Source organism: Bordetella genomosp. 2 (assembly GCF_002261345.1).
GTDB lineage: Bacteria > Pseudomonadota > Gammaproteobacteria > Burkholderiales > Burkholderiaceae_B > Bordetella_A.
Genome location: NZ_NEVT01000003.1, coordinates 952,115 through 1,008,132 on the forward strand (window position 1 = coordinate 952,115; position 56,018 = coordinate 1,008,132).

Genomic DNA, 56,018 nt, shown 5'->3' on the forward strand with positions numbered 1-56,018 from the left:
GCGTGTTCAACCTGCTGGCCAAGCTGGCGCCCTGGCATTTCAAGGTCGACGAAGAAGCCTGGCGGCATCCGGTGATCCGCATCGAGCCGGTCAACTGCGCGCCGCTGGTGCCGTTGCGCCACATGAAGGGCGCGGGCGATTGCCATGTCTGCGGCCGCTGCAGCGGCTACCGCGGCGCCATTGCGCTGACGCCGCGCTCGCCCGAACAGGAAATCGTCAAGATCGCCACCGGCGACGCCTGGCAGACCGCGCTGATCTGCTTCGGCCTGATGGGCATCGCCATCGGCGCGTTCCTCTGGAGCGCCAGCCCCTGGTTCGTGACCGTCAAGCAATGGGCCGCCACCTGGCTGGTCGAGCACGACATCCTGTGGCCGCTGCTCGACAACGCGCCCTGGTTCATCCTCACGCACTATCCCGAGATGAACGACAGCTTCTCGTGGCTGGACGGCGCCGGCATCCTGCTGTTCGTCGTGGGCTGCACGGTGTGCGTGGGCGGCGTGGCGTTCGCCGCGCTGTGGCTGGCCGACCGCGTCGCGCCCGCCGGCCCGGGCGGCGGCCCGCTGGCCGGCGTGCACCGGCTGGCGCAGGCGCTCATTCCCGCCGCCGGCATCGGCGTGTTCCTGGGCTTGTCGGCCACCACCGTCACGCTGCTGGGCCACGAAGGCGTGTCGACCGGCTGGGCCGACCCGGTGCGCTTCACGCTGCTGACGCTGGCGGTGGGCTGGTCGCTGCGTCTGCTGTGGCGCCTGCTGGCGCAGCGGGCCGTCGCCTGGCCGCGCAGGCTGGGCGCCTGGCTGCTGGCCGCGGCCGGCCTGGCACCGTTCTGCGCGGCCTGGGTGCTGTTCTTCGCGGTCTGGTAGGGGCGCCGCGGCGGCGTTATCATCGGCCGTCTTTCCTAGCCGCGCCGCCCTCGCCATGCCCTCCTACGCCTTCCGCCTGCTGAATGTCTTCGCCGACACCACGTTCGGCGGCAACCCCTTGTGCGTGTTCGAGGACGCGCGCGGCCTGTCCGAACAGACCATGCTGGACCTGGCGCGGCAGTTCAATCTTTCCGAGACCACGTTCGTCCTGCCCAGCGATCGCGCGAACGCGCGCGTGCGCATCTACACGCCCGGCTATGAAATGCGCTTCGCCGGCCATCCCACCCTGGGCACCGCGCACGTGGTGCGCCAGCTGGCCGGCGCGGGCGACCGCCTGGCCCTCGAATTCGCCGCCGGCGTGGTGCCGGTGAACGCGCAGGGCGATACCTGGACTTTCACCGCGCCGGCCACCGGCGCGCCCCGCACCGCGCCGGCCGCGTTGCCGGACGCCGAGATCGCCGCGCAACTGGGGCTGGACGTGGACGACCTGGCGGACGCGCCGCTGTGGGTCGATACCGGCGCCGACCAACTGTTGGTGCCCCTCAAGACGCCGGCCGCGGTGGCGCGCGCACGGCCCGACAGCAGCCGCCTGGAACAGTGGCAGCCCAGCAGCCTGGGCCGCAAGACGGCCTATGTGTTCGCCTTCGATCCCGAGCCGGGGCCCGAAGGCCGCCGCAAGGTGCGGGCGCGCTATTTCTTCACGAAAGAGGGTGGGGGCGTGGCCGAGGATCCGGGCACCGGTTCGGCCTGCGCCAACCTGGGCGGCTGGCTGGTCGCGCAGGGCGGGCCTCTGCCTGCGCGCATCCTGGTGGAACAGGGCGACCTGGTCGGCCGCCCCTGCCGCCTCTACCTGGATGTCGCGCCGGACGGCGCCATCCAGGTAGGGGGGCGGGTGATCGAGCTGGGAAGCGGCACGGTGCGCCTCCCGTAGCCCGGCCGCCGGGCTTACTTGGCCTGGGCCTTGGCGGGGTCGACCTTGATGTCGTTCTGCACTTGCTTGACGCCTTCCACGTCGCGGGCCACGCGGGCGGCCTGCTCGGTTTCGGCTTCGGTGCCCACCGTGCCCGTGAGCGTCACCGTGCCATTGTTGGTTTCGACCGCGATATCGAGCGCGCTGAGCGTCTTGTCCGCGACGAAGGCGGCCTTGACCTTGGTGGTGATGACGGCGTCCGAGGCGTACTCGCCCACCGATTGCTTGGGCGCGTCGCTCTGAGCCTGAACCGCCGTGCCGAACACGGCGCCGGCGCCCATGGCGGTGGCGACGATCAGTTTGCGCAGTTGCATAGTCGTTCTCCTTGTTGCGTTGCGGGTCGATAGGGCGGCAGCCGCTGCGAGCTGCCCCATGCGGCCTATTTTTTCCTGAAGGCGCCGCTCAGGATGGACAGCAGCGCCAGGATCAGGAACACGAAGAACAGGATCTTCGCGATCCCCGCGGCGCCGGCGGCGATGCCGCCGAAGCCCAATACCGCGGCGATGATGGCGATGATGAAGAAAACAACGGCGTAGTACAGCATGTCGTTTCTCCTCGAATGAAAGGGGGATCAGCGATTGGCGTCGAAGAAGGCCCGCACTTCTTTTTCGGCTTCTTCCTTGGTCTTGCCGTAGCGTTCCTGGATCAGGCCGGCCAGCCGTTCCGCGTTGCCCTCGGTGCGGGTCAGTTCGTCGTCGGTCAACTCGCCCCACGCGGCTTTCGCTTTACCAGTCAGCTGCTTCCACTTGCCTGCAACAATGTCGTTGTTCATGGTGGTTCTCCTGGTTGATGAGCGTGTTACCACCGTACGTGGGCCTGTGGCGCAGTGTCAAACGCCGCTGTACGGAAATGTAAACGCGCGGCCGCCGCCGCCCCAGACGGTGGCGGTGGCGCTATCGGCGGCAAGCGGAGTTACAGTTCCGTAAAGTTTTGAGCCGCTTTGATGGGGCGGCGTAACAGGGACTCAGGCGGTGGCGATGCGGCTCGCCAGGTGCTGCAGCGCCGCCTCGACCTGGTCGACCAGGATCAGGCACAAATCGCCCGCCGCCAGCCGCGCCAGCGCGCTGTCGATGGCGTGGAACTCGCCATGGATTTCCTCGATGTGGCGGGTCCGCCGCGCTTGCGCCAGGCCTTCGCGCAGCAAGGCCACGACCTCGCCGTCGGCGCGGCCGCGCTGGCATTGATCCTGGTACAGCAACACGTCGTCGAACGCGTCGCCCAGGATCTCGGTCTGGCGCCGCAGGTCTTCGTCGCGCCGGTCGCCGGCGCCGCTGATCACCACGCTGCGGCGCGCCGCGGGCAGGGCGTCGACGGCTTGCACCAGCGCCGCGATGGCGTCCGGGTTGTGGCCATAATCGGCGATGACCGTCGCGCCGCGATACTCGAACACGTTGAAGCGGCCCGGCGCGGTGCGGGCATCGCTGACGAATCCCGCCAGGCCGCGGCGGATGGTGTCCCAATCCAGTTCCAGCGACCAGGCGGCCGCGATGGCGGCCATGGCGTTGTCCACCTGGAACGCGATCGTGCCGCCGCGGGTCAGCGGGATATCGGCCAGCGCGATGGCCACTTCGGCCGCGCCCTGCGCGGCGACGATGGCCGGGCCGTCGCGATAGACCACGCGATGGCCTTGCGCGCGGTGCGTGGCGATCAACGGATGCGCGGGGTCGTTCGAGAAGTACGCCACCTTGCCGGGGCAGGCCGCCGCCATGGCGGCCACCATCGGGTCGGCGGCGTTGAGCACCGCGGTGCCGCCCGCGTGCACGTACTGCACGATCACCCGTTTGACCACCGCCAGGTCTTCGACGGTGCTGATGTAGCCCAGCCCCAGGTGGTCGCCCATGCCGAGATTGGTCACGATGGCCACGTCGCAGCGGTCGAACGCCAGGCCTTCGCGCAGGATGCCGCCGCGCGCGGTTTCGAACACCGCCGCGTCCACGCCGGGATGCGCGAGGATGCGGCGCGCGCTGCGCGGCCCGCTGCAATCGCCGCTGTCGATGCGCCGCGCGCCGACGTACACGCCGTCGGAGTTGGTCATGCCGACCCGCCGGCCGGCGCATGCCAGCAGATGGGCCGTCAGGCGCACCGTGGTGGTCTTGCCGTTGGTGTCCGCCACCGCCACCACCGGGATGCGGCCATCGTCGCCATCGGCGAACATGCTGGCGATGATCGCCTCGCCCACCGGGCGGCCCTTGCCGAACGACGGGGCCAGGTGCATGCGCAGGCCGGGGGCGGCGTTGACTTCGACCACGCCGCCGTGTTGTTCCTCCAGTGGCAGGTGCACGGTCTCGGCCACCACGTCGACCCCGCAGATGTCCAGGCCCACCATGCGCGCGGCCGTCACCGCCCGCGCGGCCAGGTCGGGGTGGACTTCGTCGGTCACGTCGGTGGCCGAGCCGCCGGTGCTCAGGTTGGCATTGTGGCGCAGCGCCACCAGCGCGCCGGCGGGCGGCACCGAGTCGGCGTGATAGCCCTGCGTGGCCAGGGTGGCCAGCGCAATGTCGTCGAAGCGGATTTTGGTCAGCGAGGTGGCATGCCCGTCGCCGCGCAGCGGATCGGCGTTGACCTGCTCGACCAGTTGCCGGATCGAGTGACGGCCGTCTCCGGTCACCTGCGGCGGATCGCGGCGGGCGGCGGCGACCAGCTGGTCGCCAACCACCAGCAGGCGGAAGTCATGGCCGGGGATGTAGCGCTCGACAATCACTTCGGCGCTGATCTGGGCGGCCGCCTCGTAGGCCGCCAGCACCTGCTCGCGCGTGCGGATATTGACCGCCACGCCGCGTCCCTGGCTGCCGTCGCGCGGCTTGACCACCACCGGCCCGCCCAGCTCGCGCGCGGCCTCCCAGGCCGCGTCCGGGTCGCGCACCGAGCGGCCCAGCGGCACCGGCACGCCGGCGGCCTCCAGCAGCATCTTGGTCAGGTCCTTGTCCTGGGCGATGGATTCGCCGATGGCGCTGGTGGCGTCCGTCTCGGCCGCCTGGATGCGGCGCTGCCGGCTGCCCCAACCGAACTGCACCATGCTGCCCTGGGTCAGGCGACGATAGGGGATGTTGCGCGCCAGCGCCGCGTTGACGATAGAGGCCGTGCTGGGCCCCAGGCGCAGATCCTCGTCGAGTTCGCGCAGGTTCGCCAACGCGGCCGCGACGTCGAACGGCGCGTCGGCCAGCGCCGCCTCGAGCAGTTGCGTGGCCAGCTCGACCGCGCGGCGGCCCACTTCTTCTTCGCTGTATTCGACCACGACCTGGAACACGCCGGGCTCGACGGTGGCGGCCGTGCGGCCGAACGCGACCGGGCAGCCCGCGTGGGCCTGCAAGCCCAGCGCCACCGCCTGCAGCACGTGGGCGATCGACAGCGCGCCGTGATGGCCCTCCGGGCGCAGGCGGCCGATTTGCGGGAAGCGCGCGCGCAGGCGGGCCTCGAACTCGGGCAGGTGTTCGTCGACAGCGCATTCGGCATCGCTGCACGTGACAATCGATTCGATGGCGGTGTTGCGGCTCCACAGGTTGGGGCCGCGCAGGGCTCGGATACGGGAGACGTCCATGGGGCGGATTCCTTTCTGCGCCGCGCCGGCGGCGGCGCGGCATGACGCTTGGTTATTGTTGGATCCAGCGGCGCACGCGGTCGATGGTCGGGCCGGAATAGGCTTCGTCGGATTGCAGCAGCAGGAAATCGCCGGGCCGCAGGCGCTCGAACATGATGTCGATGGCGCGGCCATGGTCGGGCTCCTCGTGCACTTCGGCCACGCGCGCGCCTTGCGCCAGGCCCTGGCGCAGCAGCGCGCGGGCCTGGCCGGGCGGGCGGCGGCTGGGCACCGTGGCGTCGTCATACAGCACCACCTGGTCGAACGCGGCGCCCAGCAGCCGGCCCTGCTCGACCAGGTCGGCATCGCGGCGGTCCGCGCCGGCGGCATAGACGGCGCACCGCCGGCCCGCCTGGAACTGTCCGGCCGCCGCCAGCAGGGCGCGCAGCGCGGGCGCGTTGTGCGCGTCGTCCACCACCACGGTGGCGCCGCCGCGCTCGAACACAGTGAACTGCCAGGGGGCGTCGGCCTGGTCGACATCGAAGGCCTCGATGCCGGCGCGTATCAAGGGTTCCGGCAAGTCCAGCGCCCAGGCCGCGGCGACCGCGGCCAGCACGTTCTCGACCTGGAAGCCGACCCGTCCGCCGTGCGTGAGCGGCACCGCGGCGACATCGGCCAGCGCCGTCTCGCGGCCGCCGTCGGCCAGCACGATGCGGCCGTCGCGCACGAACACGGCGCGCTTGCCCGCGGCAAGCTGGGCGGCGATGGCGGGCAGGGCGGGGTCGGCGCCGAACAACAGCACCTCGCCGTCGCACAGCGGGGCCATGTCCGCGACGCGCGCATCGCGCGCGTTGAGCACTGCCGCGCCGCCGGGTAGCACCACGTCCACCTGGGTGCGCAGCACATTGGCCAGGCGGTCGGCATCGTCGATGTCGAAGTCGCCCAGGTGATCGCCTTCATCGAGGTTGGTGACCACGCCGACCTGGCAGCGGTCGTAGGCCAGGCCCTGGCCCAGGATGACGCCGCTGTCGTTCTCGATGACGGCCGCCTCGACCGTGCGGTTCATCAGCAGCCGCCGGCCGCCGGTCCAATCGGCGCGGTCGCCGCCCTGTACCAGGCGGTTGCCCACGTACAGCCCTTCGCTGCAGGCCAGGCCCGTGCAGCGGCCGGACAGGCCGAGCAGGTGCGCCACCAGGCGCGCCACCACGGTCTTGCCGTTGGTGCCGGCGACGCCCACGATGGGGATGCGGCCGTCTTCGCCGGCGGGGAACAAGTGGTCGACGATGGCGCGGCCCACCGGGCGCGGCGTGCCGTCGGCGGGTTTGAGATGCATGAGCAGGCCGGGACCGGCATTGACCTCGACAATGGCGCCGCGCTGCGCTTCCAGGGGCTGCGCGATGTCTTCGGCCACCAGGTCCACGCCGGCCACGTCCAGCCCCACGACCTGCGCGGCCAGCACCACGGCGGCGGCGGTGTCCGGATGCACGCGGTCGGTGACATCGAAGGCGACATTGCCGCTGCGCTGGATCAGCACGCGGCGGCCGGCCGCCGGCACGCTGTCGGGCGCCAGCGACTGGCGCGCCAGCTCGAGCCGGGCGGCCGAATCCAGCCGCACGATGTTCAGGGGATGATTCTCGGTGCGGCCGCGGCGCGGGTCGGAGTTGATCTGCAGTTCGATCAGCTCGGCCACGCTGGCGCGGCCGTCGCCCACGATCCAGGCCGGCTCGCCGGCGGCGGCGGCGACCAGGCGGTCGCCCACCACCAGCAGCCGGTGCTCATTGCCGGGAACGAAGCGCTCGACCAGCACGCCGCTGCCTTCATCGACGGCGATCGCGTAGGCCGACTGCACGTCGGCCTGGCTGGCCAGATTGATGAACACGCCGCGCCCATGGTTGCCGTCGCAAGGCTTGACCACCACCGGCAGGCCGATGTCCAGCGCCGCTTCCCAGGCGGCCTCGGCGCTGTCGACGCGGCGCCCTTCGGGCACCGGTATGCCGCAATCGGCCAGCAGCGCCTTGGTCAGGTCCTTGTCGCGCGAGATGCCTTCGGCGATGGCGCTGGTGCGATCGGTCTCGGCCGTCCAGATACGCCGCTGGCGCGCGCCGTAGCCGAACTGCACCAGGTTGCCCTCGAACAGCCGGATGCAGGGGATGTCCCGGTCGTCGGCGGCATCCACGATGCAGGCGGTACTGGGGCCCAGGCAATGCCTGTCGGCCAGCTCGCGCAGCCGCGCGACGGTGCGCGCCACATCGTAGGGGCGGTCGTCCATGGCGGCCAGCACCAGTTCGCGCGCCGCGTCCAGCGCCGCGCGCGTAACCTGTTCCTGCCAGGCGCGCACCACCACCTTGTACACGCCGCGCCGCGACGTCTCGCGCGCCTTGCCGAAGCCGCCCGGCAAGCCGGCCAGCGTCTGCAGTTCCAGGGTCACGTGCTCCAGGATGTGGCCGGGCCAGGTGCCTTCGCGCAGGCGCTGCAGGAAGCCGCCGCGCACGCCGGGGCTGCAGCGGTGCTCGATCAGGCCGGGCAGCCAGGACGACAGCCGCTCGTAGAAGCCCGCGATGGTGTTCGACGGACTGTCTTCGAGCTCGCCGATGTCGATCCAGGCTTCCAGCACCGGCCGGTAAGTCCAAATGTTCGGGCCGCGCAAAGCCACGACATCGAGAAATTCAATGTCTTTGTTTTTCATGGAGTGGGGAGTGTGGGCGCGTCGGCGGACAGGAAGCCCCGCGAGGTGCGGCGGGGGTGTCGGTGCGGGATATGGGCCGATGCGAAGGGGCGGTCGATTCCTAGGTGGAAATTGGCAAAACCGGTGCTACTATACGCCGCCTTTTTGCGCCGATAAACTCGCGCTGTTGTAAGGAAGGGACACGATCGGCCAGGCCGGTCCCCGGCCCGGCCGGACAGCCATCCATGAACAGAAAACAGCTTCTGCCCGGCTTGCCCGGGCAAGCCGGCGCCGCCGGATACGACGCGATGCAGTCCCGCCTCGCGCCCGGCGAAGCCATGCTGGCATGGATCGAGACCGACCTGGACGCGCGCCTGGCGTTCCGGCCCGGCCTGGTGGTGCTGACCGACCGGCGCCTGCTGGCCCGCGATCCGGCCGACGGGCAGTGGCACACCTGGCAACGTACCCCGGCGCTGCGCCTGGCGCTGTACGACCACTCCGGCGCCGCCGCGCTGGAACTGCACGATGGCGAGACGCGCCTGGCGGCCTGGCGCTTCACGCTGGCCCATCATGCAGCCGCGCTGCGCCTGCAGGCGCGTTTCGAGGAAACCCGGGGCGGCCCGTCCGGGGCGCCCGCGGCGGCCGGGCAGTCCGAGTGCGCGGCCTGCGCGCCCGCTCCGGCTGCGCCGCCTTCGACCTGGGCATTGCTGCGCCTGTGGCGTTTCGCGCGCCCCTATCGCGGGCCATTGCTGGCCGGGTTCGTGCTGACCCTGCTGACGACGGCGGCCACGCTGGTGCCGCCGTACCTGACCATGCCGTTGATGGACGATGTGCTGATCCCGTTCCAGAACGGCGCGCCCATCGATTACGGGCTGGTGCGCCTGTACCTGGGCGGGCTGCTGGCCGCCGCGGCGCTGGCCTGGGGGCTGGGCTGGGCCCGCACCTATATCCTGGCATGGGTCAGCGAGCGCATCGGCGCCGACCTGCGCACCACCACCTACGAGCACCTGCAGCAGTTGTCGCTGCAGTATTTCGGCGGCAAGCGCACCGGCGACCTGATGTCGCGCATCGGCAGCGAGACCGACCGCATCTGCATATTCCTGTCGCTGCACCTGCTCGATTTCGCCAACGACGTGCTGATGATCGCCATGACCGCGGCGATCCTGGTGTCCATCAACCCCTGGCTGGCCCTGGTGACGCTCGCGCCGCTGCCCTTCATCGTGTGGATGATCCATGCGGTGCGCGACCGGCTGCGCCACGGCTTCGAAAAGGTCGACCGCATCTGGGCCGAGCTCACCAACGTGCTGGCCGACACCATTCCGGGCATCCGCGTGGTCAAGGCCTTCGCGCAGGAAAAGCGCGAAGTGCAGCGCTTCCGCGCCGCCAACAACCGCAATCTGGAGATCAACGACCGCGTCAACAGCCTGTGGTCGCTGTTTTCGCCCACCGTGACGCTGCTGACCGAGATCGGGCTGCTGGTGGTGTGGGTGTTCGGCATCTGGCAGGTCGCCAACAAGCAGATCACGGTGGGCGTGCTGGCGGCGTTCCTGGCCTACATCGGCCGCTTCTACACCCGGCTGGACTCGATGAGCCGCATCGTATCCGTGACGCAGAAGGCGGCCGCCGGCGCCAAGCGCATCTTCGATATCCTCGATCACGTCTCCAGCGTGCCGGAAGCCGCCCGGCCGATGTCGCTGGGCCGCGTGTCCGGCCGCATCGAGCTGCGCGACGTGGCGTTCCGCTATGGCAACCGTTCGGTGATCCACGGGCTGGACCTGTCCATCGCCCCGGGCGAGATGATCGGCCTGGTCGGCCACAGCGGATCCGGCAAGAGCACCCTGATCAACCTGATCTGCCGCTTCTACGATGTCTCCGAAGGCGCCATCCTGGTCGATGGCGTGGACATCCGTGCGCTGCGTATCGCCGACTACCGCCGCAACATCGGCCTGGTGCTGCAGGAACCATTCCTGTTCTTCGGCACCATCGCCGACAACATCGCCTATGGCCGTCCGCAGGCCACGCGCGCCGAGATCGTCGCCGCGGCCAGGGCCGCGCATGCCCACGAGTTCATCCTGCGCCTGCCGCACGGCTACGACTCGCTGGTGGGCGAGCGGGGCCAGGCGCTGTCCGGCGGCGAGCGGCAGCGCATCTCGATCGCCCGCGCCCTGCTGATCGACCCGCGCATCCTGATCCTGGACGAGGCCACCTCGTCGGTCGATACCGCCACCGAGAAGGAAATCCAGAAGGCCCTCGACAACCTGGTGCTCGGCCGCACCACGATCGCCATCGCGCACCGCCTGAGCACGCTGCGTCGCGCCGACCGGCTGGTCGTGCTCGACCACGGCCGCGTCGTGGAGCAGGGCGGGCACGAGGCGCTGATGGCGCGCCAGGGCGCCTATTACCGCCTTTACCAGGCGCAAGCGCGTCCCGACGCCGAGCTGCGCGACGACGGCGACGACGATATCGCGGACGCGGACTGGCCCGCGGGAACGCCATGACCCCGCCTGCCTACGACCTGCGCCGCAATGCCGAGGGCCGGCTGGTCTTCGTGGCGGCCGACGGCCAGGCGCACGCAGGCGTGCTGGCCGTGCGCGCCTTCCCGGTCAGCGACCCCGAGCGCGGCATTTCGATCGTCGGCGCGGACGGCCACGAACTGGCCTGGGTCGAAGACCTGGCCATGCTGCCGACGCCGTTGCGCCAGGCGCTCGACGACGCGCTGGCCGAACGCGAATTCATGCCCGAGATCATCCGCATCGAAGCGGTATCCGGCTACGCCACGCCCTGCGAATGGCAAGTCGCCACCGACCGCGGCCCCACTGCCTTCACGCTCAAGGGCGAAGAGGACATCCGCCGGCTGGCGGCGCAGACGCTGCTGATCGTTGACAGCCATGGCATCCATTACCTGGTGCGCGACGCGGCCGCGCTCGACCGGCACAGCCGGCGGCTGCTCGACCGTTTCCTGTAGCGCCTGCTACGCGCGCCGGAACGGCGTGTGCGCTTCCAGCTCGTCCAGGTAGCCGTCCATCATCCGGGTCTCGCGGCCGAGGAAATCCTCGATCGCGGCGGCGAAGCGCGCGTCGGCGATCCAGTGCGCCGACCAGGTCGGCGCCGGCAGCAGGCCGCGCGCCATCTTGTGTTCGCCCTGCGCGCCGCCTTCGAAGCGCGCCAGCCCATGGCGGATGCAATAGTCGATGGACTGCAGGTAGCAGGTCTCGAAATGCAGGCCGGCCACGAACTCCAGCGCGCCCCAGTAGCGGCCATACAGCGTGTCGCCGCCCTGCATGTTCAGCGCGGCCGCGACGGGTTCGCCATCGCGCTCGGCCAGGATCAACACCAGGGCGTCCGGCTGTGCCGCATGGACGCGGCGGAAGAATTCGGCGCTCAGGTACGGTGGATTGCCGTGCGCGAAGTAGGTGTGGCGGTAGCAGCGATAGAAGAAGGCCAGCGCCTCCGCGTCGACCTGGGCGCCGCGCAGCCAGCGGTAGCGGATGCCGGCCGCCTGTACTTTCTTGCGGTCCTGGCGGATCTTCTTGCGCTTGTCGTGGTTCAGCGCCGCCAGGAAGGCGTCCAGGTCGGCGTATCCGGCATTGTTCCAGTGGAACTGCACGCCCTCGCGCACCAGGTAGCCGGCCTCGCGCAGGGCGGCCAGGTCGCGCGCGTCGGGAAACAGGACATGCAGCGACGATACTTCCAGGCCGCGCGCCAGTTCGATCAGCCCGCGCGCCAGCGCCAGGCGTTCGGCCGGGCCGGCCGCCAGCAGGCGCGGGCCGCCCACCGGGGTGAACGGCACCGCCGCCAGCAGTTTGGGGTAATAGCGCAGCCCGTGCCGTTCGAAGGCGTCGGCCCAGGCGTAGTCAAAGACATACTCGCCGCGCGAATGCGATTTCAGGTACAGCGGCACGGCGCCGGCCAGCTGTTCGCCGTGCTGCAACAGCAGGTAGTGCGGCGCCCAGCCGGTATCGGGCGCGGCGCAGCCCGTGTCGTGCAGGGCCGACAGGAATTCGTGGCGCACGAACGGCTGCGCGCCCGCCAGGGCGTTCCATTGCCGCGCGTCCACCTGGGATAGTGAAGTCGTGATTGCCAGCCGGGTAGGAGAGTCCATGGCGCAATGATAAAGTCCAGGGCCGGACGCGCTGAAAGCAACCGCGTCCTGAATGATCCCCGCTGTTTGATTGCATGAACATTTCCGTATCCGCCGCCGTCCCCTCCGGAGTGCGCCGCCAGGCGCTGGCCGCGCTGGCCGCCTGCGCCTGGCCCGACAAGCTGGCCGCGGTGCGGGCCATCGACGACGCGGCGCCGCTGGAGGCGCACGCCACGCTGGCCGAGCCGGCGGGGCTGCCCGGCCGGCCCGCGGCCCCGGCGCTGGTGCCGCCCTCGCAGGTCAAGCAGCGCTCCGTGCAGTCCGCCGAAGGGCGCGCGGCCTTGCTGCACGCGCTGGCGCACATCGAATTCAACGCCGTGAACCTGGCCCTGGACGCGGTCTGGCGCTATGCCGGCATGCCCGACGCGTTCTACCGCGACTGGCTGCGGGTGGCCCGCGAAGAGGCCTATCACTTCGAACTGCTGAATACCCACCTGGGCGGGCTGGGCCACGCCTATGGCGATTTCCCGGCGCACAACGGCTTGTGGGAAATGGCCGAGAAGACCCGCGGCGATCTGTTGGCCCGCCTGGCGCTGGTGCCGCGCACGCTGGAGGCGCGCGGCCTGGACGCCTCGCCGCTGATCCGCGACAAGCTGGCGGGGGCGGGGGATACCCGGGGCGCGGCCATCCTCGACATCATCTTGCGCGACGAAATCGGCCATGTGGCGATCGGCAACCGCTGGTATCGCCACTTGTGCGCCGAGCGCGGGCTCGACCCGCTGGCCTGCTATGCCGAACTGGCCGAACGCTATGGCGCGCCGCGCCTGCGCGGCCCGTTCAACCTGGCGGCGCGCCGCCAGGCCGGATTCGACCAGGCGGAGCTGGACGCACTCCAGCGGCCGTAGCCGCATTGCCCGGCGCAGTTACAGCGCGATACCAGGGCAAGGCCGGCCCGCGGCCGCCGGGCCGCGCCTGACGATAGAATCGACGCCATGATGACTCCACGCCTCTTGCCCCTGCTGGGCCTGGCCGTATTGGCCGGCGCCGCCCATGCCGCGCCGGCCAATACGGCCAGCCCCGCCGATGCCGCCGCCTTCGCCAACTGCCTCGCCCAATTGCGCGGCGCCGCCGCCCAGCAGGGCGTGTCGGCCGCCACTTACGACGCCCATACCCGGGGGCTGGCGCCCGACATGAGCGTCATCGCCTCGCTGGATGCCCAGCCGGAATTCAAGACGCCCATCTGGGACTACATGGCCGGCCTGGTCGACGAAGAACGCATCGCCGATGGCCGGCAGGCGCTGGCGCAGTGGCAGCCGCAGTTGCAGCGGGCCCAGTCGCAGTTCGGCGTCGATCCGGCCACGGTGGTGGCGGTCTGGGGCGTGGAAAGCAATTTCGGCAAGCGCCTGGGCGGCCGCCCGCTGCTGACCTCGCTGTCGACCCTGTCGTGCTTCGGACGCCGGCAGGCGTATTTCCGCGGCGAGTTCTTCGCCACCCTGAAGATCATCCAGCAAGAGCATGTGCGGCCCGAGCGCCTGAACGGTTCATGGGCGGGCGCCTTCGGCCAGACCCAGTTCATGCCCTCTACCTACCTGCGCCTGGCGGTCGACTTCGACGGCGATGGCCGCCGCGACCTGGTCGACAGCGTGCCGGACGCGCTGGGCTCGACGGCCAATTTCCTGCAGCGCGCCGGCTGGAAGCCGGGGCTGCCATGGGGGTTCGAGGTGGTGCTGCCGGCCGGGCTGGACACCTCCTCGGCGGGCCGCCGCAACAAGCGCGCCATGTCGGCGTGGGCGGCGCAGGGCGTCAAGCGCGTCGACGGCCAGCCCCTGCCGGCGGGCGACACGCCGGCCGGGCTGCTGCTGCCGGCCGGACCCGGTGGCCCGGCCTTCCTGGTCACGCGCAATTTCGACGCGCTGTACTCATACAACGCGGCTGAAAGTTATGCGCTGGCCATTGCCCACCTGTCCGACCGGCTGCGCGGCGCCGGCCCGTTCGTGCGCGCCTGGCCCACCGATGATCCGGGCCTGTCGCGGGCCGAGCGGCGCGAACTGCAGTCGCTGCTGATCGCGCGCGGCTTCGACATCGGCGAGCCGGACGGCTTGATCGGCGCGCGCACCCGCCAGGCGTTGCAGACCGTCCAGCGCCAGGCCGGGCTGCCGGCCGACGGCCGCGCCGGACAGAAAGCCTTGCAATGGCTGCGGCAGAACCCCGCCGACCGGCCTGCCGCCGGGGTCAGTGCGCCGCCGGCGGATTGAACACGTAAGCGTCCATCGACAGCACGCCATGGCTGATGCCGCCGTCCATCACTTCCACGTCGGCATCGGGCGCCGCCGCGCCGGCGGCGATCAGCAGCGGCAGGTAGTGTTCCGCCGTGGGATGGGCGCGCCGCGCCTGCGGGGCGGCTTCCAGGTAGCCGACCAGGGCGGCGCGGTCGTGGCGGCGCACCGCCCGTCGCGCCCAGTCCGTGAACGCCTGCACATACGGTTCGTCCGCGCCGTCGCGCTGGCGGAATTCATACAGGTTGTGCGTGAGACTGCCCGAGCCGACGATCAACACGCCTTCGCGCGACAGTGGCGCCAGGGCCTGTCCCAAGGCCCACGCAGCCTCCGGCTGCAGCGCGGCCGGCAGCGAGAGCTGGATCACCGGCACGTCGTGTTGCGGATACATATGCAAGAGCGGCACCCAGGCGCCATGATCCAGGCCGCGCTGCGCATCCAGCTCGACCCGCAGGCCGGACTCGCCCAGCAGGGCGGCCACGCGCGCCGCCAGGGCCGGGTCGCCGGCGGCGGGATACTGCAGGGCATAGAGTTCGGCGGGAAAGCCGCCAAAATCGTGGATGGTCGTCGGGCGCGGGCTGGCGGTGACCGCCAGCCCGCGCGTCATCCAGTGCGGGGAGACGATCAGCACGGCCCGGGGTCCGGGCAGGCGCCGGCCTAGCGCGGCCAGCAGGGGGCCCGCCCGTCCGGGCTGCAGCGCGAACGTCGGGGCGCCGTGGGAAACGAAAAGCGTCGGTTGGGCGTGCATGGCGGGAAATCTCCGATAAGCTAGGCAGTTAGTCCAGCAAACTGTAATTGCATCCCACGGCGGGATAAACAACCCATTTGTGGATATATTGTTCCAGGATGGTGGTTAGTATGGACCGATTCGAAGAGATGCGCGTATTCACCGCCGTGGTCGAAGCGGGCAGCTTCGTCAAGGCCGCCGAGACGCTGCGCATGTCCAAGGCCGGCGTATCGCGCCACCTGACCGAACTGGAAACGCGTCTTGGCGCGCGCCTCATCCAGCGCACCACCCGGCGCCAGTCGCTGACCGAAGAGGGCCAGCTGTTCTACGAACGCTGCAAAGTCCTGCTGGCGGAGGTCGAAGATGCCGAAACCGAAGTCAACAGCCGCAGCGGCGAAGTCGGCGGCCTGTTGCGCGTGAATGCGCCGCTGACCTTCGGCGTGCGGCACCTGGCGCCGCTATGGGGCGTGTTCAAGGCGCAGCACCCCAAGCTGATGCTGGACATCACCCTGGCCGACCGGGTGGTCGACCTGGTCGACGAAGGCTACGACATGGCGGTGCGCATTTCGCAACTGGCCGATTCCACGCTGGTCAGCCGGCGCCTGGCCGCCACCCGCATGGTGCTGTGCGCCAGCCCCGATTATCTGCGCCGCCACGGCACGCCGGCCCATCCGCGCGAGCTCGCCGCGCATGGCACCATCGCCTACAGCTACTGGGCCGGCCGCGACGAATGGCGTTTCCTGGGGCCGGAGGGCGAGGTCAATGTGCGCATCCAGCCGCTGATGCGCGCCAACAATGGCGATACGTGCCTGGCCGCCGCGCTGGCGCACCTGGGCATTGTGCTGCAGCCCACTTTCCTGGTCGGCGAAGCATTGCAGGCCGGCGAGCTGGTCGAGCTGATGCCGCAATACCGCTGCGGCGAACTGGGCATCTACGGCGTCTATCCTACCCGGCGGCACGTGCCGCCCCGCGTGCGCGCGCTGCTTGAGTTCCTGGCGGCGCATTTCGCTCAGCCGCCCTGGCCGGAATGATCCGGCCGGCGCGCCGGCCGCAGGGCGATGAACGGCAGGTCCTGCATCACTTGCCGCGCCATGCGCACGACCGCATGCAGGCCGGCCGCCTCGGGGGCGCGGGCATAGGCCGCGCAGATCTCCAGCGGACGGAACGGCACGCGCTGGCCATAGCGGATGACCGAGCCGCGCGCCAGCTCGTCGGCCAGCACGCAGGCGGGCAGGGCGCTTATCCCCACGCCGGCGCAGACCAGTTTGGCGATGATCGCCACGCTGTTGCAAGTATTGAAGGCCGGCGCCGGCGTCTGGCCGGTGTTGCACCATTCGGCCACCAGTTCGTACAACGGCGAGGGCGGCGGCACGCTCAGCAGATTCAGGCCCTGCAAGTCGGCGGGCTTGAGCGTGGATGACGCCAGCGGCCGCGCGGCGCTACCCAGCCAGGCGACTTCGGCCGACGCCAGCGGTTCGAGCCGCATATGACGGCTCACGCCCGGATCGGCCAGGAAGGCGATGTCCAGCTGATTGGCATTGAGCTTGTCGCACAGCACGAAGCTGTTGGCGACCGTGATCTCCACTTGCACGCGCGGATAACGGGCCTCGAGCCGGCGCACGATCTCGGGCAGGCAGATCATGGCGACCATCTCGGACGAGCCCATGCGCAGCGAGCCCTGCAGCGGGTCGCCGGTGCGCAGGCGCGCCTCCAGCTCGTCGAACAGCCCCAGCGCCTGCCCCGCGTACCGCACCGCCACTTCGCCCTCGGCGGTCAGCACCGCGCGTCGGCCGGCGCGCTGGAACAGGCGCGCGCCGACCGCTTCTTCCAGTTCGCGCACCCGCAGCGAGACGGTCGGCTGGGTCACGTGCAACTGCGCGGCGGCGGCATGGAACGAACCGTGCCGGGCGATGGCCAACAAGGCCTCGATCTGCGCCAGGGAAAACCGTTTCATCAGGAAATCCTATCGAAATAGCGGCCAAATCCTAATTAGATATTGCTTTTTCTTATTGATAGCATGAAACGCCTGTCGACTCCTTCCTCGTTTCCACGCCCGCCATGACCAAAGCCCGCCTGTTGCGCCAATTGATTGAAGCGCCCGAGATCCTGTCCCTGCCCGCCGTGTTCGACGGCTTCAGCACCCGCGTGGTCGAGTACAGCGGCTTCGGCGCCGCCTTCATCACCGGCAGCGGCGTCAGCGAGTCGCGCCTGGGCCAGCCCGACGTCGGCCTGATGGGCCTCGAAGAAAACGTGGCCGCCGCCCGCGCGATCGCCGCCTGCTCGGACCTGGTGCTGCTGGCCGATGGCGACACCGGGTATGGCAACGCGGTCAATGTCCACCACACGGTGCGCGCCTTCGAGCAGGCCGGCGTGGCCGGACTGATGCTGGAAGACCAGGTATGGCCGAAACGTTGCGGCCACATGCGCGGCAAGGAAGTGATTCCCATGGAGGAGATGGTCGAGAAGATCCATGCCGCCTGCGAGGCTCGGCGCGACCCGGATTTCGTCATCAAATCACGCACCGATACCCTGGCCACCGACGGCGTGGGCGCCGTCATCGAGCGCCTGAACGCCTACGCCGAGGCCGGCGCCGACCTGCTGTTCGCCGATGCGCTGATGACCCGCGAGCAGATCGACACCGTGGTGCGCAATGTGTCCAAGCCGCTGTGCGTGAACATGGGCTTCGGCATACGCCAGCGTTCGACCACGCCGCTGTTGTCCGCCGCGCAGCTGCAGGCGCTTGGCGTGGCGGTGGTGATCTTTCCCCGCATGCTCAGCGCCTGCGCCCTGATGGGCATGCAACAGGGGCTGGCCCTGTTGCGCGAGTCGCTGGATACCGGCGCGGTGATCGACCGTCCGGATCTGCTGGTTTCGTTCGAGACCCTGAACAGCATCATGGGCATGGCGCAGGTCCAGCAACTGGAAGAACGCTTCCTGACGCCCGCGCAGAAATTCGCCAAGTATCGCGGCGGCGCGGCTGCGCCCGTGGCCGAGGCGGACCATGGCTGAGCGCCGCGCCGTGCCGGCTCCTGCCGGCTTGCCGGCCGGCGCGGTCGATTGCCACGCCCACGTCATGCGCGTCGACGCGCCGCTGGTGCGCCAGCGCCATTCCGCCCCGGCGCGCGACGTGACAGCCGAAGAATACCTGGCGCTGCTGGACGCCCACGGCGTGCGGTGCGGCGTGCTGACCGCGCCGAGCTTCTACGGCACGGACAACGGGCTGCTGCTGCAGGCGCTCGGCCATGCGCCGGACCGGCTGCGCGGCACCGCCATCGTCGATCCCGGCATTGGCGACGCCGAACTGGACGCCTTGCGCGCGCAGGGAGTGGTGGGCGTGCGCCTGAACTGGATCCGCCGCGCGGCCCTGCCCGACCCGGCCGGCGCGGACTATCGCGCGCTGTACGCGCGGCTGCGCGAGCGCGACATGCACATCGAGCTCTATCTGGAAAGCGCGCACCAGGCACAGGTCCTGCCACCCATCCTGGACAGCGGCGTGCGCCTGGTGCTGGATCACCTGGGCAGCCCCGACCCGGCGCAAGGGCCGCACGGCGCGGCATTCGGACGGGTGCTCGCCGCGCTGCAGAGCGGGCGCGTGTGGGTCAAGCTGTCGGCGCCGTACCGCTTGGCCGGGGCCGACGCAGCGCCGTATGCCCGGGCGCTGCTGCGCGCCGGCGGCCCGCAGCGGCTGGTGTGGGCCACGGACTGGCCGTGGGTCGGTTACGAAAATGCCGTGACCTACCGGCAATGTATCGACTGGCTGTTCCAGTGGGTGCCGGACGACGCGCAGCGCCAGGCCATCCTGGTCGACACGCCGCGCGAACTATTTCACTTCCCAGGGGCATAGATCCCGCAAGAGCAGGGCACAAGGAGACAGACTGATGAAGACCATGACAAGCATCGCGCTGGCCGCCATGTCGTGCGCGCTGGCCGTGTCGGCCTGGGCAGCCGAGCCCATCCGGCTGATCGTCCCTACCGCGCCGGGCGGCGGCACGGACGGCTTTTTCCGTGTATTGGCCAAGGATGGCGAACCCCATCTGAAGACCTCGGTCGTCGTGGTCAATGTGGGCGGCGCCGGCGGCAGCATCGGCGTATCGCAGATGGTGCGCGCCGAACCGGACGGCAACACCCTGGCGGGCGTGTGGATGGGCCCGGTGACGGTCGCTCCCCACACCATGCCGGTCAATTACGGCCCGCACGATTACATTCCTGTGCTGCAACTGACCAGCGCGCCATACGTGCTGTGCACCCGCGCCGAGTTTCCGGCCGACGACGGCGCCGCTTTCGTCGACACGCTGCGCCAGCATCCCGATCAATACACTTTCGGCACTGACGGCGCCGGCGGGCCGGCGCAGCTGGCCACCGCGCGCGTGTTCCGGCCGCTCGGCATCCGCCAGCGCGACATCCCGTACAAGGGCGCCGGCGAGACGCTGCTGGCGCTGCTGGGCAAGCAGATCGACATCTACGTGGGCTCGATCCCGCCCATCATGCCCTACGTGAAGAACGGCCAGGCCAAATGCCTGATGGTGACCTCCGCCGCCAAAGTGCCGGACCTGCCGCGCGCCATCAGCCTGGATGAACTGCAACTGGGGCAGGAAGAAACCCTGTTGTGGCGCGGCCTGCTGGCGCCCAAGGGCACGCCGCCGGAGCGCATTGCATATCTGGAAAAGGCTTTCGAGGCGGCTGCCCAGGCGCCCGGGACGCGGCAGTTCGTGGCCAGCGCGGGCGAACAGATCGTCATCCTCAAGGGCGACGCGCTGCGCCAGCGCATCGACCGCGAATACCGGGCCCTGGGAGAACTGGCGCGCAGCCTGCGCCTGGGGCGTCCGGGCTCATAGTCCCGGGGCGTCAGCGGTGGAAACCGTAGGCGCGCATGATCTGGCTGACTTTCGGCCCCTTCAGGTAGAACAGGAACGAACGCGCCGCGAGGTTTTCCCGGCCGTTCTCGAGCAGGACCGCATCCTGCCGGATGGGGTCGTACAGGGTCGTCGGGACGATCCAGGCCGAACCGCCCACGAAGCGGCTGTTCTGGTAAATGTTCGACAGCGTCACGAAACCCAGGTCGCTGTGGCTGCCCGACACGAAGCGCTGCGTGTCGGACAACGTCCGGCGTTCGACCAGCTTGCCCTCGACCGCGCCGCGCAGGCCGAGGCGATCCAGCACCTGCATGGCGGGACGGCCATAGGGCACCAGGCTCGGGCTGGCGATGGACAGGCTCTGGAAACGGTTGTGCTTGAGTACGTCGCCCTGCGGGTCGACATAGCCTTCCTGGGGCGACCACAGCACCAGCACGCGCGTGGCATAGGTGTAGCGCGTGCCCGGCACGGCCTGGCGCTCGGCCTCCAGGCGCGCCGGCAGCACTTCATTGCCCGCCACGAAGACGTCGTATTCGGCGCCCTGCCTGATCTGCGCATAGAGCTGGCTGGTGGGCGCCGAGGACAGCACCACCGTGTTGCCGGTCTTCTGCTGGAAGTCCTCGGCAATGGCGCGTATCGGAGCGGCAACGTTCGACGCCACCGCGACCTGCACTTGCCCGGCCCGGACGGGCAGGCTCGCCGTACAGGCGAGCAGGGCCAGGGCTAGCAAGCGGATACGCGCAGTCATTGGGTTCGAAGCTGCCGGGCAGCTTGTTTTCCTGTCCATATCAGGCGTGTGATTTGATCACATTCGACGCGCCGCGCCCACCCTCGGCCAGAACGTCCCGCCGGGAATCCGCAGGAATAGGGGCAATCAAGCCCCGAGATACACCAAATAAGAAGTAGCAATATGAGGTTACATACTGGGGTGGCCTTGCCGGCCTTTCCAGGAGAATGCAATGAACGAGCTGCACAACGAACAGCCCTTGAAGTGGCCCAGCGACTTCCCTGCCAAGCATTGAAGTCGCGCGGCCGGCCCGCGGGCCGGCCGTCTTATGCGCAACCGGCGGCCGCCGCGGCGGCGGCGCAGCCGATCTGCCGGTCGCGCCCGGCCAGCAGCCCGCACACCGCCAGCAGGCCGCACAGGGCGGCGCACAGCACCAGCGGAGCCGTCCAGGCGCCGCTGGCATCATGCAGCGCGCCCAGCAGGGCGGGGCCCGCCGCCGCCAGCAAATAACCGATGCACTGTGCCATGCCGGACAAGGCCGCGGCCTGTCGCGCATGATGGACCCGCAGGCTGACGAACGACAAGCCCAGAATGATGGCCGCGCCGGTGCCGACGCCGAACAGCGCGCTCCAGGCGCTCGCCCAGGCGGGGGCCAGCAGCAGGCCGGCGGCCGCGGCCAGCGAGGCGAGCGCGGCCATGGCGGCCGCCAACGATTGGTCGCGCAGGCGCCGCAGCAAGGGCACCAGCACAATCCCGGGCACGGCCGTGGCCAACTGCATCAGGCCGTGCAGCGAACCTGCCTGGCGCGCCGAGTAGCCGGCATCTTGCAGCAGGGCCGGCAGCCACGCCACCACGCCGTAATAGACGAACGAATTCAGCCCCAGGTATAGCGTCACTTGCCACGCCAGGGGCGAGCGCCACAACCGTTCGCCTGCGTCTGCGCCACGCCCCGCCGCGGGCGCCTGCGGCGCGGCGGCCGGCCGCCGCGCCAACTGCGGCAGCCAGGCAAGCATGGCCAGCAGGGGCAGGAGCCCGAACGCGGCCGTCGCATGGCGCCAGCCCCATCCGGGCAACTGCGCCAGCGGGACCGCCAGCGCCGATCCCAGCGCCGCCGCCAGCCCCATCGTCAAGACGTAGGCCGCCGTCACGCCGGCAATCCGGCGCGGAAAATCGCGCTTGAGCAGGCTGGGCAGCAGCACATTGCCGACCGCGATACCGCTGCCCAGCATGGCCGTGCCCAGGTACAAGGACCATGCGGGCCCGGCCATGCGCACGGCGATGCCCAGCAGCATGGCGAGCAGGGCGCCGAACAGCGCCCGCTCCAGGCTCCAGGCCTGGCCGAGCCGGGCGGCGAACGGCGATACGACAGCGAAGGCCAGCAGCGGCAGGGTGGTCAGCATGCCCGCGGCAGCGGTGCCCAGACGCAGGTCGGCGGCGATCAGGTCCAGCGCCGGCGCCACGGCGGTGATCGGCGCGCGCAGGCAGGCGGCAACGGCCAGGATCCCCAGGATAGATACCACCGAAGCGGTGTACGCATTCGAAAAACGAGACATCGGGCAATGAATCCAGACAGTACAGGGCCTTCATCTTAAAAATGGCGCCGCTTTGTTGAATCTGGATAGAATGCCAAGAAGTTTCTAAAAACAGCCAAACCATGGCACACGTCGCCGTACCGGTCTGTTTCGACCCGGACCGCCTGTCCCAGCCGGCCATTGCCCTGCAGCTCGACGTGCGGGCCCACGATGAAGAGGCCCCGATCCATACTCATCGCAAAGGCCAGCTGGTGATCGCCCTGCGCGGCGGGGTTACCAGCGAAGTGCCGGGCGGCCTGTGGATGGTGCCGCCGCATTGCGGTGTCTGGATACCCGGCGGCGTGCCGCACAGCAACCGCATCACGCCCAACGGCCGGGTCTGCTTCCTGCTCGTCGAGCCCAGCGCCGCCGCGCTGCCGCAGACGTGCTGCACGCTGTCGCTTACGCCGCTGGTGCGCGAACTCATCCTGTACCTGGCGGGACAGCCGCATGACTATGCCGCCGGCAGCGCGACCGACCGGCTGGTCGCGGTGCTGCTGGAGCAATTGGCGCAGATGCCCACGGAACGGCTGTACCTGCCCATTTCGGCCGACCCCCGGCTGCGCCGGATCGCCGACGCCTTGACGCGGGACCCGGGCGACCGGCGCACGCTGGCCGACTGGGGCGCGCGGGTGGCGATGAGCGAACGCTCGCTGGCCCGCATGGTGCTGCGCGAGACCGGCATGACCTTCGGCCGCTGGCGCCAGCAACTGCAGTTGATCGCCGCCTTGCAGCGCCTGTCGTCCGGCGTTTCGGTGCAGCGCACCGCCGACGACCTGGGCTACGAATCAGTCAGCGCCTTCATCACCATGTTCAAGAAAGCGCTGGGCAAATCGCCGGCGCGGTATTTTGCCGACCGGCGCGCCGGGTCATGACGGTGTTCTAATGCCCGGCGGACCGGCCGGCCCGGACGCGTTGGGTGCTCAATGCTACCGACACCGTGGCGCGCTGGCCCGGCGCGAGGGTCAGCGCGTCATCCAGCGCCCGCGCGGTTTCGACGCACAGCATGCGCGGCCACGCATCGTCCGCCAGGTCGTCCAGGCGGCCGGCCTTGGCGGGGCCGGGGTTCCACACCACGGTGGAGCGCGACGCGCCGGACGCGACGCGGATATTGCGCCCCCAGCCGTGGTCCCGCACCAGCACAGGCGCGCCCGTTGCCAGATACAAGCGGTCCGTTTCGCCGTCGAGCCGCACCGGTCCGTGCTGGCGGCGGCGCGTCCAGCCCTGCGCCATATCCAGGTAGTCGTGGCCCTGCAGGCCATCGATGGCGACCTGCCGGCTGTCCGATACCGCCAGGTAGGTATGCAGCGCCAAGGCGGTGGTGCATGCCTGCGCGCCCCGGTTGTGCACCGACAGCGCCAGACTCAGTTCCCGGCCGCAGCGGATGCGCAGTACCAGCCGCGCATCATGCCGCCACCCGGGCGCGCAGCCGGGCGGGGCGTCGAAGCCGAGTTCAAGTTCCGCCGCATCGGCTTCGACGCGTTGGGCGACCAGGTGCCAGTCGGCCTGGCGCACCCAGCCATGCGAGGGCGCGTCGGCCGGCGCGCCGACGCTGTCGCGCACCGCCGGCGGGTTGCGGGCGTAGGCGGCGAACCAGGGCCAGCAGACCGGCACGCCGCCGCGCACCGGCCGTCCGGGCGTAAAGTGCGCGCGTTCCGAGAGCCAGACCAGCGGCGGTTCTCCGGCCGGCGTATAGCTGAGCAACTGCGCTCCCTGGCGGGCAACCAGCGCCGTGCCATGCGGCGTGCGTATCCGCCAGCCGTCCAGGTGGCGGATGGCCAGGGGCATGATGCTGGCGGAGTGCATGGCGGGCGTCGCGGTGCGCTACAGGATGTACTTGAGGTACTGCTTCAGGCAGGCCTTGGCGTCCCTGATGTTGTGCCGACGCATTGCCTCCGCGCGATCGGCATCCCCCTCGCACATTGCCTTCAGGATCTCGCACTGCTGGCGCACGCCGGCTTCCGCGCGGCCCGGCAGGATGACAATGCGCCGGATGATCACCTGGGTTTTCTCGTTGATGCTGTCGAGCGCCCGCGTGAGCTCCGGATTGTCGGCGGCCTGGATGCACTTGGCGCGGAACGCGCTGACCTCATCCATGTAGAGTTCGAAATCGCCCTGCTTGACCGCTTCCGATACCGGCCCGGAGAAATATTCGTACAGTTCGCGCCATTCGGTGGGGGCGGTATTCTGCGTCGCCAGCCGCACGCACAGGCCTTCGAGCACTTCGCGAATATCGTAGATGCGGAACACCTGTTCCGGTCCCAGCCGGGCCACCATTGCGCCGCGATTGGGAGTGCGTTCGATCAGCCCGCGCTGCTCGAGCTCGACAAATGCATCGCGCACCCGCGTGCGAGGGATGCCGAACTCAGCCGAGAGATCATATTCATTCAGCTTCGAACCGGGCGGGAGATCGCCCTTGGCTATGCGCTCGCGCAGGATCAGCGACAAGTCCTGGGCGGCCGAACGACTCCCTTTTCGTGCGGCAGCCGCGCCGCTGCCGGCGGGAGCCCGCTTGCGGGGGGAAGTTGAGGTGGCCATGGCAGGTGGGACCGCGAAATGAAGACAGGGGAGTGTATTAATCGGCACCCGCGGGCGTCAAACTGCGGTATTGCGCAGGCAATCGCCGCGCGCCTGAGGCGCGCGGCGATGCGGGCCGGGGTCAGGGGCGCACGCCCGGCTTGTGCTTGGGACCCAGGCTGATCCTCATCGCTCCCTGGGCGGCGCCGATGAAGCGCGCCAGGTAGCGGCGCGTTTCGCGCGGGTCGATGACGTCCTCCACGCCGAAGGCTTCGGCGGTCCGGAACGGCGAACCGAACCGGCGCAGCTTTTCCTCGATCTCGGCCTCTTTCTGCCTGGGGTCGTCGGCCGCCTCGATCTCGCGTCGGAATGCCGCCGCGACGCCGCCTTCCACGGGTAGCGAACCCCATTCCGCGGTCGGCCAGGCAAGCTTCAGGCCGATGCCCACCTTGTCGGTGGCCGCCATGCCCGCCATGCCATAGCACTTGCGCACGACCACTGTCGCCATCGGCACCGTCGCCTGCAGGCTGACGAAGACGCTGCGCATGCCATCGCGCAGGGTGCCCTGCGCCTCGGCGTCGCGGCCCACCATGAAGCCCGGGACGTCGACCAGGAAGACCAGCGGGATGTGGAAGGTGTCGCACATTTCGATGAAATGCGTCTGCTTGCGCGCGCCCGCCGCGTCGATCGCGCCGCCGTAGAACATGGGATTGTTGGCAATCACGCCAACCACGTAGCCGTCCAGCCGGGCGAGCGCGGTGATGACGGCCTTGCCATAGCTCGGCTGCATCTCGAACACCGACTCGGCGTCGAAGATCATATTCATGACGCGGCGCATGTTGTACGCCTTGCGCCGGTCTTGCGGCACGATCGTGGCCAGCCCTTCGTCGCGCCGGTCGGCCGGGTCGCCGGTGGTCTTGCGGGGCGGCAATTCCCACACGTTCTGCGGCATGTACGACAGAAAGCGCCGGATCTGCGCGAAACACTCCGCTTCGCTGGCGTAGGCGTCGTGAATAGTGCCCGCCACGTCGACGGCGATCTTGCTGCCGCCCAGGTCTTCCTTGTGGATATGCTGGCCCAGCGAGCGTTTCACGACCGGGGGGCCGGCGGCGAAAACCTGGCTGTTGCCCTTGACCATCAGCGACCAGTGCGCCAGGATGGCGCGGCCGGCCGGCCCGCCGGCCGCCGTGCCCATCACGGCGCACACCACCGGCACCTGGCCGAGCAGGGCGGTGGCGGTTTCAAAGCCGTGCACGCCCGGGAAGACGGTATGGCCGCGCCTCTCGGCCGATGTCACGCTGCCGCCCACGCCGTCGCACAGGTTGATGAGCGGGATCTTGTAATGCAGCGCCAGGTCTTCGACAAACCCGCCCTGTCCGCCTTTCTTGCGGTCGCCGCTCCAGCTGGCGCCGCCGCGCACGGTGTAGTCCTCGCCGCCCACCGCGACCGGCCGGCCGTCGATTTCGGCCAGGCCCATGACATAGGGCGCCGGGGTCAGGCCCTGCAGGCGGCCCTGCTCGTCATAATGGCCGGTGCCCGCCAGGCCTCCCACTTCCTGAAAGCTGGCCTGGTCGCACAGGGCGCCGATCCGTTCGCGCACCGTGAGCTTGCCGGCATTGTGGTGGCGCTCCACCGACGCTGCGCCGCCCATGCGCTGGGCCAGCTCGCGCCGTAGCTCGAGCTCCTCGATGCCCGGGGTCATGTGCTCCGATGGGGCGTTCATGCCTGGTCCTCCTCGATGGTCGCCACGACCTGGCCTTCCTCGACCGGCTGGCCTTCCTCGACCAGGATGGCGCCGATCACGCCGGAAGCCGCGGCCTCGACGGGGATCTCCATTTTCATGGACTCGAGGGTGATGAGTTCATCGCCCTGGTTGATCCGCTGCCCGACCTGGCACTGGATTTTCCATACGGATCCGACAACCTCTGACTTGACTTCTACACTCATGAGTTTTTCCTTGGGGCAAATGAATGACGGGACGGGCGGCCCGTTCTATTGCGGCTGGATGTGCGCTGTCGCGCCCACCTTCTTCCATGTCGCCAGCTCGTCCTGAAAGATCTTCCCGAAATCGGCGGCGCTCAGGCTGGCCAGGGTGAGGCCGCCGCCGGCGATCAGCTTTTCCCGGACCGCCGGCTCCTTGAGCACGGCGTTGATTTCGCGGTTGAGCCGGTCGGTGATGTCCGGCGGCAGGTTCTTCGGCGCCATGACGCCGAAGAACAGGCTGCGGTCGTACTCGGGCACGCCGGCCTGCGCGAACGTGGGCACATCGGGGATCAGGGCGGAGCGCTGCTCGCCCGTCACGGCCAGGCCGACGGCGCGGCCGCTCGATATCACCGGGGCGGCCAGCAGCAGCGTATCCATCAGCGCGTCGATTTCGCCCGCCATGAGCGCCGTGCTGGCCTGTCCGTTGCCCTTGTAGGGCACGTGCGTCATCTTGATGCCGGTATAGGAGCCGAAGGCCTCCATCGACATATGGGTGGATCCGCCCACCCCCGAGCTGCCGAAGTTGACTTCGCCCGGCTTGGCCTTGGCGTGCTCGATGAAGTCGCGCAGCGTCTTGATGCCGGATTTGCCCGACACCATCAGCACCGTCGGCAAGTAGCCGATCAGCGCCACGGGCTGCAACTGGCCGGCCACTTCCGAGGCGTTCTTGTACACCGCGGGGTTGACCGCAATGGCGCTGGAGACGGTCAGCAGGGTATAGCCGTCCGGGGCGGCCCGCACCGTGTCCTGCGCCGCCAGCGAGCCGCCCGCGCCGACTTTGTTCTCGACCACGATGGGTTGTCCCAGGCGCCGGGCCAGGGCTTCCGACACCACGCGCGCCACGATGTCCGTTGCGCTGCCGGGCGAGAAACCGACGTACATCTTTACGGGTTTGTCGGGATAGGCCTGGGCCAGCGCCGGGGCGGCCGGATAGCAGGCAACCGCGAGGGCGGTCGTCAGGATGCGCACGCTGTCGAGCATGGTTTGTCTCCTGTAGTGTCGTTTGTCCGGCCATAGTAGCCAGCGCAGATAAATTAGACAACTATTTAGTAGACTAAATGAAAATAAATTTTGGATATATGCTTTATTTTTTAGTCGTCTAAATAGTAGACTAATTGTCATGAAGGCTGGCCAGGCCTGTTGGCACGGTCAGCCGCCCCGTCGCAGCCCAGGAAACATCCATGTCCGACAGCCTCCCGCCGGCCCCTCGCCGGAACGGTCCCTTGAGCGGTTATCGCGTCCTCGAACTCGGCTCCACCGTGGCCGGCCCCTTCTGTGGCCGGCTGCTGGCCGATTTCGGCGCCGAGGTCATCAAAGTCGAGCCGCTCGCCGGCGATCCCGTCCGCACCATGGGCAAGCAGTACAAGAACCAGTCGCTGTACGCCGCCAGCATCCTGCGCAATAAATCGCTGGTCGCCATCGACCTGCGCTCGCCAGCCGGCCAGGACCTGGTGCGGCGCATGGCGACCCGCTGCGATGTCGTCATCGAGAATTTCCGGCCAGGCGGGCTCGAAAAATGGAACCTGGGATACGAGGCGCTGTCGGCCCTCAACCCGCGCCTCATCATGGCCCGCATCAGCGGCTTCGGGCAGAGCGGCCCGTACCGCCAGCGGCCGGGCTATGGCGTGATCGGCGAAGCGGTCAGCGGGCTACGCCACGTAACCGGCGACCCGGACCGGCCTCCCACCCGCGCGGCCGTATCGCTGACCGACTGCCTCACCGGGCTCTATGCCGCTTTCGGCATCGTGATGGCCGCGCTGGCGCGGCAGACCACCGGCAGGGGCCAGTACATCGACGCCGCACTGTACGAATGCGCTTTCAGCATCATGGAGCCGCATGTGCCGGCATTCGACAAGCTCGGCGTGGTCGCGCAGCGCGCCGGTTCCAAGCTGCCGGACAGCACGCCCAACAACCTGTACCCCACGCGGGACGGCGGCTATATCCACATCACCGCCATGGCGGACGCGGTCTTTCGCCGCCTGCTGGGCGCCATGGACAGGCCGGCCCTGGCGGACGACCCCCGCTTCGCCGATGCGCGGCTGCGCGCCGCGAATGCCGACGCGCTGGACGGCCTGGTTGCCGACTGGACCGGTTCGCTCACGCTGGAGCAAGTGGAAGCCGCGCTGGCCGCGGCGGAGGTGCCGGCGACGCGCATCTTCACGATGCAGGACATTTTCAACGACGCCCATTTCAAGGCGCGCGACATGCTTGTCGACCTGCCGCATGACGAATTGGGATCGGTCCGGGTGGCGGGCGTCGTGCCCAAGCTGTCCGACACGCCCGGGACGCTGCGCCGCGCGGGCGGCGCGGTAGGGCGCGACACGCGCCAGGTCCTGGCCGCATTGGCGGACTGTCCGGCGGACGAAATCGAGGCGCTGCTGCAAGCGGGCGTCGTCGGCGCCGCGCCGGCCGCCGCGAATTGAACCGCGCGCGGCCCACAACCAAGGACGAGCCATGTTCCATAAAGTCATCGTCGCCAACCGCGGCGCCATTGCCAGCCGGCTGATTCGCGCATTGCGCGAAATGAAGATCCGTTCCGTCGCCGTGTATTCGGAGGCGGACGCCGGCGCGCCGTATCTGGAACAGGCTGACGAAGCGCACCCGATCGGCCCCGCCATGGCGCGCGACAGCTACCTGAATCAGCAAGCCTTCGTCGAGCTGATCAAGCGCACCGGCGCCGACGCCTTGCATCCCGGCTACGGGTTCCTGGCCGAAAACGCGGAATTCGCCCGCCGCGTCCAGGCCGCCGGCGCGACCTTCATCGGCCCCGCGCCGGACTGGATCGACCGGATGGGCCACAAGACCCGCGCGCGCGAACTGGCCGAAAAACATGGCTTGCCGGTGGGCAAGGGGTCGCCCATCCTGTCGGCAGACCCTGTCCTGATGCGTCAATATGCCGAGGAAATCGGCTACCCGGTGCTGATCAAGCCGGCCGCGGGCGGCGGCGGCATCGGCATGTTGGTCGCCCATGACGCCGCCGAACTGGCCGCCACGGTTGAAAAGGCCAGCGCCCTGGCGATGCGCGGATTCGCGAATGCCGAGGTGTATCTCGAGCATTACCTGCAGCGTCCCCGCCATATCGAGTTCCAGTTGCTGGGCGACAAGAACGGCCGCGTGCGGCATTTGTTCGATCGCGACTGCTCGCTGCAACGGCGTCACCAGAAGATCATCGAAGAAGCCCGCGCGCCGGCGGTCGACCGCGGCGGCATCGATGCGCTGGCCCAGCGCCTGGCCGACACCTTCTCGCGCCTCGGCTACGACAACATTGGCACGGTCGAAACGCTGATGAGCCAGACCGGGCAATTCCATTTCCTGGAAATGAATACCCGCCTGCAGGTCGAGCATGGCGTGACGGAAGCGATCTGCGGCGTCGACCTGGTGCGCGCGCAGATCGAGAGCGCCGCCGGCCTGCCGCTGGAGCGCATCCTGCCCGCCGATCTCCACGCTCGCGGCCACGCGATCGAAGCGCGCGTCTATGCCGAAGATTCGCGACGCTTCCTGCCGTCGCCTGGCGTGCTCAAGGTCTACCGTCCGCCGCGCGGCATCCGCGTCGAAACGGGATATGCCGAGGGACAGAAAGTCACCGCCTTCTACGATCCCATGCTGGCCAAGCTGATCGCCCACGGCGCGGACCGCGCCGACGCCATCGGCAAGCTGCTCGCCGCGCTGGATGCATTCGAGGTCGATGGCGTGAAGACCAACATCGATGCCTTGCGGGTGCTGCTGACGAACGAGGCGTTCCAGCAGGGCGACGTGCACACCGGCCTGGTGCCGGAGGCCATGGCGGGGCACGCCGCCCAGGCCGCTCCCGCCTGAGTGCGCCGGCAGCCCGGGGCCTCGCCGGCATCGATATTCGGCCCCAGGCGGAGACCGCGCCGGGTGCGCCGACGGCGGACGCCGGCGCAGTGCAGGCCCGGCGCCGGCCGCGCGCCGTGCGACAATCGCGTCGCGTGCCATCCTTTCCCGCCCATGCCAGACTCCACCCCCACCGCGTCCTCCGCTACCGTCCGAGTTGCCATCGTCGGCGGCGGGCCCGCCGGCCTGATGGCGGCCGAAACCCTGGCCCGCCAGGGCATCCAGGCCGATGTCTACGACGCCATGCCGTCGGTGGGCCGCAAGTTCCTGCTGGCCGGACGCGGCGGATTGAACCTGACCCACGGCGAGCCGGCCGAGCGCTTCAGGCAACGCTATGGCGGGCGCAGCACGGCCGTGGCCGCATGGCTCGGCCGCCTCGACGCGCAGGGCGTGCGCGACTGGGCGCATGGGCTGGGCATCGACACGTTCGTCGGCTCGTCGGGCCGGGTGTTCCCCCGCGAAATGAAGGCCGCGCCGCTGCTGCGCGCCTGGCTGTCGCGGCTGCGTGCCGCGGGCGTGCGTTTTCACATGCGGCACCGCTGGCACGGCTGGGCCGCCGGCTCGGTGGCCGACCCGCAGGCGCTGCATTTCGATACGCCGCGCGGCCCGCTGGTTGTGCGCGCCAACGCCGTCATCCTGGCGCTGGGCGGCGCCAGCTGGGCCCGCCTGGGCTCGGACGGCGCATGGATAGCGGCCTTGGAGGCCCACGGCGTGGAGGTGGCGCCGCTGCGTCCGGCCAATTGCGGTTTCGAGGCGAACTGGAGCGCGCACTTGCGCGAACGCTGCGCCGGCATGCCGGTCAAGTCGGTCGCCATGGCGCTGGACAATGCCGGTGCGCCCGGCGCGTGGCGGCGCGGCGAATTCGTGCTCACCGGGGCGGGCATCGAAGGCAGCCTGGTCTACGCCCTGTCGGCCGGCCTGCGCGACGCCATCGACGCGCATGGCGCCACATGCGCCTGGGTCGACCTGCTGCCCGACCTGCCGGCGCAGCGAGTCCTGGCGCAAGTCGCCCATCCGCGCGGCGCGCGTTCCATGTCCAGCCATCTGCAGAGCCGGCTCGGGCTCAAGGGCGTCAAGGCCGCGCTGCTGCGCGAATGCGCCGACGCGCAAGCGTGGCACGACACGGCGCTGCTGGCCCGCCGCATCAAGGCGTTGCCGCTGCGGTTGCTGCGCGCCCGCCCGATAGACGAGGCGATCAGCAGCGCCGGCGGCGTGCGCCTGGAAGCCCTCGACCAGGCGCTGATGCTGAAAGCCGCGCCGGGCATTTTCTGTGCCGGCGAAATGCTGGACTGGGAAGCCCCCACCGGGGGCTATCTACTGACCGCATGCATGGCCAGCGGCGTGGTGGCGGCCGAAGGCGCGCGTGCATTTCTGGCAGGTTCCGGCGACGGCGCGCCCTGATTGCCCGGGCGCCGGTATGCGGAATGGCCTGGCAGATGCGAACAGTGCCGTTTGAGGCCCGCGAGACGGCTCGGCTCGAGCGACGCCTGTCTACATCAGCCCGAAATGCGACCGGATCTCCGTGCCGCAACATCCCTCGTCGTCGGTGTAAGCATCGCCGATTTCCGCGCAGTACTCGACCACGGCCAGGACCAGCGCCTGCACTTCAGGCCGGCTCAGCGCCGCCTCCAGCGCCACGTCGTCGGCGAAGTGCTTGAGCGCGTCGGGCTCGATACTGAACGGCTCAAACTCCGGATTCTTTCGGTTCTGGTTCATGTCCGTATCCCGGGGATTGCGGCGCGGCCTCCTCGCAAGGGGCGTGCCGACACGGGCGAACGGCCAAAAAAAATAGCCAACTTGCAGTTGGCTATTTTTGTAAATCACGGAAATTTGGTGGAGCCGGGGGGAATTGAACCCCCGTCCGCAAGCCCTCCGCAACCAGTTCTACATGCGTAGTCGGCCTATTTGGATTTAACCCTGGACTTAGCCAGCCGACAGGCCGGACCAGGGCGATTCACGTAGTTTAAGCCTGAACCGTGTGACCCCAGCGCAGACCGATTCCTTGTAAATGTCGCTGCTGCGGTTCGGGGTTGCCCCCTGGGAAGTTGCCTTCCCCCGCCTGACCCAAGGACAGATCAGTGCAGCGGCTCACCGATTAAGCGGCGAGAGCGAAACGCTCGTCGTTGGCGTTTGTAGTGTTCCAGTGGATTAACGAGCGAACTGGTGCTCGGCATGCCCTGAGTTGTTTCGCGACCCACGTCGAATCCGGATCGGCCCCAAGTTGTTTTAATTGTACCCGAAATGCCCCTGAAACGACAGCATCACGCCGCGTTCAGGGCCGGTTGCCGGGCGCGCGCCGCATGGCGCGCAAGGGCGGCCGCGCGGTGGCCATCAGCAGCAGGGCCAGGCCCATCGCTGCCGCCATGATGCCGGCGGCAGCGCCACCCAGCGCCGCCAGGCCATGGCGGTCGATGACCAGCCCGCCGACCAGGGCGCCGATGCCGATGCCGATGTTGGCGCCGGAGATGTTCAGCGACGCGGCGAAGGCGGGCGCGTCGGGCGCGGCCTTCATCAGGCGCACGTGGTTCACGATGAACATCGCCGCCTGCGCGATGCCCCACACGCCCAGCGTGGTCGCCAGCAGGGCCGGCGTGCGCATGGCGGGCGCGGCCAGCGCCTGGCCGATCGCCAGCAGGGCCGCGAACAGCAGGGTGGCGCCCAGCGGGCTGCGGTCGACCAGCCGGCCGCCGGCCCAGTTGCCCACCAGCCCGATGGCGCCGAACGCCATCATCGACCAGCCGACCAGTTGGCCGTCGAATCCGGCGAGCCGTTCCAGCATGTCGGCCAGGTAGGTATAGGCGGTGAACATGCCGGTGAAAGCCAGTACCGACAGCAGCACCTGCCCGAGCATCCGCGCGTCGCGCAGAATGCGCAGCTGGGTCCGCAGGGCGACGGCATGGGACTGGAGCCGCTGCCGCGGGAAGCAGGCCCACAGCAGCAGCGCCTTGGCGAAGGCCAGGGTGGCCAGTACGCCGAACGCGGCGCGCCAGCCGAAGCCGTCGGAGATCAGCACCCCGATGGGGATGCCGAACACCGTGGCGGCCACGGTGCCGAAAGCGACCAGCGAGACTGCCCGGCCGGCGCGCGCCGGCCCCGCCAGCTCGACCGCGGTGGCGCTGGCCAGCGACCAGAACACCGGCAGGGCCAGGGCCGGCACGAAGCGGGCCAGCGCCATGACCCAGATATTGGGCGCCAGCGCGGCCAGCAGGTTGGAGGCGCCGAACAGCGCCAGCACGGCGACGAACAGCCGCTTGCGGTCCATATTGGCCATCAACGCCGTCAGCAGCGGTCCGACGGCCGCCACCGTAAAGGCGAACAGCGTGACCAGCAAGCCAGCCTGGGACACGGTCACCTGCAGGTCGCGCGCCAGCGGCGGCAACAGGCCGACGATCAGGAATTCCGTCGTCAGGATGGTGAATCCGGCGACGGAGAGCAACAGAATAGGTAATAGCATGGCTGGACGCCGCAACGCAGCGGTGCCGTTCTATGGGTTGAAGCGGGAATGCCTGGCCGTGGTCGCGCGCGATGGGCTAAGGGGGCGGCCGGCACGGGGAAAAGGGCGCGGCATGGTGAGCCGCGCGCCTCAGAGGAGGTAATCCTTGTAGCGCTGGATGTATTCGCGCGCGCTGCTGTTCAATTCTCGCACGCAACGGTCGGCGGCGTCCACGTCATTGCGCATCATTGCCGCCAGCAGGTCCCGGTATTGCTTGATTCCCATGTCGGCCCGGCCCGGCAGCAGTGCCACCCGCCGCATCGTCACGCGAGTGCGGTCGTAGATGCGCTCGAACAGGTCGCTGAGAATGGGGTTGGCGGCCAGCTGGGTGAGCCGGTCGCGAAACCGCATGATGGTGTCGACGTGGGCCTCGATGTCGCCGTCGCGCAGGCTCTGTTCGAATGGCGGCCCCAGCCATTGCTCCAGTTCGCGCCAGTCGTCGGGCGTGGCGTTCTGCATGGCCAGGCGCACCGACAGGCTGTCGAGCGCCTCGCGCACTTCATAAAGCTGGTATGTGGTGCTCATGTCGACGGGTATCACTACCGCGCCCTTGTTGGGCACCCGTTCCACCAGGCCGCGGTCCTCGAGCGTGGCCAGGACTTCGCGCGCTTTGGCGCGCGTGATGCCGTAGTGCTGGGCCAGGTCCTCTTCGGGGATGCGCGACCCGGGCAGCAGGGCTTGCGAGGCGATGCGGTCGCGTACGTCCCGTACGACCGCCGCGGTCGAAATCATGGGCCGCTTTCCCGCCATGTCGGTGTGGCGCGCGTTGTTGTCGTGGGGAGTCATCAAGCCTCTTCCATTGAAAGGAGCCATGCGGCATGTCCCGAATGATAGCATTCGTTGGTGCTCAAAATTGTACACAATATAAGAACCAGAATTGTAATTTTTAATTGACACAATAAAAGATGCGGCGCAAACTGCCCCTGCCCTTAGTCATGGGCGATCGACTTCAGGAGAATGGCTTTGCATACTGATCATCCGGCGGCAGGCCCAGGGCCTAGTTGTCAGAGCTATCTGGACCGGCGCCAGGCGCTGGTCGCGCGCGGCGTGGTCAACGGCCCGCCCATCTTCGCCCGCCATGCGGCCGGCGCCCTGGTGACCGACCTGGACGGCCGGCAGTACCTGGATTTCGCAGGCGGCATCGGCACGCTCAACATCGGGCATGCCCATCCCGAGGTCGTCGCCGCGGTCAAGGCGCAGGCGGATGCATTCCTGCATACCTGCTTCAACATCGTGATGTACCCCGGCTACATCGACCTGGCCGAAGCCCTGGTGGACGTGGTGCCGGGCGACTGGCCCAAGAAGGTGATGCTGCAAAGCACGGGCGCCGAAGCCATCGAGAACGCCATCAAGATCGCGCGCCGCGCGACCGGCCGCCAGGCCGTAGTGGCTTTCGAGAATGCGTTCCACGGGCGCACCTACATGGCCTTGTCGCTGACCGCCAAGGCGCCGGCCTACAAGACGGGGTTCGGCCCGCTGGCGTCGGAGGTCTACCGTGCGCCATTTCCCGTGGCCTATCGGGCCGGCGGCGATGCGCGCGCTTGCGCCCGCGATGCCTTCGCGCGCCTGCAACGCATGGTGGAAAGCGAAATCGGCGCCGACCAAGTCGCGGCCGTGGTGATCGAGCCGGTACAGGGGGAGGGCGGCTTCCATGTGGCGCCTGCCGAATTCCTGGTGCGCCTGCGGGAATACTGCACTCGCCATGGCATCGTACTGATCGCCGATGAAATCCAGTCGGGCTTCTGCCGCACCGGCCGTTGGTTCGCGACCGAGCACGCCGGCGTGCAGGCCGACCTCTATACCCTCGCCAAGTCGCTGGGAGGCGGGATGCCCATCGCCGCGGTGGTGGGGCGGGCCGACCTGATGGACGCGCCGGCAGTCGGCGGCCTGGGCGGCACTTATGCCGGCAATCCGCTGGCATGCGCGGCGGCGCTGGCCACTCTCCGCGTGATGGCGCGCGACGACTACGCCGGCCAGGCCCGGCGCCTGGGCGAGCAGTTGAGCGAACGCTTCGCCCGCTGGACGCGCGACATCGAGATCGTGGGCGATGCACGCGGCGTGGGCGCCATGCAGGCCGTCGAAATCGTGCAGGACAAGCTGGGCGCCGAACCAGCCCCTGCATTGGCGGCGAGTATCGTGCAGCGTGCCTATGAGGCGGGCCTGATCCTCGTGAAAGCCGGTTTCCATGGCAATGTGCTGCGTTTTCTCGGTCCATTGAACATGTCCGACGCCGATTTGCAGCGGGGTCTCGATATCCTGGAAAGCGCCATCACGCGCGTCGCGGCGGAGGCCCGGGCATGAACACATTGCTTAAACTCGGCAATGCCCGCAAGGTCGTGCGCCAGCTGGGCGCGGCCGGCCCCGGCATGAACGTACTGGTGCTCTACGATTTCTACACCGAGCACAATGTCGAGCCGCTGGCCATTGCCGTGCAGGAGTGCGGCGCCCAGTTGCACCTGCTGCAGATCGCCGGCAGCCGCCAGCACGGGCGGCCTTTCTCGGAAGTCGTCGCCCAGGCCATGTGCGCGGCGGACCTGGTCATCGCGCTGACCCGCGCCAACGCCGCGCATACCGAGGCGCGCCAGCAGGCCACGCGCGCCGGCGTGGGCGTCATCGTGCTGCCGGAATCCGACGCTCCGGATTTCTTCCTGGCCGACGGCTGGAATGCCGATTTCGATGCGCTGCGCCCACAGATCCAGGGGTTGGCCGACGCGCTGACGCGGGCCGACACCGCGCGCGTCACCAGCCAGGCGGGCACCGACATCCGCATGAGCATCGCCGGGCGGCGCGGCCGCGCGTTGCATGGCTTCGCCAATACCGTCGACATTTCGGCCGGCTATTGTCTGGAGTCGAGCCTGGCGCCCGTGGAGGGCACCGCGCAAGGGGTGATCGTGGTCAATGCCAGCATCCCGGGCGTCGGACTGGTACGCGATGAGCCGGTGCGCATCGTCTATGAGCGCGGCATGGCCGTCTCGATCGAGGGCGGCGAACTGGCCCGGCGCTTCCGCGAACTGTTGGCCGGTTTCGACGATCCCGGCGTCTACAACCTGGGCGAACTGGGCGTCGGCATGAACCCCTGCTGCACGCTGGACGGCACTATGTTGTCCGACGAAAGCGTCTACGGATCGATCCAGCTGGCATTGGGTACCAGCGCCTATATCGGCGGCACCGTCAAGGCGGCGGCCCACTACGACACCATCCTCACCGACGCGCAGCTGTGGCTGGACGACCGGCTGGTGCTGGATGGCACCCGCCTCGACCTGGGAGAGCCAGCATGACCATACGGACAGAGCGCGGCGAACACGGCATTGCCACCGTGCTGTTCGACCGGCCCGCCAAGCGCAATGCGTTCACCCTGGACATGTACCGGCAGTTCGGCGCAGCCATCGATGCGCTGGACGCGGACGACGCGGTGCGCTGCATTGTGTTGCGCGGGGCGGGCGGCGCATTCTGCGCCGGCAGCGATATCGGCGGGTTCGGCGAGGATCGCAGCGGCGCCGCCCAGGCGCGCGAGTACGCCGACCTGACGCTGGATATGACCGATCGCCTCAAGCTGACCCGGCATCCCACCGTCGCATGCATCGAAGGGCCCTGCGTGGGCGGCGGACTGGAGATCGCCGCGCTATGCGACGTGCGCATCGCGGCGCGCAGTGCCCGCTTCGGCATCCCGGTCAATCGGATTGGCCTGACGCTCGACTATCGCGAGCTGGCCGACCTGGTCGCCTTGGTGGGGGCGGCCAGCACGCTCGAGATCCTGCTCGAAGGCGCGGTTTTCGATGCGGACGACGCATTGCGCAAAGGGTTGCTGACCCGCGTGGTGGACGACGCGGACGTGGTCGCGCATGCCTACCAGTGCGCCGCGCGCATCGCCACTGCCGCGCCGCTGGTCAACCGCTGGCACAAGAAGTTCGTGCGCCGTCTGGCCGGCAAGCAGGAGCTGGACGAGCAGGAGCGGCTGGAGCCGTACGCCTGTTTCGATACTGAAGACTACCGCATCGGCAAGGCGGCATTCCTGCGCAAGGAAAAGCCCGCCTTCGTCGGTCGCTGAACGCCGAGGAGTCCCGTTCATGGCACCACAAGCTTCCCTGCCGCTGGCTGGCTTGAAAATACTGGACCTGTCCCAGATCATGGCCGGTCCTTACTGCACGATGGTCCTGGCCGACCTGGGCGCCGAGGTCATCAAGATCGAGAAACCTGGCGCCGGCGACGACGCGCGCGAAATGGGGCCCTACGTTAATGGCGAATCCACCTGCTTTGCGCAGATCAACCGCAACAAGCTGGGCATTTCGCTCAACCTGAAGCATCCGGGCGTGCGCGAGATTGTCTACGACATGGTGCGCTGGGCCGACGTGGTGGTCGAGAACTACCGGGTCGGCGTGACTCGGTCGCTCGGGTTGGATTACGACACTCTCAGCCATATCAATCCGCGCCTGGTGTATTGCTCGATTTCCGGCTACGGGCAGACCGGGCCATATGCGTCCAAGGGCGGCTTCGATCTGGTAGCCCAGGGCATGACCGGCATCATGAGCATGACCGGCGAGCCGCAAGGCCGGCCGCTGAAGTCCGGTATCGCCATCTACGATGTGGGCGCCGGGCTGACCGCGTCATATGCCATCCTGGCCGCGTGCATGCACCAGCGCCAGACCGGCGAAGGGCAGCACATCGACATCTCCCTGGCCGAGTGCGGGCTGCCGTGGTTCATCTGGGAGGCCGCCGCGTACTTCGCCGAGGGCACTATCCCGCAGGTCACGGGCAGCCGCCACCGGGTCTCGGCGCCATACCAGGCGTTCCAGACCGGCGACGGCTATATCATCATCGGCGCAGCCAACCAGCGCACCTGGGAACGCCTTTGCTCCGATGTGCTGGGGCGTCCCGAATGGATCACCGACCCGCGCTTTGCCACCAATTCCGACCGCATGGCCAACATACACGTGCTCGAGCCGTTGCTCGAGGCCGAGTTCGCGCATGCCGATGCCGCCACGTGGATCCAGCGCTGCGAGGCCGCCAGCGTGCCGTGCGGTCCGATCAACGATTTCGGGCAGGCGGTCAACGACCCGCACTACGCCGCGCGCGGCATGATCCAGGAGCTCGACCATCCAAGGCTGGGCCGCATGAAGACCATCGGCATCCCGACGCATTTCTCGCGTACGCCGGGTCAGGTGCGCATGCCCGCGCCGTTGCATGGACAACATACCGACGAGGTGCTGGAGCGCTTTGGCGTAGACGCGCAACGGCGCGACCGACTGCGCCGGGAAGGTGCCATACAGTAGCGATTGCAATTGCGCCGGCGCCGCTTCCTGGCGGACGCCGGCCTGGCAGCAAGCCCTGCCGCAACCGCGCGGGGCGACAACAAGAAGCAACAAGGGGCCGGGCAATCCTGCCGGCATATTCGAACAAAGATCAATGCGCGTACGGCGCAGAAGGAACGAATATGAAGCCGAACCTGATTAACCACAAACGCCGGCGGTTCGTCTCGTCCAGCGCGGCCATAGGCGCGCTGGCGATGCTCCCGTGGGTATCGCGGGCGCAGCAGGCGGCGCCTTTCCGCGTGGGGGCGCTGAACTCGATCACCGGCGTGGGCGGGCCATACGGCGGCGCCATGCTCCAGGCGATCCGCATTGCGGTCGACGAAGTCAATGCGGCGGGCGGGGCGGCGGGGCGCCCCCTGGAGCTTTACGCCGAAGACGATCAGACCAAGCCCGACGCGGCGGTGCTGGCAGTCAAGAAACTCATCGAGATCAACCGGGTCGAGGCCGTGGTCGGCATATGGCCTTCTGCAGTCGGCTTGGCCGTGATGCCGATCACCAATAATGCCGGCCTGATCATGATGAACACCTGCGGCGCTCCCGAGATGCTGACGGAGAACAAGAAAGGCCTGGCGTGGATGTTCCAGGCATCCAACGCCGTGTTTGGCAAGGCGTTCGCCGAGGTCGCGCGCCAGCGCGGCTACAAGCGGCCGGCCGTGATGGCGTTCAATAACTCCACCTTCGTCGGCCTTGCGGACTATTTCCGGCAAAGCTGGGAGGCGGGCGGCGGCAAACTCAGCGAATACGTCATCTACGAGCCTAACCAGACCACCTATCGCACCGAACTGAGCAAGGTGCTGGCAACCAAGCCTGACGTGATCGCATTGGGATCCTACCGGCCCGACGCTACGATCCTGCTGCGCGAGTGGTTCCAGACCGGCCAGGACTGCAAGTTCATCATGCCGGGTTGGACCGCCAACGAAGACCTGGTCAAGGCGCTCGGCAAGGAGGCGACCGAGGGCATTATCTCCATTTCCAATGTGGCCGCGCACGATCACGAGGCCTACAAGCGCTTCGCCGGGAAATTCCGGGCCAAGATGAACCGCGAACCCGACATCTTCGCGGCGCAGAGCTACGACATGGTCATCACGCTTGCCTTGGCCATCGAGGCGGCGGGGCCGGCGGCGTCCTCCGGGGAGGTCAACGGGCACATCAAGAGCGTGGCGGCGGGCGGCCAGAAGGTCTCGTCCTTTGAACAGGGCCGCGATGCATTGAAAAGCGGCGCCGATATCGACTACGAGGGCGCATCGTCCAGCCTGAATTTCGGGGCGCACGGCGAAACCGTGCCCGATTTCGGCGTGTTCGAGATTACCCAGGGAAAACTCGTGCTGAAGGAGACGGTGCCTGGCGCGATCGCCTGAGCACGGAGCCGATATGGAAGCGATCGCAATCTTGAATGCGGCCATCAATGGCGTGGTGCTCGGCACGCTGTTGGCCTTGCCGGTGCTGGCCATCACCCTGGTCTTCGGCATCTCGCGGTTTCCCAACGCCGCAACGGGCGACTACATGACGCTGGGGGCCTATACCGCCATTGCCGTGCAGACCTTCATCGGCAGTTCGCTGGTGCTCGGGGTGCTGGCCGCATGCGTCGTCACGGCGCTGGTGTCGGTGGGATTCTATCTCTGGGTGTTCCGGGCGTTGGCCAACCGGTCGAATGTGTCCTGCCTGGTGGCTTCGCTAGGCATAGCCTTCGTGGTGCGCAACACCATCACGTTCTTCGCCGGCCAGGACCAGTACAACCTCGATGTGCCCCTGGTGCGCGCGTGGAACTTCGGCGGCATACGGATACTGCCCACCGACCTCTACATCATGGCGACGGCCGCCATCGCGCTGATGCTGGTCTTCGTGCTGCTGTACGGCACGCCGCTGGGCCGGCGCATGCGCGCGGTGGCCGCCAACCCCGAGCTGGCGGCCGCCAGCGGCATCCGCTCCAAGCGCGTGATGCTGTGCCTGTGGACGCTGTGCGGGGCCTTTTGCGGCCTGGGGGGGGCGTGCTGCTGGGCATCAAGGCGGTGGTCGTGCCGGAACTGGGCTTCGAGCTGCTCATGCCCATGTTCTCGGCGGTTGTGCTGGGCGGTATCGGCCATCCGGTGGGCGCCATTGTCGGCACGCTGCTGTTCAGCGTTTCCCAGGAGATCGCCAGCCTGTATGTCGGGCCGGCCTACAAGATCGTCCTGGCCTTTGTCGTGCTTCTGCTTGTGCTGCTGGCGCGTCCGCAGGGCATTTTCGGCCGTCCCCTGGCAGCGAGGTAAACAAGATGGAAGCCTATCTGATCGCGATCTCCATCGGGATACTCATCTACATGCTCATGGCGGTGGGGCTGTCCCTGCATTACGGGTTCACCGGCCTGGTGAACTTCGGCCACGTGGGATTCTTCGCCATCGGGTCGTATGCGTCGGCGCTGCTGGCGCTCGAGGGCGTGCCCATTCCGCTGGCCATGGCTGGCGCGACGATCATCACCGCACTGGCGGCTTATCCCTTGGGCATGGTGGCCCTGAGGCTGGGCAGCGACTACCTGGCCATTGTCACGCTGGGGTTCTCCGAGTCGGTGCGCATGATGCTGCAGACAGAAGAGTGGTTAACGCGCGGCATGCACGGCCTGCCTGGCATTCCCCGGCTGTTCGCCGGCCTGGTGCCGGCCGGGCAGATTGATTTCTGGATACTGGTCAGCCTGGTGACCGCCAATGCCATTGTGTTCTGGCTGGTGACGCGGGTCGTGCGTAGTCCCTTCGGGCGGGTCATCGAGGCCATCCGCGACAACGAAGTGGCGGTGCGTGCGCTGGGCAAAGATCCGGCGCGCTTCAAGACTCGTTCGCTGATGCTTGGCGCCGGCCTGGCCGGCCTGGCGGGGGGCCTTCCAGGCGCATTACCTGACGTTTCTCAGTCCCGACCAGTTTGTGCCATTGATTACCTTCTATATCTGGATCGCCGTATTCGTCGGCGGCGCCAACCGGCTCAAGGGCGTGGCCCTGGGGACGGTGATCCTGGTGGGGTTCCTGGAGGGCTCGCGATTCGTCCGGGAATTCCTGGGCGGAATTTCCGAAGTCCAGATGGCCAGCGTGCGCATCTGGGTGATCGGCATGGCCCTGATCCTCATCGTGCTCTACCGCCCCCAAGGCGTGATGGGCAAGGCAAACGGGAGGAACCGGTCATGAAGATGCTGGAGGTCTGCAATATCAGCGCCGCGTTTGACGGTTTCAAAGTGCTGGACGATGTCAGCCTGCATCTGGACCGTGGCGAGCTGCTGGGGCTGATCGGCACCAACGGAGCCGGCAAGAGCACGCTGTTTTCGGTTATTACCGGTTATGTGCCGCGCCAGGCCGGCCGCGTCCGCTTCGGCGGACAGGACCTTGACGAACTGGCCGTGCACAAGCGTGTCAGGCTGGGGTTGGCCCGTACGTTCCAGGTGCCGCGCGAGTTCTCGCAGCTCTCGGTGCTGCACAACATGATGGCGGCCTCGCCCGACCTGCGCGGCGAGAAGCTGCTGTCATTGTTCTTCGCCGCGCGGCAGGTCGCGCGCGAAGAGCGGCGCGCCGCCGAACAGGCCCGTGAGCTGCTGGATTTTCTCAACCTCGCGCGGGTAGCCGACACCCCGGCGGGCATGTTGTCCGGCGGCCAGAAGAAGTTGCTGGAGCTGGGCCGGCTGCTCATGCTTGAACCGCGCTGCATCATGCTCGACGAGCCGTTCGCCGGTGTCAATCCGGTACTGATCGAGGAATTGTCCGAGCGGATCGTGACGCTGAACCAGCGCGGCATGACCGTGCTCATCATCGAGCACAACCTCGAAGCGCTGGCGCGCATCGTGTCGCGCCTGTATGTGATGGATCGCGGCCGCGTGATCGCCGAGGGCAGGCCGCGCGAAGTGCTGGCCCAGCCCGCCGTGCGCGAGGCCTACATGGGAGGCGTGATATGAGTACGCAAGCAACGCCCGCCGCCAGCCTGCTGTCGCTGCGCGGCATGGCGGGCGGCTACGGCGACGTGGACATCGTCTGCCACATCGACATGCACGTCGCGGCACGCGAGGCGGTCACCATCGCCGGCACCAACGGCGCGGGCAAGTCCACCCTGATCAAGGCCGTGATGGGGCTGCTGCCGCGGCTGAGCGGCAGCCTGGAATTCGACGGGACCGACTTGCGCACCCTGGCCGTCGAGGATCGCGTCCGCATCGGTATTTCGTATGTGCCCCAGGTGCATAACGTATTCGGCGACCTCACCGTGCTCGAAAATCTGCAAGTGGTCGAACACGTCGGCCAGCCCCGGGCGCGCATTGCCGAGATGTTCGACATGTTTCCGGCGCTGGCCGGACGGCGGCGTACGCAGGCCTGCAATTTGTCGGGCGGCGAACGCCAGCAACTGGCATTCGCCCGCGCCTTGATGCCGGCGCCGCGGCTCATGCTGCTCGACGAGCCGTCGGCCGCGCTTTCGCCGGCGCTGACCGAGCAGGTGTTCAACGAGGTCAAGCGTTTGCCGGCATTGGGTGTGGCGGTGCTCATGGTCGAGCAGCGCGCCCGCCAGGCGCTGCAGTTCAGCGACCGGGGCTACATCCTCGACTCTGGCCGCATCGTGCTGACCGATACCGGCGCCAACCTGCTCGCCAATGAAGAAATGGCCGACCTGTATATCGGCCGCGGCTCTCACTCCGATTCGCAAGGAAATCCCGCATGACTTCCCCGACCACCGATTCCGTCCCGCGGCGCCCCGCGCCATCGGAGCTGGCCCGCCTCACGATGGCCGAAGGCCTGCGCGCGCTGGCGTCCGGCCGCCTCACCTGCGAAGCCTGGGCCCAGGCCTGCCTGGAGCGCATCGCCGCGCGCAATTCCGACGTGCGAGCCTGGGTCCACGTCGCCGGCGACGCCGCGCTGGCCCGCGCCCGCGCGCTGGACAAGGCGGGCCGCACCCGCCCGTTCGATGGGGTGCCATTGGGAATCAAGGACACCATCGACACGGCCGACATGCCGACGGAGCTGGGCGATCCGGACATTTTTCCCGGCCGCCAGCCGGCAGTGGACGCGCCGGTGGTCGCCCGCGCGCGCGCGTTGGGCTACAACCTGCTGGGCAAGAACACGGTATCGCGCCATGCCATCATGTTGCCCGGGCCGTGCCGCAATCCGCACGATATCCGGCGCACGCCGGCCGCTTCTTCTGCCGGCTCGGGGGCGGCGGTCGCCGATTTCATGACGCCCCTCTCGATTGGCACGCAGACCGCCGGCTCCATCCTGCGGCCCGCCTCGTTCTGCGGCGCCGTCGGCTTCAAGCCGACGCTGGACACCATTCCCTATGTGGGGATCCGCAACTATTCGCGGCCGTTGGACGTTGTGGGGCCGCTGTGCCGCTCGGTCGAGGATGCCCAGTTGTTCATGCGCGGATTCTCGGGCGACCCGCGCTATGACCGGCCTGCGCCCGACGCGATGCCGCGCCTGGGGGTCTGGCGTCCGCGCGACTGGCCGCAAGCCGAACCCGGCGCCCAGGCCATCTTCGAGGAGAACCTGGCGGCGCTGGCGCGGGCCGGGGCTTCGCTCGCGCCCCTGTCGATGCCGCCTTCGTACGAGGAAATCGGGGATATCCAGGACATCATCATGGCGTACGACCTGGCCCGCGAATACGACGATCTGCGTCGCCACCATGCGCGCCATTGCGATTCCGAGCTGTTGTCCTATCTGGAGCTGGGCCGGTCGTACAGCGACGCGGACTATGCCGCCGCGCTGGATGCGGCCGATGGTTGCCGCCGCCAATTCTACGACCTGGCCCGCGACGTGGACGCGATCGTCATGCCGGCAACACTCGGCGAGGCCCCCGACGCCAGCAGCACCGGAAGCTCGGTGTTCATTCGGGCGTGGTCGCTGCTGCACAATCCGTCGCTGTCGCTGCCGGTCGCTCGCGGCGAGCATGGCTTGCCCATCGCCATCCAGCTGGTCGGTTTCGTGGGCGAGGATGCGGCCCTGCTGGCCTGGGCGCGCAAGGTGGAAAGCGTGCTGGGCAACCGGGCGCATGACACCTGAGCCGCGCCGCCCGGCGACTCAGCGCAGGTCGGCCGGCAGCAGCGGTTCGATGGCGCCCCAGAGTTCGTCGGGGGTGTTGGCGCAGGCCTCGGCCGACCAGGTGGTGACGTTCTCGTCCTGGCCCAGGTAACCGTAGGCAGCGGCCACGGCCGGCATGCCGGCGGCGTGGGCCGCCTGGATGTCGCGCAGGTCGTCGCCCACGTAGACGCAGCGGTCGGTGGCGTAGCCGGCCTCGCGCGCGGCGTGCAGCAGCGGCGCGGGATGCGGCTTGGCGTGTTCGGTGGTGTCGCCGCACACCAGCACGGCGCTGTCGCGCGTCAGGCCCAGGAACTCGACGATGGGCAGGGTCAGGTAGGTGACCTTGTTGGTGACGATCCCCCAGGCCAGCCCGCGCGCGCGGATGCCGTCGAGCAGGGGGGCGATGCCCGGGAAGAGCCGGCTGTGCACGGTCGAGCCGGCTGCGTAGTCCTGCAGGAACTGCTGGCGGGTAGGTTCGTAATCGGGATGCCCGGGCAGCAGGTCGAGCGCGATGCGCAACAGCCCGCGCGCGCCTTGCGAGGCGACCGGGCGCAGGGTTTCGTAGGGCAGGGGCTGCAGGCCCCGGCGGATGCGCTGTTGGTTGGCGGCGGCGGCCAGGTCGGGGGCGGTGTCGGCCAGGGTGCCGTCGAAGTCGAACAGGATCAGGGCGCTCATTTGCGGGTGGCCATCAGGTAATTCACCGAAGTGTCGTCCGACAGGCTGTAGACCTGGGTTATGGGGTTGTATTCCATGCCGCGCATGCTGGCGGGTTCCAGCCCGGCCTGGCGCGCGGCCGCCGCCAGCTCGCTGGGCTTGATGAACTGCTCGTGGCTGTGCGTGCCGCGCGGCAGCAGCCGCAGCACGTACTCGGCGCCGATGATGGCGTACAGGAACGACTTGGCGTTGCGGTTGAGCGTCGAGAAGAACACCCAGCCGCCCGGCTTGGCCAGGGTCGCGCAGGCGCGCACCACGGAGCCGGGGTCGGGCACGTGTTCGAGCATTTCCATGCAGGTCACCACGTCGTAGCGGCCCGGCTGCTCGGCGGCCAGCTGTTCGACCGGCACGGCGCGGTATTCCACCTGCACGCCGGATTCCAGGCCGTGCAGGCGGGCGATTTTCAGCGAGCGCTCGGCCAGGTCGATGCCCGTGACCTGGGCCCCCGCCACCGCCATGCTTTCGGAGAGGATGCCGCCGCCGCAGCCGACGTCCAGGACCGTCTTGCCGGCCAGGCTGCCGGCGCAGTCCTGGATCCAGCCCAGGCGCAACGGGTTGATGGCGTGCAGCGGCTTGAATTCGCTTTCGGGGTCCCACCAGCGGGCGGCCAGGGCGGCGAATTTGTCCAGCTCGGCCTGGTCGGCGTTGATGCCGGGGGTGGCGGGTGCGGAGGTCTGGGTCGTCATGGGCGGATGGGCGGCAAAAAAAAAGGGCCTCGCATAGCGAGGCCCTTCATTGTAGCGGCTAGCGCGTCGATTAACGGCGGCTACCCACGACTTCGATTTCAACGCGACGGTTCTGGGCACGGCCTTCACGCGTCTTGTTGGAAGCGACGGGCTGCAGTTCGCCCTTGCCTTCCGTGTAGATGCGGTTGGGGTCGACGCCCTTGCTGACCAGGTACGACTTGACCGAAGCGGCGCGGCGCTCGGACAGCTTCTGGTTGTAGGCTTCGGTACCGATCGAGTCGGTGTGGCCGACGGCGATGATGGTTTCCAGATCGATGCCCGAGGCTTGCTGAGCGACTTGGTCCAGCAGTTGGCGGCCTTCCGGCTTCAGGGTCGACTTGTCGAAATCGAAGAACGTATCGGCATTGAAGACGACCTTGGTGGCCATGGGGGTGGGCTTGGCGGGCGCCTGAGCGACCGGCACGCCATCGCAGCCCGGGACGCCGGTGGCCGGGGTCCAGAAGGCATCGCGCCAGCACAGTTCATTGGTGCCGTTCATCCACACGTCGCCGAACGGGTTGCGCCAGTTGTCAACCGTTTCGGGGTACGACTGGGCCGAGGCTACACCAGAGGCCGTAACGGCGGCGAAGGCGAGCGCCAGAGCGAATTTGGAGGGTTTGTTCATGTTTCTCCTCGTTGAGCTTGAAGCTGGATAAGTGACTCGCAGCGAACCCCCGCCGCATATCAGGAAAACGGGGCCAGTATAGCAACGCTCAGAAAAGGTTCAAAGGATCGCTACCGGGTCTCCCTGCGTGCTGGAAACAATCTTAAGGCATTTGATGACCTTTGGCTTCCCTCGCAAGCCGCATTGATGCTGGATATGATCTTTTCTTCTCTATGTGCCATGAGGGATGTTGGTTTTTGACAACAGGGCGGTGAAAACTGCCAGATGCTTTCGCCATGCGCGCCCGCGCCGCGGGTTTCCCGGTCGTCGGACAATCGGGTGATAGAATTTCCTGTTTACCCGGCCCGGGTTTCTCTTACTCGATTCAGTCGCTATATATATGGATTCCTTCGCCAAGGAGACGCTTCCGGTATCGCTGGAAGAAGAGATGCGCCGCAGCTACCTGGATTACGCCATGAGCGTGATCGTCGGGCGGGCGCTGCCAGATGTGCGCGACGGCCTCAAGCCCGTGCACCGGCGCGTGCTCTATGCGATGCACGAGCTGAACAACGACTGGAACCGCGCTTACAAGAAATCCGCCCGCATCGTCGGCGACGTTATCGGTAAGTACCACCCGCACGGCGACCAGTCGGTCTACGACACCATCGTCCGCATGGCGCAGGATTTCTCCATGCGCTACATGCTGGTCGACGGCCAGGGCAACTTCGGCTCGATCGACGGCGACAGCGCCGCGGCCATGCGTTACACCGAAATCCGCCTGGCCAAGATCGCCCACGAACTGCTGGCCGATATCGACCAGGAAACCGTCGATTTCGGGCCCAACTACGACGGCAGCGAGCAAGAGCCGCTGCTGCTGCCCTCGCGGCTGCCCAACCTGCTGGTCAACGGCAGCTCGGGGATCGCGGTGGGCATGGCGACCAACATCCCGCCGCACAACCTGCAAGAGGTGGTCGACGGCTGCCTGTACTGCCTGCGCAACCCCGATTGCACGGTCGACGAGCTCATCGAGGTCATCCCCGCGCCCGACTTCCCCACCGGCGGCATCATCTACGGCATGGCCGGCGTGCGCGAGGGCTATCGCACCGGCCGCGGCCGGGTGGTCATGCGCGCCAAGACCCACTTCGAGGACATGGAAAAGGGCAACCGGCAGGCCATCGTGGTCGACGCCATTCCCTACCAGGTCAACAAGAAGACGCTGCAGGAACGCATTGCCGAGCTGGTCAACGAGAAGAAGATCGAAGGCATCGCCGACATCCGCGACGAATCCGACAAGGACGGCATGCGGCTGGTCATCGAGCTCAAGCGCGGCGAGGTGCCCGAGGTCATCCTCAACAACCTGTACAAGAACACGCAGCTGCAGGACACCTTCGGGATGAACCTGGTGGCGCTGGTCGACGGCCAGCCGCGCCTGCTCAACCTGAAGCAGATGATCACCTACTTCCTGCAGCATCGCCGCGAAGTGGTGACCCGCCGCACCGTGTTCCAGTTGCGCAAGGCGCGCGAGCGCGGCCACGTGCTGGAAGGCCTGGCCGTGGCGCTGGCGAACATCGACGACTTCATCGCCATCATCAAGGCCGCGCCCACGCCGCCGGTGGCGCGCCAGGAACTGATGTCGCGCTCGTGGGATTCCTCCCTCGTGCGCGAGATGCTGTCGCGTTCCGACCTCGACGCGGTGGGCGGCCGCGCGGCGTTCCGTCCCGACGACCTGCACGAGAGCTTCGGCCTGCAAGGCGACGGCCTGTACCGCCTGAGCGAAACCCAGGCGCAGGAAATCCTCAACATGCGCCTGCAGCGCCTGACCGGCCTCGAGCAGGACAAGATCGTCGGCGAGTACAAGGACGTCATGGCGAACATCGCCGACCTGCTCGACATCCTCGCCAAGCCCGAGCGCATCACCACCATCATCGGCGAGGAGCTGCAGGCCATCAAGGCCGAGTTCTCCACCGGCGCCAAGGACGTGCGCCGTTCCGAGATCGAACTGAACGCCACCGAGCTCGACACCGAAGACCTGATCACGCCCACCGACATGGTGGTGACGCTGTCGCACGCCGGCTACATCAAGAGCCAGCCGTTGTCGGAATATCGTTCGCAGAAGCGCGGCGGACGCGGCAAGCAGGCCACGGCCATGAAGGAAAACGACTGGATCGACCAGCTCTTCATCGCCAATACGCACGACTACCTGCTGTGCTTCTCCGATCGCGGCCGGGTGTACTGGCTGAAGGTCTGGGAAGTGCCGCAAGGCACGCGCAATTCGCGCGGCAAGCCGATCGTCAACATGTTCCCGCTGGCCGACGGCGAGAAGATCACCGTGGTGCTGCCGGTCAAGGAATTCAGCGAAGACAACTACGTCTTCATGGCGACCTCGCGCGGCACCGTCAAGAAGACGCCGCTGTCCGATTTCTCCAACCCGCGCAAGGCCGGCATCATCGCGGTGGCGCTGGACGACGGCGACTACCTCATCGGCGCCGATCTCACCGACGGCAAGCACGACGTGATGCTGTTCTCCGACGCCGGCAAGGCCGTGCGCTTCGACGAGAACGACGTCCGGCCCATGGGCCGCAATGCCCGCGGCGTGCGCGGCATGACGCTCGAGGACGGCCAGACGGTCATCGCCCTGCTGGTGGCCGGCGACGAGTCGCAAAGCGTGCTGACCGCCACCGAGAACGGCTACGGCAAGCGCACGTCCATCACCGAATACACCCGCCACGGCCGCGGCACCAAGGGCATGATCGCCATCCAGACCTCGTCGCGCAACGGCAAGGTGGTGGGCGCGGTACTGGTGATGCCGTCCGACGAAATCATGCTGATCACCACCGGCGGCGTGCTGGTGCGCACCCGGGTCGGCGAAATCCGTGAAATGGGGCGCGCCACGCAGGGCGTCACCCTGATCAGCGTGGACGACGGCAGCAGCCTGTCGGGCGTGCGCCGGGTGGTCGAAAGCGACGCCGACGCCGACGATGAAGAAGAATCCGAAGCCATGGATGCCGACGGCGATTCCGGCGCTTCGCCCGAACCGACCGAACCTACGGAGTAATCATGGCCCGTCCCTGGAACTTCTCGGCAGGCCCGTCGGCCTTGCCCGAGCCGGTGTTGCAGCAGGCCGCCGCCGAGATGCTGGATTGGCGCGGCAGCGGCATGTCCGTGATGGAAATGAGCCACCGCGGCAAGCATTTCGTGCAAATCTGCGACCAGGCCGAGGCCGACCTGCGCGACCTGCTGGGCGTGTCGGCCGACTACGCCGTGATGTTCATGCAGGGCGGGGGGCTGGGCGAAAACGCCATCGTGCCCATGAACCTCATCGGGCGGCGCGGCCAGCCCGCCGCCGACTTCGTGGTGACGGGACATTGGTCGACGCGTTCGCACAAGGAAGCGGGCCGCTACGGCAACACCCATATCGCCGCCAGCAGCGGCGCCGCCACCGAGATCGACGGGCGCGAGCAGGGCCCCTGGACCTGGGTGCCGCCGGTCGAGACCTGGCAGGTGCGGCCGGAGGCCGCCTACCTGCATTTCTGCAGCAACGAAACCATCAATGGCGTCGAGTTCACCGACTGGCCCGATACCGCCGCGCTGGGCGCGCCGGACGTGCCGCTGGTGGTCGACGCCTCCTCGCACTTCCTGTCGCGTCCCATGGACGTCGCGCGCGCCGGCCTGGTGTTCGCCGGCGCCCAGAAGAATGCCGGCCCGGCCGGCGTCACCGTGGTGATCGCGCGCCGCGACCTGCTCGGCAAGGCGCTGCCGATCTGCCCCTCGGCGTTCGACTACGCCAACGTGGCGGCCGAGCATTCGCGCTACAACACGCCGCCGACCTTCGCCATCTACATGGCCGGCCTGGTGTTCAAGTGGGTCAAGGAGCAGGGCGGCGTAGCCGGCATGGAGGCCGCCAACCGCGCCAAGGCCGACCTGCTGTACGGCTATCTGGACAGCACCTCCTTCTACCGCAACCCCGTGCACGCCGCGGCGCGCTCGCGCATGAACGTGCCGTTCGTGCTGCGCGATGAATCGCTCAACGACGCCTTCCTGCAGGGCGCCGAAGCAGCCGGGCTGATGCAGCTCAAGGGCCACAAGAGCGTGGGCGGCATGCGCGCCTCGATCTACAACGCCATGCCGCTGGACGGCGTGCAGGCGCTGGTCGACTACCTGCGGGATTTCGAGCGCCGCCATGGATGATTCCCTGCAAGGCAAGCTCAAGCCGCTGCGCGAGCGCATCGACGCCATCGATGCGCAGATCCTCGACCCGCTGTCGCAGCGCGCCCGCGCCGCGCTCGAGGTCGGCGAAGCCAAGCACGCCGCTGCCGCCGACGGCCCGGTGCTGCGTCCCGAACGCGAGGCGGAAGTCATCCGCCGCCTGCAGCAGCTCAACCCCGGCCCGTTTCCGCGCGATGCCGTGGCCTCGGTCTGGACCGAAATCATCTCCGCCTGCCGCGGCCTGGAGCGCGGCATGACCGTGGCCTACCTGGGGCCGCGCGGCTCGTTTTCCGAGCAGGCGGCGCTCGAGCATTTCGGCCGCGCCGTGCAGCAACTGCCCTGTCCGTCGTTCGACGAAGTGTTCCGCGCCGTCGAGGCCGGGCAGGCCGATGTCGGCATGGTGCCGGTGGAAAACTCCACCGAGGGCGCGGTCAACCGCAATCTCGACCTGCTGCTGACCACCCCGCTCAAGATACTGGGGGAACGCTCCGTCGACATCCGCCACTGCCTCATGACGCAGTCGGGTTCCATGGACGGCGTGACCGCCATCGCCGCGCATCCGCAGGCGCTGGCGCAGTGCCAGGGCTGGCTGAACCGCCATTACCCGGGCCTGGAGCGCGTCGCCGAGGCCAGCAATTCCGAGGCCGCCCGCGTCGCCGCCGGCAACCCGGCGATTGCCGCGATCGCCGGCGAGAGCGCCGCGCCGGCCTGGAACCTGCAGGTCGTCGCCGCCGGCATCCAGGACGATCCCAACAACCGCACGCGCTTCCTGGCCGTGGGCCATATCCAGACGCTGCCCAGCGGCCGCGACAAGACCAGCCTGATCCTGGCCGTGCCCAACCGCGCCGGCGCGGTCTACGACATGCTGGCGCCGCTGGCCGCCAACGGCGTGTCGATGACCCGCTTCGAGTCGCGCCCGGCGCGCACCGGCCAGTGGGAATATTATTTCTACGTCGACGTGCTGGGGCACCGCGACGACCCGCAGGTCGCCCGCGCACTGGCCGACCTGCAGGCGCAGGTCGCTTTCATCAAGGTGCTGGGCTCGTACCCGGCGCAGTAAATCCTCTCGCGTAAGCGCACCGTCATGACCACTCCCAAGCCGTTGACCGCTCCCGCCCACGTCAGTGCCATCGCGCCCTACCAGGCGGGCAAGCCCATCGACGAGCTGGCCCGCGAGTTCGGCCTCGACCCGGCCGGCATCGTCAAGCTGGCGTCGAACGAAAACCCCCTGGGCATGCCCGAATCCGCGCGCCAGGCCCTGCTGGCCGCCGCCGAATCGCTGGCGCGCTATCCGGACCCGAACGGTTTCGACCTGAAATCGGCCCTGGCCGGACGCTACGGCGTGCCGATGGGCTGGATCACGCTGGGCAACGGCTCCAACGACATCCTCGAAATCGCCGCGCTGGCGCTGCTGGAGCCGGGCACCTCGGCCGTGTACGCGCAGCATTCGTTCGCGGTGTACCGGCTGGCCACGCAGGCGCGCGGCGCGCGCCACATCCAGGTGCCGGCGCGCGACTACGGCCACGACCTGGACGCCATGTTCGCGGCCATCGAGGACGACACCCGGCTGGTGTTCATCGCCAATCCGAACAACCCCACCGGCACCTTCGTGCCGGGCGCGGACGTCGCGGCCTTCCTGGCGCGCGTGCACGCGACCCACGGCGATCGCGTCACGGTGGTGCTGGACGAGGCCTACAACGAATATCTCGACCCGGAGCTGCGCTTCGACAGCGTGGCCCTGGTGCGGCAGTACCCCAACCTGATCGTCTCGCGCACGTTCTCCAAGGCCTATGGCCTGGCCGGGCTGCGCGTGGGCTTCGCGGTGGCGCAGCCGGCGCTCACGGACCTGCTCAACCGGGTCCGCCAGCCCTTCAACGTCAATACGCTGGCGCAGGCCGCCGCGATCGCCGCCCTCGGCGACGCCGACTACCTGGCCCGCGCGTACGAACTGAACAAGGCCGGCAAGCGCCAGCTGTGCGAGGCGTTCGACAGCCTCTCGCTGCGCTATGTGCCCAGCTACGGCAACTTCGTGCTGGTGCACGTGGGCGATGCGCCGCGCATCAACCTGGAATTGCTCAAGCGCGGCGTCATCGTGCGGCCGGTGGCCGGCGACGGCCTGCCCGAGTGGCTGCGCGTGACCATCGGCCTGCCGGAGGAAAACCAGCGGTTCATCGCCGCGCTCACGGAAGTCCTGGCCGCATGACGCCCGCCGCGACCGGCGCTGCGACACAGGGGGCCGAGGGCCCCCTGATTCCTGTACTGGCGGTGATCGGCGTCGGCCTGATCGGCGGTTCGGTTGCGCTGGCGTTGCGCCAGGCGGGCCGGGTCGGGCGCGTGCTGGGCGTGGGCCGCAATGCGCAGTCCCTGGCCCGCGCGCAGGCGCTGGGCCTGATCGACGCCGCCGTCACGCCCGAAGAGGCCGCGCAAGCCGACGTGGTGCTGCTGGCCACGCCGGTGGGCGGGCTGGGGGCCATGCTGGCGCGCTTGCGTCCGCACCTGGGCGCCGCCACGCTGTTGACCGACGCCGGCAGCACCAAGGCCGAAGTGGTCGAGGCGGCGCGCGCGGCGCTGGGCGACCGGGTCGCGCAGTTCGTGCCCGGCCACCCCATCGCCGGGGCCGAGCGCAGCGGCCCCGAGGCCGCCGACGCCGGCCTGTATCGCGGCCGCACCGTGATCCTGACGCCGCTGCCGGAGAACCCGCCGGCCGGGGTCGCGCGCGTGCGCGACTTGTGGCAGGCTTGTGGTGCCCGGGTCATCGACATGGACGCCGCCGCGCATGACCGGGTCCTGGCGCCGGTCAGCCACATGCCTCACCTGCTGGCGGCGGCCTACATGGCGCAGGTGGCCGCGGCCGCCGACGCGCCGGCGCGGCTGGCCCTGGCCGGCACCGGGTTCCGCGATTTCACCCGCATCGCGGCGGGGTCGCCCGAAATGTGGCGCGACATTTTCCTGTCCAACCGCGCCGCCTTGCGCGCCGAGCTGGCGGCGGTACGGGCCGTGCTGGACCAGGCCGAGCAGGCCATGGCGGCCGGCGACGGCGGCGCCCTCGAGGCGCTGCTGGAACGCGCCGCGCAGGCGCGCCGCAACTGGCGCAAGGAGTAGTTTTGCCATGACCGGACAGTCGTATCTCGACCTGCCGCGCGCCCGCCAGGCGCGCGGCGTGGTTGCCTTGCCGGGCTCCAAGAGCATTTCCAACCGCGTGCTGCTGCTGGCGGCGCTGGCCGCCGGCAGCACCGACATTTCCGGCTTGCTGGATTCCGACGACACCCGGGTGATGCTGGCAGCCCTGCGCCAGCTCGGGGTCGAGATCGCCGACGGCGGCCCCGGCCGGGCGACGGTGACGGGCGCCGGCCGCTTTCCGGCCGGGCAGGCGGACTTGTTCCTGGGCAACGCCGGCACGGCATTCCGGCCCCTGACCGCGGCCCTGGCCCTGATGGGCGGACAATATCGCTTGTCGGGCGTGCCGCGCATGCACGAGCGTCCCATTGGCGACCTGGTCGATGCGCTGCGGCAGTGGGGCGCCCGGATCGACTACCTGGGGCAGCCTGGCTACCCGCCGCTGGCCATCGGCCAGGGCGAGATCCGCGCCGGCGCGCCGGCGCGCGTGCAGGGCGCGGTGTCCAGCCAGTTCCTGACCGCCTTGCTGCTGGCCGCCCCGGTGCTGGCCCAGGGCAGCGACCGTCCGGTGGTCATCGAAGTGGCGGGCGAACTGATTTCCAAGCCCTACATCGAGATCACCCTCAACCTGATGGCGCGCTACGGCGTGCGGGTGCAGCGCGACGGCTGGCGTTCCTTCTCCATCGAAGCCGGCGCGGCCTATCGCAGCCCGGGCGCCATCGCCGTCGAGGGCGATGCCTCGTCCGCCTCGTACTTCCTGGCGCTCGGCGCCATCGGCGGCGGGCCGGTGCGCGTCACCGGCGTGGGCGCCGACAGCATCCAGGGCGACGTGGCTTTTGCCCGCACCCTCGCCGACATGGGCGTGCAGGTCGAATCCGGCCCGGACTGGATCGAGGCGCGCGGCGTGCGCGTCGACCAGGGCGGCCGCCTCAAGGCCTTCGACGCCGATTTCAACCTGATCCCCGACGCCGCCATGACGGCGGCCGCCCTGGCGCTCTATGCCGACGGGCCGTGCCGCCTGCGCAATATCGGCAGCTGGCGCGTCAAGGAAACCGACCGCATCCACGCCATGCATACCGAGCTGTCGAAGCTGGGGGCGGGCGTGGAGTCCGGCCCCGACTGGCTGCGCATCACGCCGCCGGCGCCGGACGGCTGGCGCGATGCGCAGATTGGCACCTGGGATGACCATCGCATGGCCATGTGCTTCTCGCTGGCCGCCTTCGGGCCCGCCGCG

Annotated in this window: 50 protein-coding genes, 1 other RNA gene and 2 pseudogenes (2 of these 53 running past the window's edge); 31 read left to right on the forward strand and 22 right to left on the reverse strand. The window is 68.6% G+C overall.

Annotation, left to right across the window (positions count from 1 at the left end; genetic code table 11):
• Together CAL24_RS06630 and CAL24_RS06635 are read left to right on the forward strand one after the other, a co-directional pair.
• Nucleotides 1-860, forward strand: the 3' portion of a protein-coding gene (locus CAL24_RS06630) for a 4Fe-4S binding protein (RefSeq protein WP_028354266.1). The gene continues 520 nt to the left of window position 1, outside the view; the window shows 860 of its 1,380 coding nt (coding positions 521-1,380); its start codon lies off the left edge, out of view; it ends in the stop codon at nucleotides 858-860.
• A 55-nt stretch (nucleotides 861-915) separates the two neighbouring features.
• Nucleotides 916-1,791 carry a PhzF family phenazine biosynthesis protein gene (locus CAL24_RS06635; RefSeq protein WP_028354265.1) on the forward strand — a complete coding sequence of 292 codons (876 nt, stop codon included), beginning with the start codon at nucleotides 916-918 and terminating at the stop codon, nucleotides 1,789-1,791.
• 14 nt (nucleotides 1,792-1,805) lie between these two features.
• On the opposite strand, the gene CAL24_RS06640 is transcribed toward CAL24_RS06635, so the two are convergent.
• The 5 genes from CAL24_RS06640 to cphA (CAL24_RS06660) form a co-directional block, all read right to left on the reverse strand.
• Nucleotides 1,806-2,144, reverse strand: a complete 339-nt coding sequence (locus tag CAL24_RS06640) for a BON domain-containing protein (protein WP_028354264.1) — start codon at nucleotides 2,142-2,144, stop codon at nucleotides 1,806-1,808.
• A gap of 65 nt (nucleotides 2,145-2,209) precedes the next feature.
• Nucleotides 2,210-2,374 (reverse strand): DUF1328 family protein, encoded by a 165-nt coding sequence (locus tag CAL24_RS06645; protein ID WP_028354263.1) that lies wholly within the window; start codon nucleotides 2,372-2,374, stop codon nucleotides 2,210-2,212.
• A gap of 27 nt (nucleotides 2,375-2,401) precedes the next feature.
• Complete coding sequence (locus tag CAL24_RS06650) at nucleotides 2,402-2,602, reverse strand: CsbD family protein (RefSeq protein WP_028354262.1); 201 nt, start codon at nucleotides 2,600-2,602, stop codon at nucleotides 2,402-2,404.
• Nucleotides 2,603-2,794: 192 nt separating this feature from the next.
• Entirely contained in the window at nucleotides 2,795-5,368 is a 2,574-nt protein-coding gene (cphA, locus tag CAL24_RS06655) for a cyanophycin synthetase (protein ID WP_094806101.1), read from the reverse strand.
• 52 nt (nucleotides 5,369-5,420) lie between these two features.
• Nucleotides 5,421-8,033 (reverse strand): cyanophycin synthetase, encoded by a 2,613-nt coding sequence (gene cphA, locus CAL24_RS06660; protein ID WP_094806102.1) that lies wholly within the window; start codon nucleotides 8,031-8,033, stop codon nucleotides 5,421-5,423.
• 224 nt (nucleotides 8,034-8,257) lie between these two features.
• Here cphA (CAL24_RS06660) and CAL24_RS06665 point away from each other — a divergent pair, with 224 nt between their 5' ends.
• Together CAL24_RS06665 and CAL24_RS06670 are read left to right on the forward strand one after the other, a co-directional pair.
• Nucleotides 8,258-10,510 (forward strand): ABC transporter ATP-binding protein, encoded by a 2,253-nt coding sequence (locus tag CAL24_RS06665; RefSeq protein ID WP_094806104.1) that lies wholly within the window; start codon nucleotides 8,258-8,260, stop codon nucleotides 10,508-10,510.
• Complete coding sequence (locus CAL24_RS06670; RefSeq protein ID WP_094806106.1) at nucleotides 10,507-10,977, forward strand: DUF1854 domain-containing protein; 471 nt, start codon at nucleotides 10,507-10,509, stop codon at nucleotides 10,975-10,977. The genes CAL24_RS06665 and CAL24_RS06670 overlap by 4 nt, the downstream gene beginning before the upstream one ends.
• Nucleotides 10,978-10,983: 6 nt before the next feature.
• Here CAL24_RS06670 and CAL24_RS06675 read toward each other — a convergent pair whose 3' ends face one another.
• On the reverse strand, nucleotides 10,984-12,114 hold the full coding sequence (locus tag CAL24_RS06675; protein ID WP_094806108.1) for a GNAT family N-acetyltransferase: 1,131 nt from the start codon (nucleotides 12,112-12,114) through the stop codon (nucleotides 10,984-10,986).
• A 74-nt stretch (nucleotides 12,115-12,188) separates the two neighbouring features.
• On the opposite strand from CAL24_RS06675, the gene CAL24_RS06680 reads away from it, so the two are divergent.
• Both CAL24_RS06680 and CAL24_RS06685 read left to right on the forward strand, forming a co-directional pair.
• Nucleotides 12,189-12,998, forward strand: a complete 810-nt coding sequence (locus CAL24_RS06680) for a ferritin-like domain-containing protein (RefSeq protein WP_094806109.1) — start codon at nucleotides 12,189-12,191, stop codon at nucleotides 12,996-12,998.
• A gap of 87 nt (nucleotides 12,999-13,085) precedes the next feature.
• On the forward strand, nucleotides 13,086-14,348 hold the full coding sequence (locus CAL24_RS06685) for a lytic murein transglycosylase (protein ID WP_094806111.1): 1,263 nt from the start codon (nucleotides 13,086-13,088) through the stop codon (nucleotides 14,346-14,348).
• Here the strand turns inward: CAL24_RS06685 and CAL24_RS06690 are convergent.
• The gene (locus CAL24_RS06690) at nucleotides 14,326-15,117 is read right to left on the reverse strand and encodes a dioxygenase family protein (protein ID WP_094806113.1); all 792 of its coding nucleotides are present in this window, start codon (nucleotides 15,115-15,117) and stop codon (nucleotides 14,326-14,328) included. The genes CAL24_RS06685 and CAL24_RS06690 overlap by 23 nt on opposite strands.
• A 110-nt stretch (nucleotides 15,118-15,227) precedes the next feature.
• On the opposite strand from CAL24_RS06690, the gene CAL24_RS06695 reads away from it, so the two are divergent.
• Complete coding sequence (locus CAL24_RS06695; protein WP_028354254.1) at nucleotides 15,228-16,127, forward strand: LysR family transcriptional regulator; 900 nt, start codon at nucleotides 15,228-15,230, stop codon at nucleotides 16,125-16,127.
• Here the strand turns inward: CAL24_RS06695 and CAL24_RS06700 are convergent.
• A complete protein-coding gene (locus CAL24_RS06700; protein WP_028354253.1) occupies nucleotides 16,106-17,050 on the reverse strand; it encodes a LysR family transcriptional regulator in 945 nt (314 codons plus the stop codon). The two genes, CAL24_RS06695 and CAL24_RS06700, sit on opposite strands and share 22 nt — an antisense overlap.
• A gap of 104 nt (nucleotides 17,051-17,154) precedes the next feature.
• Between CAL24_RS06700 and CAL24_RS06705 the strand changes: the two genes are divergently transcribed.
• The 3 genes from CAL24_RS06705 to CAL24_RS06715 are packed head-to-tail and all read left to right on the forward strand — an operon-like array spanning nucleotide 17,155 to nucleotide 19,931.
• A complete protein-coding gene (locus CAL24_RS06705) occupies nucleotides 17,155-18,105 on the forward strand; it encodes an isocitrate lyase/PEP mutase family protein (RefSeq protein WP_081760390.1) in 951 nt (316 codons plus the stop codon).
• Complete coding sequence (locus CAL24_RS06710; RefSeq protein ID WP_028354252.1) at nucleotides 18,098-18,940, forward strand: amidohydrolase family protein; 843 nt, start codon at nucleotides 18,098-18,100, stop codon at nucleotides 18,938-18,940. The genes CAL24_RS06705 and CAL24_RS06710 overlap by 8 nt, the downstream gene beginning before the upstream one ends.
• 34 nt (nucleotides 18,941-18,974) lie before the next feature.
• A complete protein-coding gene (locus CAL24_RS06715; protein WP_051439398.1) occupies nucleotides 18,975-19,931 on the forward strand; it encodes a Bug family tripartite tricarboxylate transporter substrate binding protein in 957 nt (318 codons plus the stop codon).
• A gap of 10 nt (nucleotides 19,932-19,941) precedes the next feature.
• On the opposite strand, the gene modA is transcribed toward CAL24_RS06715, so the two are convergent.
• Together modA and CAL24_RS06725 are read right to left on the reverse strand one after the other, a co-directional pair.
• Complete coding sequence (gene modA, locus CAL24_RS06720) at nucleotides 19,942-20,697, reverse strand: molybdate ABC transporter substrate-binding protein (RefSeq protein WP_094806115.1); 756 nt, start codon at nucleotides 20,695-20,697, stop codon at nucleotides 19,942-19,944.
• Nucleotides 20,698-21,002: 305 nt separating this feature from the next.
• Entirely contained in the window at nucleotides 21,003-22,229 is a 1,227-nt protein-coding gene (locus CAL24_RS06725) for an MFS transporter (protein ID WP_038853423.1), read from the reverse strand.
• Nucleotides 22,230-22,330: 101 nt separating this feature from the next.
• Between CAL24_RS06725 and CAL24_RS06730 the strand changes: the two genes are divergently transcribed.
• On the forward strand, nucleotides 22,331-23,122 hold the full coding sequence (locus CAL24_RS06730; protein ID WP_094806116.1) for an AraC family transcriptional regulator: 792 nt from the start codon (nucleotides 22,331-22,333) through the stop codon (nucleotides 23,120-23,122).
• Nucleotides 23,123-23,129: 7 nt separating this feature from the next.
• On the opposite strand, the gene CAL24_RS06735 is transcribed toward CAL24_RS06730, so the two are convergent.
• The 5 genes from CAL24_RS06735 to CAL24_RS06755 all read right to left on the reverse strand — a co-directional run bounded on the left by CAL24_RS06735 (nucleotide 23,130) and on the right by CAL24_RS06755 (nucleotide 27,728).
• A complete protein-coding gene (locus CAL24_RS06735) occupies nucleotides 23,130-24,053 on the reverse strand; it encodes a D-hexose-6-phosphate mutarotase (protein ID WP_212591727.1) in 924 nt (307 codons plus the stop codon).
• An 18-nt stretch (nucleotides 24,054-24,071) separates the two neighbouring features.
• Entirely contained in the window at nucleotides 24,072-24,785 is a 714-nt protein-coding gene (locus CAL24_RS06740) for a GntR family transcriptional regulator (protein ID WP_094806118.1), read from the reverse strand.
• 121 nt (nucleotides 24,786-24,906) lie between these two features.
• Nucleotides 24,907-26,487, reverse strand: a complete 1,581-nt coding sequence (locus CAL24_RS06745; RefSeq protein WP_028354245.1) for an acyl-CoA carboxylase subunit beta — start codon at nucleotides 26,485-26,487, stop codon at nucleotides 24,907-24,909.
• Nucleotides 26,484-26,711, reverse strand: a complete 228-nt coding sequence (locus CAL24_RS06750; protein ID WP_028354244.1) for a biotin/lipoyl-binding carrier protein — start codon at nucleotides 26,709-26,711, stop codon at nucleotides 26,484-26,486. The genes CAL24_RS06745 and CAL24_RS06750 overlap by 4 nt, the downstream gene beginning before the upstream one ends.
• A gap of 45 nt (nucleotides 26,712-26,756) precedes the next feature.
• Entirely contained in the window at nucleotides 26,757-27,728 is a 972-nt protein-coding gene (locus CAL24_RS06755) for a Bug family tripartite tricarboxylate transporter substrate binding protein (RefSeq protein WP_028354243.1), read from the reverse strand.
• Nucleotides 27,729-27,970: 242 nt separating this feature from the next.
• Here CAL24_RS06755 and CAL24_RS06760 point away from each other — a divergent pair, with 242 nt between their 5' ends.
• The 3 genes from CAL24_RS06760 (at nucleotide 27,971) to CAL24_RS06770 (ending at nucleotide 32,003) form a co-directional block, all read left to right on the forward strand.
• Entirely contained in the window at nucleotides 27,971-29,170 is a 1,200-nt protein-coding gene (locus CAL24_RS06760) for a CaiB/BaiF CoA transferase family protein (protein ID WP_249278480.1), read from the forward strand.
• Between the two features lie 31 nt (nucleotides 29,171-29,201).
• On the forward strand, nucleotides 29,202-30,563 hold the full coding sequence (locus CAL24_RS06765; RefSeq protein ID WP_094806120.1) for an acetyl-CoA carboxylase biotin carboxylase subunit: 1,362 nt from the start codon (nucleotides 29,202-29,204) through the stop codon (nucleotides 30,561-30,563).
• A gap of 153 nt (nucleotides 30,564-30,716) precedes the next feature.
• Nucleotides 30,717-32,003 carry a TIGR03862 family flavoprotein gene (locus CAL24_RS06770; protein WP_094806121.1) on the forward strand — a complete coding sequence of 429 codons (1,287 nt, stop codon included), beginning with the start codon at nucleotides 30,717-30,719 and terminating at the stop codon, nucleotides 32,001-32,003.
• Nucleotides 32,004-32,093: 90 nt separating this feature from the next.
• On the opposite strand, the gene CAL24_RS06775 is transcribed toward CAL24_RS06770, so the two are convergent.
• From CAL24_RS06775 to CAL24_RS06790, 4 genes are all read right to left on the reverse strand, one after another.
• A complete protein-coding gene (locus tag CAL24_RS06775; protein ID WP_028354239.1) occupies nucleotides 32,094-32,318 on the reverse strand; it encodes a hypothetical protein in 225 nt (74 codons plus the stop codon).
• A 115-nt stretch (nucleotides 32,319-32,433) separates the two neighbouring features.
• Nucleotides 32,434-32,820, reverse strand: a transfer-messenger RNA (tmRNA) gene (ssrA, locus tag CAL24_RS06780).
• A gap of 54 nt (nucleotides 32,821-32,874) precedes the next feature.
• On the reverse strand, nucleotides 32,875-34,056 hold the full coding sequence (locus tag CAL24_RS06785; RefSeq protein WP_094806123.1) for an MFS transporter: 1,182 nt from the start codon (nucleotides 34,054-34,056) through the stop codon (nucleotides 32,875-32,877).
• A 129-nt stretch (nucleotides 34,057-34,185) separates the two neighbouring features.
• Entirely contained in the window at nucleotides 34,186-34,827 is a 642-nt protein-coding gene (locus CAL24_RS06790) for a GntR family transcriptional regulator (protein ID WP_249278481.1), read from the reverse strand.
• 231 nt (nucleotides 34,828-35,058) lie between these two features.
• Here CAL24_RS06790 and gabT point away from each other — a divergent pair, with 231 nt between their 5' ends.
• The 11 genes and pseudogenes from gabT to CAL24_RS06840 all read left to right on the forward strand — a co-directional run bounded on the left by gabT (nucleotide 35,059) and on the right by CAL24_RS06840 (nucleotide 45,400).
• The gene (gene gabT / locus CAL24_RS06795; protein WP_249278482.1) at nucleotides 35,059-36,396 is read left to right on the forward strand and encodes a 4-aminobutyrate--2-oxoglutarate transaminase; all 1,338 of its coding nucleotides are present in this window, start codon (nucleotides 35,059-35,061) and stop codon (nucleotides 36,394-36,396) included.
• Nucleotides 36,393-37,373 (forward strand): aminopeptidase, encoded by a 981-nt coding sequence (locus tag CAL24_RS06800; protein WP_094806128.1) that lies wholly within the window; start codon nucleotides 36,393-36,395, stop codon nucleotides 37,371-37,373. Before gabT ends, CAL24_RS06800 begins: the two co-directional genes overlap by 4 nt.
• Nucleotides 37,370-38,143 (forward strand): enoyl-CoA hydratase/isomerase family protein, encoded by a 774-nt coding sequence (locus tag CAL24_RS06805; protein WP_094806130.1) that lies wholly within the window; start codon nucleotides 37,370-37,372, stop codon nucleotides 38,141-38,143. Before CAL24_RS06800 ends, CAL24_RS06805 begins: the two co-directional genes overlap by 4 nt.
• Before the next feature lie 19 nt (nucleotides 38,144-38,162).
• Nucleotides 38,163-39,365, forward strand: a complete 1,203-nt coding sequence (locus tag CAL24_RS06810; protein WP_094806132.1) for a CaiB/BaiF CoA transferase family protein — start codon at nucleotides 38,163-38,165, stop codon at nucleotides 39,363-39,365.
• Nucleotides 39,366-39,526: 161 nt separating this feature from the next.
• The gene (locus tag CAL24_RS06815) at nucleotides 39,527-40,762 is read left to right on the forward strand and encodes an ABC transporter substrate-binding protein (RefSeq protein ID WP_094806134.1); all 1,236 of its coding nucleotides are present in this window, start codon (nucleotides 39,527-39,529) and stop codon (nucleotides 40,760-40,762) included.
• Between the two features lie 13 nt (nucleotides 40,763-40,775).
• Nucleotides 40,776-41,348 (forward strand): annotated as a pseudogene (locus CAL24_RS24270) (branched-chain amino acid ABC transporter permease); the annotation flags it as partial.
• A gap of 44 nt (nucleotides 41,349-41,392) precedes the next feature.
• The gene (locus CAL24_RS24275) at nucleotides 41,393-41,653 is read left to right on the forward strand and encodes an ABC transporter permease subunit (protein WP_249278483.1); all 261 of its coding nucleotides are present in this window, start codon (nucleotides 41,393-41,395) and stop codon (nucleotides 41,651-41,653) included.
• Nucleotides 41,654-41,658: 5 nt separating this feature from the next.
• Nucleotides 41,659-42,556 (forward strand): annotated as a pseudogene (locus CAL24_RS06825) (branched-chain amino acid ABC transporter permease).
• Entirely contained in the window at nucleotides 42,553-43,314 is a 762-nt protein-coding gene (locus tag CAL24_RS06830) for an ABC transporter ATP-binding protein (protein ID WP_094806136.1), read from the forward strand. The pseudogene CAL24_RS06825 and the gene CAL24_RS06830 overlap by 4 nt, the downstream one beginning before the upstream one ends.
• On the forward strand, nucleotides 43,311-44,066 hold the full coding sequence (locus tag CAL24_RS06835) for an ABC transporter ATP-binding protein (RefSeq protein ID WP_094806137.1): 756 nt from the start codon (nucleotides 43,311-43,313) through the stop codon (nucleotides 44,064-44,066). Before CAL24_RS06830 ends, CAL24_RS06835 begins: the two co-directional genes overlap by 4 nt.
• The gene (locus CAL24_RS06840) at nucleotides 44,063-45,400 is read left to right on the forward strand and encodes an amidase (protein ID WP_094806139.1); all 1,338 of its coding nucleotides are present in this window, start codon (nucleotides 44,063-44,065) and stop codon (nucleotides 45,398-45,400) included. Before CAL24_RS06835 ends, CAL24_RS06840 begins: the two co-directional genes overlap by 4 nt.
• An 18-nt stretch (nucleotides 45,401-45,418) precedes the next feature.
• Here the strand turns inward: CAL24_RS06840 and CAL24_RS06845 are convergent, their stop codons facing one another.
• The 3 genes from CAL24_RS06845 to ompA all read right to left on the reverse strand — a co-directional run bounded on the left by CAL24_RS06845 (nucleotide 45,419) and on the right by ompA (nucleotide 47,482).
• Nucleotides 45,419-46,093, reverse strand: coding sequence for an HAD family hydrolase (locus CAL24_RS06845; RefSeq protein ID WP_028354237.1), 675 nt, complete (start codon nucleotides 46,091-46,093; stop codon nucleotides 45,419-45,421).
• A complete protein-coding gene (gene ubiG / locus CAL24_RS06850) occupies nucleotides 46,090-46,818 on the reverse strand; it encodes a bifunctional 2-polyprenyl-6-hydroxyphenol methylase/3-demethylubiquinol 3-O-methyltransferase UbiG (protein WP_028354236.1) in 729 nt (242 codons plus the stop codon). Before ubiG ends, CAL24_RS06845 begins: the two co-directional genes overlap by 4 nt.
• A gap of 70 nt (nucleotides 46,819-46,888) precedes the next feature.
• Nucleotides 46,889-47,482 (reverse strand): outer membrane protein OmpA, encoded by a 594-nt coding sequence (ompA, locus tag CAL24_RS06855; RefSeq protein WP_028354235.1) that lies wholly within the window; start codon nucleotides 47,480-47,482, stop codon nucleotides 46,889-46,891.
• Nucleotides 47,483-47,861: 379 nt separating this feature from the next.
• Between ompA and gyrA the strand changes: the two genes are divergently transcribed.
• The 6 genes in view from gyrA to aroA are tightly spaced (at most 24 nt apart) and all read left to right on the forward strand, a layout consistent with a single transcriptional unit that may run on beyond the window.
• The gene (gene gyrA, locus CAL24_RS06860) at nucleotides 47,862-50,516 is read left to right on the forward strand and encodes a DNA gyrase subunit A (protein WP_094806141.1); all 2,655 of its coding nucleotides are present in this window, start codon (nucleotides 47,862-47,864) and stop codon (nucleotides 50,514-50,516) included.
• Nucleotides 50,516-51,649 carry a 3-phosphoserine/phosphohydroxythreonine transaminase gene (gene serC / locus CAL24_RS06865; protein WP_028354233.1) on the forward strand — a complete coding sequence of 378 codons (1,134 nt, stop codon included), beginning with the start codon at nucleotides 50,516-50,518 and terminating at the stop codon, nucleotides 51,647-51,649. The genes gyrA and serC overlap by 1 nt, the downstream gene beginning before the upstream one ends.
• Entirely contained in the window at nucleotides 51,642-52,727 is a 1,086-nt protein-coding gene (gene pheA, locus CAL24_RS06870; RefSeq protein WP_094806142.1) for a prephenate dehydratase, read from the forward strand. The genes serC and pheA overlap by 8 nt, the downstream gene beginning before the upstream one ends.
• Before the next feature lie 24 nt (nucleotides 52,728-52,751).
• A complete protein-coding gene (gene hisC / locus CAL24_RS06875; RefSeq protein WP_094806144.1) occupies nucleotides 52,752-53,870 on the forward strand; it encodes a histidinol-phosphate transaminase in 1,119 nt (372 codons plus the stop codon).
• Complete coding sequence (locus CAL24_RS06880; protein ID WP_094806146.1) at nucleotides 53,867-54,769, forward strand: prephenate dehydrogenase; 903 nt, start codon at nucleotides 53,867-53,869, stop codon at nucleotides 54,767-54,769. Before hisC ends, CAL24_RS06880 begins: the two co-directional genes overlap by 4 nt.
• A 7-nt stretch (nucleotides 54,770-54,776) precedes the next feature.
• Nucleotides 54,777-56,018, forward strand: partial view of a 3-phosphoshikimate 1-carboxyvinyltransferase gene (gene aroA / locus CAL24_RS06885; protein ID WP_094806148.1) — the 5' portion only. It continues 99 nt past the right edge of the window; the window shows 1,242 of its 1,341 coding nt (coding positions 1-1,242); the start codon lies at nucleotides 54,777-54,779; its stop codon lies off the right edge, out of view.

Coding starts and splice junctions, on each gene's coding strand:
- CAL24_RS06675 (WP_094806108.1), bottom strand. CDS start 12,114: ATGGACTCTCCTACCCGGCTGGCAATCACGACTTCACTATCCCAGGTG.
- CAL24_RS06840 (WP_094806139.1), top strand. CDS start 44,063: ATGACTTCCCCGACCACCGATTCCGTCCCGCGGCGCCCCGCGCCATCG.
- CAL24_RS06725 (WP_038853423.1), bottom strand. CDS start 22,229: ATGTCTCGTTTTTCGAATGCGTACACCGCTTCGGTGGTATCTATCCTG.
- CAL24_RS06775 (WP_028354239.1), bottom strand. CDS start 32,318: ATGAACCAGAACCGAAAGAATCCGGAGTTTGAGCCGTTCAGTATCGAG.
- CAL24_RS06640 (WP_028354264.1), bottom strand. CDS start 2,144: ATGCAACTGCGCAAACTGATCGTCGCCACCGCCATGGGCGCCGGCGCC.
- CAL24_RS06810 (WP_094806132.1), top strand. CDS start 38,163: ATGGCACCACAAGCTTCCCTGCCGCTGGCTGGCTTGAAAATACTGGAC.
- CAL24_RS06750 (WP_028354244.1), bottom strand. CDS start 26,711: ATGAGTGTAGAAGTCAAGTCAGAGGTTGTCGGATCCGTATGGAAAATC.
- CAL24_RS06730 (WP_094806116.1), top strand. CDS start 22,331: ATGGCACACGTCGCCGTACCGGTCTGTTTCGACCCGGACCGCCTGTCC.
- CAL24_RS06785 (WP_094806123.1), bottom strand. CDS start 34,056: ATGCTATTACCTATTCTGTTGCTCTCCGTCGCCGGATTCACCATCCTG.
- CAL24_RS06680 (WP_094806109.1), top strand. CDS start 12,189: ATGAACATTTCCGTATCCGCCGCCGTCCCCTCCGGAGTGCGCCGCCAG.
- CAL24_RS06635 (WP_028354265.1), top strand. CDS start 916: ATGCCCTCCTACGCCTTCCGCCTGCTGAATGTCTTCGCCGACACCACG.
- CAL24_RS06880 (WP_094806146.1), top strand. CDS start 53,867: ATGACGCCCGCCGCGACCGGCGCTGCGACACAGGGGGCCGAGGGCCCC.
- hisC (WP_094806144.1), top strand. CDS start 52,752: ATGACCACTCCCAAGCCGTTGACCGCTCCCGCCCACGTCAGTGCCATC.
- CAL24_RS06715 (WP_051439398.1), top strand. CDS start 18,975: ATGAAGACCATGACAAGCATCGCGCTGGCCGCCATGTCGTGCGCGCTG.
- CAL24_RS06700 (WP_028354253.1), bottom strand. CDS start 17,050: ATGAAACGGTTTTCCCTGGCGCAGATCGAGGCCTTGTTGGCCATCGCC.
- CAL24_RS06695 (WP_028354254.1), top strand. CDS start 15,228: ATGGACCGATTCGAAGAGATGCGCGTATTCACCGCCGTGGTCGAAGCG.
- CAL24_RS06805 (WP_094806130.1), top strand. CDS start 37,370: ATGACCATACGGACAGAGCGCGGCGAACACGGCATTGCCACCGTGCTG.
- CAL24_RS06740 (WP_094806118.1), bottom strand. CDS start 24,785: ATGGCCACCTCAACTTCCCCCCGCAAGCGGGCTCCCGCCGGCAGCGGC.
- CAL24_RS06650 (WP_028354262.1), bottom strand. CDS start 2,602: ATGAACAACGACATTGTTGCAGGCAAGTGGAAGCAGCTGACTGGTAAA.
- CAL24_RS06835 (WP_094806137.1), top strand. CDS start 43,311: ATGAGTACGCAAGCAACGCCCGCCGCCAGCCTGCTGTCGCTGCGCGGC.
- CAL24_RS06690 (WP_094806113.1), bottom strand. CDS start 15,117: ATGCACGCCCAACCGACGCTTTTCGTTTCCCACGGCGCCCCGACGTTC.
- CAL24_RS06845 (WP_028354237.1), bottom strand. CDS start 46,093: ATGAGCGCCCTGATCCTGTTCGACTTCGACGGCACCCTGGCCGACACC.
- CAL24_RS06800 (WP_094806128.1), top strand. CDS start 36,393: ATGAACACATTGCTTAAACTCGGCAATGCCCGCAAGGTCGTGCGCCAG.
- gyrA (WP_094806141.1), top strand. CDS start 47,862: ATGGATTCCTTCGCCAAGGAGACGCTTCCGGTATCGCTGGAAGAAGAG.
- CAL24_RS06685 (WP_094806111.1), top strand. CDS start 13,086: ATGATGACTCCACGCCTCTTGCCCCTGCTGGGCCTGGCCGTATTGGCC.
- CAL24_RS06645 (WP_028354263.1), bottom strand. CDS start 2,374: ATGCTGTACTACGCCGTTGTTTTCTTCATCATCGCCATCATCGCCGCG.
- CAL24_RS06665 (WP_094806104.1), top strand. CDS start 8,258: ATGAACAGAAAACAGCTTCTGCCCGGCTTGCCCGGGCAAGCCGGCGCC.
- ompA (WP_028354235.1), bottom strand. CDS start 47,482: ATGAACAAACCCTCCAAATTCGCTCTGGCGCTCGCCTTCGCCGCCGTT.
- CAL24_RS06670 (WP_094806106.1), top strand. CDS start 10,507: ATGACCCCGCCTGCCTACGACCTGCGCCGCAATGCCGAGGGCCGGCTG.
- CAL24_RS06710 (WP_028354252.1), top strand. CDS start 18,098: ATGGCTGAGCGCCGCGCCGTGCCGGCTCCTGCCGGCTTGCCGGCCGGC.
- CAL24_RS06830 (WP_094806136.1), top strand. CDS start 42,553: ATGAAGATGCTGGAGGTCTGCAATATCAGCGCCGCGTTTGACGGTTTC.
- CAL24_RS06745 (WP_028354245.1), bottom strand. CDS start 26,487: ATGAACGCCCCATCGGAGCACATGACCCCGGGCATCGAGGAGCTCGAG.
- CAL24_RS06705 (WP_081760390.1), top strand. CDS start 17,155: ATGACCAAAGCCCGCCTGTTGCGCCAATTGATTGAAGCGCCCGAGATC.
- cphA (WP_094806102.1), bottom strand. CDS start 8,033: ATGAAAAACAAAGACATTGAATTTCTCGATGTCGTGGCTTTGCGCGGC.
- pheA (WP_094806142.1), top strand. CDS start 51,642: ATGGATGATTCCCTGCAAGGCAAGCTCAAGCCGCTGCGCGAGCGCATC.
- CAL24_RS06755 (WP_028354243.1), bottom strand. CDS start 27,728: ATGCTCGACAGCGTGCGCATCCTGACGACCGCCCTCGCGGTTGCCTGC.
- CAL24_RS06815 (WP_094806134.1), top strand. CDS start 39,527: ATGAAGCCGAACCTGATTAACCACAAACGCCGGCGGTTCGTCTCGTCC.
- CAL24_RS06790 (WP_249278481.1), bottom strand. CDS start 34,827: ATGATTTCGACCGCGGCGGTCGTACGGGACGTACGCGACCGCATCGCC.
- CAL24_RS06765 (WP_094806120.1), top strand. CDS start 29,202: ATGTTCCATAAAGTCATCGTCGCCAACCGCGGCGCCATTGCCAGCCGG.
- CAL24_RS06770 (WP_094806121.1), top strand. CDS start 30,717: ATGCCAGACTCCACCCCCACCGCGTCCTCCGCTACCGTCCGAGTTGCC.
- modA (WP_094806115.1), bottom strand. CDS start 20,697: ATGACTGCGCGTATCCGCTTGCTAGCCCTGGCCCTGCTCGCCTGTACG.
- CAL24_RS06735 (WP_212591727.1), bottom strand. CDS start 24,053: ATGCACTCCGCCAGCATCATGCCCCTGGCCATCCGCCACCTGGACGGC.
- cphA (WP_094806101.1), bottom strand. CDS start 5,368: ATGGACGTCTCCCGTATCCGAGCCCTGCGCGGCCCCAACCTGTGGAGC.
- ubiG (WP_028354236.1), bottom strand. CDS start 46,818: ATGACGACCCAGACCTCCGCACCCGCCACCCCCGGCATCAACGCCGAC.